Annotated in this window: 51 protein-coding genes (2 of these 51 cut by a window edge); 6 read left to right on the top strand and 45 right to left on the bottom strand. The window is 43.2% G+C overall.

Annotation, left to right across the window (positions count from 1 at the left end):
* The 14 genes from neuC to WC715_03985 form a co-directional block, all read right to left on the bottom strand.
* Positions 1 to 172, bottom strand: partial view of a UDP-N-acetylglucosamine 2-epimerase gene (neuC, locus tag WC715_04050; protein MFA6171592.1) — the 5' portion only. 986 nt of this gene lie to the left of the window's left edge; the window shows 172 of its 1,158 coding nt (coding positions 1–172); it begins with the start codon at positions 170 to 172; the stop codon falls past the left edge of the window.
* Positions 173 to 290: 118 nt separating this feature from the next.
* A complete protein-coding gene (locus WC715_04045; GenBank protein ID MFA6171591.1) occupies positions 291 to 1,331 on the bottom strand; it encodes an N-acetylneuraminate synthase family protein in 1,041 nt (346 codons plus the stop codon).
* A 9-nt stretch (positions 1,332 to 1,340) separates the two neighbouring features.
* The gene (locus WC715_04040; protein ID MFA6171590.1) at positions 1,341 to 2,360 is read right to left on the bottom strand and encodes a Gfo/Idh/MocA family oxidoreductase; all 1,020 of its coding nucleotides are present in this window, start codon (positions 2,358 to 2,360) and stop codon (positions 1,341 to 1,343) included.
* Positions 2,347 to 3,300 (bottom strand): Gfo/Idh/MocA family oxidoreductase, encoded by a 954-nt coding sequence (locus WC715_04035; protein MFA6171589.1) that lies wholly within the window; start codon positions 3,298 to 3,300, stop codon positions 2,347 to 2,349. The genes WC715_04040 and WC715_04035 overlap by 14 nt, the downstream gene beginning before the upstream one ends.
* A gap of 76 nt (positions 3,301 to 3,376) precedes the next feature.
* Positions 3,377 to 4,111 carry an acylneuraminate cytidylyltransferase family protein gene (locus WC715_04030; protein MFA6171588.1) on the bottom strand — a complete coding sequence of 245 codons (735 nt, stop codon included), beginning with the start codon at positions 4,109 to 4,111 and terminating at the stop codon, positions 3,377 to 3,379.
* Positions 4,112 to 4,161: 50 nt separating this feature from the next.
* Positions 4,162 to 5,112: a hypothetical protein gene (locus tag WC715_04025; protein MFA6171587.1), complete on the bottom strand. Its 951-nt coding sequence runs from the start codon at positions 5,110 to 5,112 to the stop codon at positions 4,162 to 4,164.
* Positions 5,113 to 5,151: 39 nt separating this feature from the next.
* Positions 5,152 to 6,135 (bottom strand): class I SAM-dependent methyltransferase, encoded by a 984-nt coding sequence (locus WC715_04020; protein MFA6171586.1) that lies wholly within the window; start codon positions 6,133 to 6,135, stop codon positions 5,152 to 5,154.
* 133 nt (positions 6,136 to 6,268) lie between these two features.
* Positions 6,269 to 7,525 carry an N-acetyl sugar amidotransferase gene (locus WC715_04015; GenBank protein MFA6171585.1) on the bottom strand — a complete coding sequence of 419 codons (1,257 nt, stop codon included), beginning with the start codon at positions 7,523 to 7,525 and terminating at the stop codon, positions 6,269 to 6,271.
* A 46-nt stretch (positions 7,526 to 7,571) separates the two neighbouring features.
* Positions 7,572 to 8,228 carry an imidazole glycerol phosphate synthase subunit HisH gene (gene hisH, locus WC715_04010; GenBank protein ID MFA6171584.1) on the bottom strand — a complete coding sequence of 219 codons (657 nt, stop codon included), beginning with the start codon at positions 8,226 to 8,228 and terminating at the stop codon, positions 7,572 to 7,574.
* Positions 8,225 to 8,986 (bottom strand): imidazole glycerol phosphate synthase subunit HisF, encoded by a 762-nt coding sequence (hisF, locus tag WC715_04005; protein ID MFA6171583.1) that lies wholly within the window; start codon positions 8,984 to 8,986, stop codon positions 8,225 to 8,227. Before hisF ends, hisH begins: the two co-directional genes overlap by 4 nt.
* A gap of 1 nt (position 8,987) precedes the next feature.
* Entirely contained in the window at positions 8,988 to 10,424 is a 1,437-nt protein-coding gene (locus WC715_04000; GenBank protein MFA6171582.1) for a radical SAM protein, read from the bottom strand.
* A gap of 97 nt (positions 10,425 to 10,521) precedes the next feature.
* Entirely contained in the window at positions 10,522 to 12,321 is a 1,800-nt protein-coding gene (locus tag WC715_03995; protein ID MFA6171581.1) for an ABC transporter ATP-binding protein, read from the bottom strand.
* A gap of 3 nt (positions 12,322 to 12,324) precedes the next feature.
* On the bottom strand, positions 12,325 to 13,329 hold the full coding sequence (locus WC715_03990; GenBank protein MFA6171580.1) for a DegT/DnrJ/EryC1/StrS family aminotransferase: 1,005 nt from the start codon (positions 13,327 to 13,329) through the stop codon (positions 12,325 to 12,327).
* Between the two features lies 1 nt (position 13,330).
* Positions 13,331 to 14,446 (bottom strand): GNAT family N-acetyltransferase, encoded by a 1,116-nt coding sequence (locus WC715_03985; protein MFA6171579.1) that lies wholly within the window; start codon positions 14,444 to 14,446, stop codon positions 13,331 to 13,333.
* A gap of 302 nt (positions 14,447 to 14,748) precedes the next feature.
* Here WC715_03985 and WC715_03980 point away from each other — a divergent pair, with 302 nt between their 5' ends.
* The 6 genes from WC715_03980 to wecB all read left to right on the top strand — a co-directional run bounded on the left by WC715_03980 (position 14,749) and on the right by wecB (position 23,139).
* Positions 14,749 to 16,263 (top strand): hypothetical protein, encoded by a 1,515-nt coding sequence (locus WC715_03980; GenBank protein MFA6171578.1) that lies wholly within the window; start codon positions 14,749 to 14,751, stop codon positions 16,261 to 16,263.
* 2 nt (positions 16,264 to 16,265) lie between these two features.
* Positions 16,266 to 17,408, top strand: a complete 1,143-nt coding sequence (locus WC715_03975; GenBank protein MFA6171577.1) for a polysaccharide pyruvyl transferase family protein — start codon at positions 16,266 to 16,268, stop codon at positions 17,406 to 17,408.
* A 4-nt stretch (positions 17,409 to 17,412) separates the two neighbouring features.
* Entirely contained in the window at positions 17,413 to 20,076 is a 2,664-nt protein-coding gene (locus WC715_03970) for a cobalamin-dependent protein (protein MFA6171576.1), read from the top strand.
* 9 nt (positions 20,077 to 20,085) lie between these two features.
* Complete coding sequence (locus WC715_03965) at positions 20,086 to 20,712, top strand: methyltransferase domain-containing protein (protein ID MFA6171575.1); 627 nt, start codon at positions 20,086 to 20,088, stop codon at positions 20,710 to 20,712.
* Positions 20,709 to 21,887 (top strand): glycosyltransferase, encoded by a 1,179-nt coding sequence (locus WC715_03960; GenBank protein MFA6171574.1) that lies wholly within the window; start codon positions 20,709 to 20,711, stop codon positions 21,885 to 21,887. The genes WC715_03965 and WC715_03960 overlap by 4 nt, the downstream gene beginning before the upstream one ends.
* 133 nt (positions 21,888 to 22,020) lie before the next feature.
* Positions 22,021 to 23,139 (top strand): UDP-N-acetylglucosamine 2-epimerase (non-hydrolyzing), encoded by a 1,119-nt coding sequence (gene wecB, locus WC715_03955; protein ID MFA6171573.1) that lies wholly within the window; start codon positions 22,021 to 22,023, stop codon positions 23,137 to 23,139.
* 24 nt (positions 23,140 to 23,163) lie between these two features.
* Here wecB and WC715_03950 read toward each other — a convergent pair whose 3' ends face one another.
* The 31 genes from WC715_03950 to WC715_03800 all read right to left on the bottom strand — a co-directional run.
* The gene (locus WC715_03950; protein ID MFA6171572.1) at positions 23,164 to 24,969 is read right to left on the bottom strand and encodes a hypothetical protein; all 1,806 of its coding nucleotides are present in this window, start codon (positions 24,967 to 24,969) and stop codon (positions 23,164 to 23,166) included.
* 14 nt (positions 24,970 to 24,983) lie between these two features.
* Complete coding sequence (locus WC715_03945; protein MFA6171571.1) at positions 24,984 to 26,399, bottom strand: radical SAM protein; 1,416 nt, start codon at positions 26,397 to 26,399, stop codon at positions 24,984 to 24,986.
* A gap of 91 nt (positions 26,400 to 26,490) precedes the next feature.
* Complete coding sequence (locus tag WC715_03940) at positions 26,491 to 27,342, bottom strand: methyltransferase domain-containing protein (protein MFA6171570.1); 852 nt, start codon at positions 27,340 to 27,342, stop codon at positions 26,491 to 26,493.
* 1 nt (position 27,343) lies between these two features.
* Positions 27,344 to 28,108, bottom strand: a complete 765-nt coding sequence (locus WC715_03935) for a class I SAM-dependent methyltransferase (protein ID MFA6171569.1) — start codon at positions 28,106 to 28,108, stop codon at positions 27,344 to 27,346.
* Between the two features lie 3 nt (positions 28,109 to 28,111).
* Positions 28,112 to 29,983 (bottom strand): asparagine synthase (glutamine-hydrolyzing), encoded by a 1,872-nt coding sequence (gene asnB, locus WC715_03930; GenBank protein MFA6171568.1) that lies wholly within the window; start codon positions 29,981 to 29,983, stop codon positions 28,112 to 28,114.
* Between the two features lie 6 nt (positions 29,984 to 29,989).
* Complete coding sequence (locus tag WC715_03925; protein MFA6171567.1) at positions 29,990 to 30,934, bottom strand: glycosyltransferase; 945 nt, start codon at positions 30,932 to 30,934, stop codon at positions 29,990 to 29,992.
* A complete protein-coding gene (locus WC715_03920) occupies positions 30,931 to 32,334 on the bottom strand; it encodes a phospholipid carrier-dependent glycosyltransferase (GenBank protein ID MFA6171566.1) in 1,404 nt (467 codons plus the stop codon). The genes WC715_03925 and WC715_03920 overlap by 4 nt, the downstream gene beginning before the upstream one ends.
* Before the next feature lie 40 nt (positions 32,335 to 32,374).
* Complete coding sequence (locus WC715_03915) at positions 32,375 to 33,502, bottom strand: glycosyltransferase family 4 protein (protein ID MFA6171565.1); 1,128 nt, start codon at positions 33,500 to 33,502, stop codon at positions 32,375 to 32,377.
* A gap of 4 nt (positions 33,503 to 33,506) precedes the next feature.
* Positions 33,507 to 34,805 (bottom strand): NAD(P)/FAD-dependent oxidoreductase, encoded by a 1,299-nt coding sequence (locus WC715_03910; GenBank protein ID MFA6171564.1) that lies wholly within the window; start codon positions 34,803 to 34,805, stop codon positions 33,507 to 33,509.
* A 14-nt stretch (positions 34,806 to 34,819) separates the two neighbouring features.
* The gene (locus WC715_03905) at positions 34,820 to 35,437 is read right to left on the bottom strand and encodes a methyltransferase domain-containing protein (GenBank protein MFA6171563.1); all 618 of its coding nucleotides are present in this window, start codon (positions 35,435 to 35,437) and stop codon (positions 34,820 to 34,822) included.
* Positions 35,438 to 35,513: 76 nt separating this feature from the next.
* Positions 35,514 to 37,721, bottom strand: a complete 2,208-nt coding sequence (locus WC715_03900) for a hypothetical protein (protein MFA6171562.1) — start codon at positions 37,719 to 37,721, stop codon at positions 35,514 to 35,516.
* 134 nt (positions 37,722 to 37,855) lie between these two features.
* Positions 37,856 to 38,923, bottom strand: coding sequence for a CDP-glucose 4,6-dehydratase (gene rfbG, locus WC715_03895; protein ID MFA6171561.1), 1,068 nt, complete (start codon positions 38,921 to 38,923; stop codon positions 37,856 to 37,858).
* The gene (locus WC715_03890) at positions 38,920 to 40,332 is read right to left on the bottom strand and encodes a radical SAM protein (protein MFA6171560.1); all 1,413 of its coding nucleotides are present in this window, start codon (positions 40,330 to 40,332) and stop codon (positions 38,920 to 38,922) included. The genes rfbG and WC715_03890 overlap by 4 nt, the downstream gene beginning before the upstream one ends.
* Positions 40,329 to 41,228, bottom strand: a complete 900-nt coding sequence (locus WC715_03885; protein MFA6171559.1) for an NAD(P)-dependent oxidoreductase — start codon at positions 41,226 to 41,228, stop codon at positions 40,329 to 40,331. Before WC715_03885 ends, WC715_03890 begins: the two co-directional genes overlap by 4 nt.
* Positions 41,229 to 41,305: 77 nt before the next feature.
* Complete coding sequence (gene rfbF, locus WC715_03880; GenBank protein ID MFA6171558.1) at positions 41,306 to 42,082, bottom strand: glucose-1-phosphate cytidylyltransferase; 777 nt, start codon at positions 42,080 to 42,082, stop codon at positions 41,306 to 41,308.
* A 40-nt stretch (positions 42,083 to 42,122) separates the two neighbouring features.
* Entirely contained in the window at positions 42,123 to 42,806 is a 684-nt protein-coding gene (locus WC715_03875) for a glycosyltransferase family 2 protein (GenBank protein MFA6171557.1), read from the bottom strand.
* 3 nt (positions 42,807 to 42,809) lie between these two features.
* Complete coding sequence (locus tag WC715_03870) at positions 42,810 to 43,466, bottom strand: class I SAM-dependent methyltransferase (GenBank protein MFA6171556.1); 657 nt, start codon at positions 43,464 to 43,466, stop codon at positions 42,810 to 42,812.
* A gap of 34 nt (positions 43,467 to 43,500) precedes the next feature.
* Entirely contained in the window at positions 43,501 to 44,085 is a 585-nt protein-coding gene (locus tag WC715_03865) for a class I SAM-dependent methyltransferase (GenBank protein ID MFA6171555.1), read from the bottom strand.
* On the bottom strand, positions 44,082 to 45,569 hold the full coding sequence (locus WC715_03860) for a radical SAM protein (GenBank protein ID MFA6171554.1): 1,488 nt from the start codon (positions 45,567 to 45,569) through the stop codon (positions 44,082 to 44,084). Before WC715_03860 ends, WC715_03865 begins: the two co-directional genes overlap by 4 nt.
* 7 nt (positions 45,570 to 45,576) lie before the next feature.
* The gene (locus WC715_03855; protein MFA6171553.1) at positions 45,577 to 46,656 is read right to left on the bottom strand and encodes a glycosyltransferase family 4 protein; all 1,080 of its coding nucleotides are present in this window, start codon (positions 46,654 to 46,656) and stop codon (positions 45,577 to 45,579) included.
* 3 nt (positions 46,657 to 46,659) lie between these two features.
* On the bottom strand, positions 46,660 to 47,358 hold the full coding sequence (locus WC715_03850) for a glycosyltransferase family 2 protein (GenBank protein MFA6171552.1): 699 nt from the start codon (positions 47,356 to 47,358) through the stop codon (positions 46,660 to 46,662).
* Positions 47,359 to 47,430: 72 nt separating this feature from the next.
* Positions 47,431 to 48,531, bottom strand: coding sequence for a glycosyltransferase family 4 protein (locus WC715_03845; protein ID MFA6171551.1), 1,101 nt, complete (start codon positions 48,529 to 48,531; stop codon positions 47,431 to 47,433).
* Positions 48,532 to 48,609: 78 nt separating this feature from the next.
* On the bottom strand, positions 48,610 to 50,079 hold the full coding sequence (locus WC715_03840) for a radical SAM protein (protein MFA6171550.1): 1,470 nt from the start codon (positions 50,077 to 50,079) through the stop codon (positions 48,610 to 48,612).
* Complete coding sequence (locus WC715_03835) at positions 50,055 to 51,656, bottom strand: glycosyltransferase (GenBank protein MFA6171549.1); 1,602 nt, start codon at positions 51,654 to 51,656, stop codon at positions 50,055 to 50,057. The genes WC715_03840 and WC715_03835 overlap by 25 nt, the downstream gene beginning before the upstream one ends.
* 7 nt (positions 51,657 to 51,663) lie before the next feature.
* Positions 51,664 to 52,200, bottom strand: coding sequence for a DUF6580 family putative transport protein (locus WC715_03830; protein MFA6171548.1), 537 nt, complete (start codon positions 52,198 to 52,200; stop codon positions 51,664 to 51,666).
* A gap of 13 nt (positions 52,201 to 52,213) precedes the next feature.
* Positions 52,214 to 53,338, bottom strand: coding sequence for an acetate kinase (locus WC715_03825; protein MFA6171547.1), 1,125 nt, complete (start codon positions 53,336 to 53,338; stop codon positions 52,214 to 52,216).
* Positions 53,339 to 53,390: 52 nt separating this feature from the next.
* Complete coding sequence (pduL, locus tag WC715_03820; GenBank protein MFA6171546.1) at positions 53,391 to 53,960, bottom strand: phosphate propanoyltransferase; 570 nt, start codon at positions 53,958 to 53,960, stop codon at positions 53,391 to 53,393.
* Positions 53,957 to 54,940, bottom strand: a complete 984-nt coding sequence (locus tag WC715_03815) for a carbohydrate kinase family protein (GenBank protein MFA6171545.1) — start codon at positions 54,938 to 54,940, stop codon at positions 53,957 to 53,959. Before WC715_03815 ends, pduL begins: the two co-directional genes overlap by 4 nt.
* Positions 54,941 to 55,086: 146 nt before the next feature.
* Positions 55,087 to 56,142, bottom strand: a complete 1,056-nt coding sequence (locus WC715_03810) for a hypothetical protein (protein MFA6171544.1) — start codon at positions 56,140 to 56,142, stop codon at positions 55,087 to 55,089.
* Between the two features lie 86 nt (positions 56,143 to 56,228).
* A complete protein-coding gene (locus tag WC715_03805) occupies positions 56,229 to 57,137 on the bottom strand; it encodes a DUF4340 domain-containing protein (GenBank protein MFA6171543.1) in 909 nt (302 codons plus the stop codon).
* Between the two features lie 10 nt (positions 57,138 to 57,147).
* On the bottom strand, positions 57,148 to 57,671 hold the final stretch of the coding sequence (locus WC715_03800) for a GldG family protein (GenBank protein MFA6171542.1). Its footprint extends 1,027 nt past the window's final position; 524 of the gene's 1,551 nt are visible here — the last part of the coding sequence; the start codon falls outside the window, past its right edge; it ends in the stop codon at positions 57,148 to 57,150.

The following is a 57,671-nucleotide window of genomic DNA, read 5'->3' as shown; positions in this document are numbered from 1 at the left end:
TCTCTATTATTTTTCTGGTTTCGCCGAAATCCTTTAATAAATGCGCGCCGGTAACTAAAAGCTTTAATTCCAGTTTCCGGCTTTTTCGCACCGCCTGCATGATCGGCTTTAGCCGGCTGTAATCCGCCCGGCGTTCGGTTATGAATAATATTTTTCTTTTTTCATTTTTCATATCGCTTTATTTTTGCCATGGTTGTCAAACGCCCATGCGCGCTCCCATACCGGGCATAAGGGGCTTGCCGCGAAGCGGTGTCAAACCGCTTAATCCGCTTCCTTAAACTGCATCTTTTTTAAACCACGTCGCTTCTCTTCACCTGAACATCGGCCGGCAAATCACGGGCAGCAGATCTGCCGAATAAACTTTCATAATCAACCGCTTTTATTTCCCCGGTGCCCGGCCGCTTGACCCAAATATTTTCCGGAGAAAATTTTTCTCCGGCTTTTATGTCCTTAATTGTCACCACGCAGGCGTAGGCAAAATCAATTATCCCCTGCTCTTCGGGTAAAATTCCTTTTTTGCCTCCCAGAGCCTCAAAAATAGCCCGCGCGCCGATAACCATTTCTTTTAATTCAGCCGGATCAATGGACAAAGCAATATCCGGACCGGGCCAAGTTTTATCCGAAGTAAAATGTTTTTCCAGGATTGCGGCCCCCAAGGAAACCGCGCCAAGGCAGGTATAAATTCCCAAGCTGTGATCTGACAAGCCGATAACCGCGTCCGGAAATTCCCGGCTCATCTCTTCCAAGGCGCCCAGGCGCACTTTGTTATAAGGCGCGGGATACATGGAAGTGCAGTGTAATAATGCATAAGGCAATTTAGCGTCGCGGAAAATTTCAGCGCTTTTTCTAATGGATTCAATATCATTCATCCCGGTCGATAAAATAATCGGTTTTCCAAAACCGGCAATATGCTTTAAAAGCGGATAATTATTACATTCCCCCGACCCGATTTTATAGGCTAAAACGTCCATCTTTTCCAATCGGTCAGCCGCGGCCCGGGAAAAAGGCGTGGACAGATAAATCATCCCGGCCTCTTCCACTAATTTTTTCAGCTCCCTCTCTTTTTCTTCTCGAAAAGCACAGCGCACCATTATATCCCAAATCGACTCTCCCGCATGGGCGGGAATTATTTTCTTCGCTTCCGGCGCCATCTCATCCTCGACTACGTGGCACTGGAATTTCACGCAGTCGGCCCCGGCCCCTTTAGCGTCATTAATCATCCGGACGGCCTTGTCAAAATCGCCTTCATGATTAATACCAATTTCAGCGATAACAAAAGGCGGATAATCTTTTCCGATTTTTCTATTGCCAATTTGGATAAAGTTGTTCATATACTAATCCTAATCCAGCTCTTTTAAATTATTACCCTTCTCTACCGCGCCGTAAACTTTTAAAATCCGATAATCCTCTTTATAGCTGTAAGGATATTTCTTTTTGCCGCAAACTGCATCTAAAAACTTTTTCATTTCTTCCCGATAAATGTCTTCGGTCGTATTATAGTGCTTGAATTTTTTTTCTTTTTTTACATTTATCAGCTTGGCCGTTTTAACTCCTGCCTGCTTAATCCTTATTGAATACCCGAGCCAATCCCAGTCCAGCGTTCCTTGAGTCCCGATAATCCTTAATGTCCGGCCGGCTTCCCGATTTAATAAATCAATCATCATGTTGCCCAAAACGCCGTTTTCAAATTGCACAATCACTGAATAAACATCATCCGCCGTCATTTCCAGGTCCGACACTTTACGGCACGCGCCGGTTGCTTTCTTCGGCTCGGATTTGAAAATATGGCTTAGCCAGACTAATTCATAAGGGAGCATTTCTTTAGCCCCGCCGGTTTCTTTTTTGGCAAAGTAGACTTTTCGGTAATCTTCATACGGATGCCAGTCAGGCAGGTATTGCCCAAGATAGTGATTAAATATCAAAGGCTTTCCAATTATTCCATTGCCCAAAAGCTCTTTTATTTTTTTTATGGCCGGAACGTAACGGAAAGTGCAGGACGGGGCGGCGACGAATTTATTAGACAGCTTGGGCATCAATTCTTTATAGCCCTTATCATTAGTTGGCACTTCGCAAAAAAAATTGATTTTATTTTTGGCGGCAAAGAGAAAATAGTCGTGGTGCAGATTTGGCGGAGTGGAAATTATAAAAACGTTCGGCGATTCATTTTTCATGGCTAAATTAAAATCGCCATAAGTCTTTATCTCCGGGAATAATTTTTCCATTTCCTTTCGTCTCGGCGCCGCAAGATCAAAACCGATGATTTGGCTTTCTTTTATTTCGTGAAAAAGCAGGTTGCGGATCCGCCTCTTTCCCATCGATCCCAGGCCGATTTGTAAAATTTTTAGTTTATTTTTTCGCATGCTTTTTCAAATAGACAATATTTTTAACATCCCGAATCGCTTCCTCAATATTGGTAAAAAATTTATTCTTTTTTAACTGGTTAAGGAAAAACTCCAATTCATCCTTAAACATTCCGTTTCTTTCCTGATTAATATTAATACGCTTAACTCCCTTCCTTCCATAAACGCAAATTTGATTAGCTTGTGAATCCCAAGCGAGAGTACCTTTTTCTCCCACTAATTCTAATCCGCGCTTTCCGGGGATGCGCAAATAATCCTGGTGCACGCTAACCACGGTTCCGTCTTTAGTCGAAAATATGCTTTCTGCGCAGTCTTCTGTGTCAATTTCTAAGTTCGACACTTTACTGACAAGCGCGGTCTTGGGAATTAGTTTTTCACCTAAAATCCAGCCGGCGTAGTTTATCTCATGGACCAAATCAAGCATCACGCCTCCGCCTTGGAATTTTTTTGCTCCATAGTTTAACCTATAATCCCTTTTGCGCCATTCGCGCAGATCCTGCCCGGCTGAAACCCGGGCGTAATAAATTTTTCCAATCGCGCGCGATTTCAGTATTTCTTTTATCTTCAAAAATGGCTTATAAAACTGAAAATTGTAGCCGACCCAAAGGCTAATCTTTTTCTTCTTTGCTTCCTCCATTACTTTAGCCAAACCGTCCAAACTATGGGAAATCGGCTTTTCGACAAAAATTGCCCGGGGTTTTAATTCCAGGCACTTAAAAATCGTCGGCACATGCTTATGGGTTTCATTGGTAACAAAAATCGCGTCAAAAGGCCCGAATTTTTTAAAATCTCCCCAGTTATTAACCGCCTGGCCCAGAACATCTTTGTGCTTTGAAAAAACCGTTATTTCAGGCTTATACTGGGCTAAATTATTAAAATGCCTTTGGCCGATTGAGCCAAAACCGATGATGCCGATTTTCAGTTTTTTTACTTTTGACATAAATCCAGTTTAGCACTAATATATGCATCTTTCAATGGATTTCCCGGTGTTCGCCCCCTAAAGAAAAACCCGGTCTTTATGGCCGGGGCGCTTTTTTTTCCAAGGATTTTATCCGCTTCTCGATCGCCTTTTTGTTCTTATACAAAAATTCGCCCATCACCCAATCCTCGGGCGTATCGATATCGACCGAGCGCCAGCGGGGGCAAACAACGGCCTTGGTTTTTTTGGTGATAATCCTTTTTTCTTTTAGAAGCGCGCTCGTTTTTATTATATAAACAAAACAGCCGTTTAAGAGATAGGCCGGCGGCCAAGTTTGGGTATTATTTGATTTGCCTTCAGAGCCATTAACCAAAATTGTTTCGTTATTTTTTCCCAAATAATAGAGCTTAGGATGGGTTGGGCACACAGTAAGCACGGTTGTGGCATCGGTTGACTTAATCATTTTCCAGGCGTCCATGATGTCCTTCATCTCCCGGAGCGGCGAGGTGGTTTGCAGTAATAATACATAATCAGGAACATAACCCTCATCATCTTTCAGCCGATTCAACACGTTTAGCAAGCTGAAAACTACTTGGGATTTATCAGTGGCCAAGTGAGCGGGCCGCAAAAAAGGAACCTCGGCCCCGTATTTTTTTGCTATCTGCGCGATCTTTGGCGAGTCAGTATCCACGACAACCCGGTCTACTATGGAACAGGCTTTAGCTTGTAAAACCGTATAGGCGATCAAAGGCTTGCCCAAAAAATTCTTTATATTTTTATTCGGCACCCGCTTTGATCCGGCCCGGGCCGGGATATAGGCTAAAATTTTCATAATTTTAAATTATTTTTAGAAAATAACCGCTATCTCCTAATAGCGGCGTTTTAAATCTTAACTTTATTGGCAAGAAACTGCCAAGCCTCTTCTTTAATAAGAGCGAAAGAAACGAGAAAAAGGACGATGCCGACAATTTGGGGAATGGAAAAGGCCTCGCTAAAAAATAGCGCTCCCAACCCGGCCGAAAGTAAAAGAAAGCCGCTCCTTACCACCAACTTTTTTAAAGTGATGGTTATCTCCTGTCCGTACCGGTAAGTCGAGAGATTGCATGTCCACTGGCCGACGACCAAAAGGCCGAGGACAAACGATAATTGCCATAAGAGCGGGAAAGGCTGTTCGCTTTTATAGATAAGGTCCAAGTTGCCGCGAATCATCAAAGCGGCCATAGCCAGGATTACCATAGCCGCGCCACCGACCATATTCATAACCAGAGGATTGGAGTTCCTGACTTTAACGCTTATCCCCTGGTTAAGGGCGGCGGCAATGGAAACCAGGACCGAAAGCCAAACCCAGACAGGAATTTGGCCGGAAAAATTCCCGCCAAAGGACGGCCAGCCGAACATCGAATAAATCGCTAAGGCGCCAACCATAATTCCTATTATTTGTCGCCAGCTGAAACGGATGCCGAACCAAACTCTGTCAATAACCGCTCCTGGTATGATTGACAGGCTGAAAATCAAGGAAAAAATGATTATACTGCCGCCAAGCTGAAAGACTGTTAAGGCCATCACATCCATAAAAAATCCAATAAACCCGAAAGCGACCATCCACCCGATTTCCCTGCTTTTGACTTGGTACTTCCGGCCGAAAAATACCGTAAAGGCGCTAAAAATTACCTGGAACAGGCTTAAGGCCAAGGTCATGACTATTGCTTGGTCAATCACTCCGATTTCCAGTCCGGCCAGTTTCAGGATAAATACCGAGACGGCGCTGATGGACGCTTCACCTAAAGCCCAGAATACCCAAATATTTCTTTTAGCCTTATTTGTTGTTTTCATTTCCTCTCCTCTAAGTAAAATGCTTATTTAAAAGACCAATTAAATCTTCTTAAAAATAATCCTTTGATGATTGCTTATTTTTCCCTTATCAATAACCGCCTGCATGACAGGGATAAATTCCTTTAATTTTCCTAAATAGTCATAATCGTCTTCGTAGTTTTTATAACTTAAATAGTCCATAACATCCAAGCCGTAATAATCGATGGATTGAACCTCAAAGCCGGTTTTTTTTGCCAGGTAATCTAGCGACCGGGGATCAAAAAAACACAAATGTATATAGGGATAAACATTGTTTTGCAGACCGCCCATTAGATGGAAAGCGATAGAGTGGATGTTGGGAGTATAAGCCAGGACATAGCCGCCGGCCTCCAGCTTTTTATTCAACGTTTTAAACATCTCAATCGGTACCCTTAGGTGTTCCAAAACATCAAACAAGGTAATGATATTATAGGCGCCGTCCGGCTCATTGGCCAAGTCGCTTTTTTCAACGTTCAATCCTCTTCCCTTGCAGATTTCCACTAAAAAATCGGCCAATTCCAAGCCCTTGTAGTTAACCCCGCTTTCTTTTAAGTGCTCAAGGAGATATCCGGGGCCGCAGCCGACATCCAAAAGCCTCACCTCTTCTTTTTTTAAACCGGTTTTTTCCAGGATATAATTTAGCCGTTCAGGCGCGTAAGTTTTTTTCCGGTAATCATAATTATTGATCACATCATTTTTTACATCCTGCAAAGCGGTTTCCGAATCATAAACCAGTTTTTCATCCACCTTGCTTAAATCCACATTAGGAGAAACCATACCGCAATCCAGGCACTCAAATAAAGGATAATTTTTATATTTTAAAAACTCTTTCCCATTAGAACTTCCGCATAAAAGGCACTTAAATTCTTCCGTTTTTCTTACCGCGTCCGGGAATTTATCCATAACAAACTTCCGGTATTCCAAAACATTGCGAAAAAAATCCTTATTTCTCAATTGCTTAGGGTCAATGTTAAAAATTTTATATCCTTCTAAAATGTTTCTCATATTTTATCAGCTTAGCGGAAATATTTTATTTTTGAAACGAGGACTATTTGAGTCCCGCCTGAAGGCGGGGCGAGTTCCCTGCCTTGCCGGCAGGCAGGCGCAGCGAAAAAAGAACAATACCGGCAACTCTTTGCTAATTTACCTGGTAGCGCAGTTTCCATTCGCCATTCTCTTTTTTCCATAAATGGGGCGAGCGGAATTGATCGGCCAATTGCATAAAATGTTCCCGCGTCATAACCGGATTTTTAAACATCTTATAGGCCGCCGGAAACTCTTTTTCGGAAACGCTCAAATACTTAAAAATCTCTTCGCTAAACCTTTCCGGAAACTCGCCGTCATAGCGTTTTACCAAAGCCACTCCCTCTTCCCGGGTGATATCGCCGGAGCGGATTTCCTGGGAAGCGTCGTAAGTCGCCCGGCCGATGCCGAACTTAATGAAAGTCGTCAAATAATGAAAATCGTCGATTCTATCGTCAATGCTATTGTATTTCGAGTAAGTGCCGGGCGTCCGTTCGGGCGAAGCCTGGAAATTGCCGTGCTCGGCCGCGTAATAATAGCAGGCTTGGGGATGCCATTTTAAATAATATCCAAGATAATGCACTTCAACTTTGTTTTTTGTAAGTTCCTCCGGATCGGCCGGCATATAAGGCGCTAAATCATTTTCTTCAATTCCATACCTGGTTTTTAATTCTTCAACGGAAACTCCGCCAAAAAATATCTTCGACTTGTCCTTAGCGGTAAAGTACGACCAGTCGCGGCGGGCGTTTTCCATGTCCGCGATCGGATTGCCGTACTCGGCTTCGTGTTCGCCGTAAATTACCAAGGGGATATTATAAGTTAAGGCCATTTTCGGGGCTAAAGATTTTTGTCCAAAAATAAACGGCTGGAAAGGATGAAAGATATTTTCTACGGCCAGACGGGTTAAAAGGCGATGGACCCGGGTATTAGGGGTAAAAAGATAATTATCAAAGCCGGATCCAATCCAGTTTTGAAAATTATTCCAGCCCCAGGGCGTATAAATATGCGGCGCCCAAGTGCAGGTCAAAGGATGCATGCCGTACTTATATTTTAGGATGTGCGAGGTATAGAAGCTGTCTTTCCCGCCCGAGCCCGGAACCAGGCAGTCGTAAGAGCCGTCCTTTTTCCGATACCGGTCGCAAAGCGCCTTTAATTCTGCTTCGCGCTCGTCCCAGTTAATTTCATTTTTTTTCTTTTCCGCCACCCGGCAAGCGTCGCAAACCCCTTCCGCGTCAAAATGGATGGTTTTTTTCTTTGAATCGGCCGTATGCTGGTATTCAACCGTGGCGTTCGGACGCTGATTGGAAATCACGCATCTTTTGCAGAATTTAACTTCCGCCGGCAGACCGTATTTAGCTTCTAATTGTTCCATATATTTTATTCTCTTTATAACCAGACTGCCTTACATTGCCCTCCAGCTAAACAGAAAGCTGTCCGCCGCAAATTTTTAAAAAATTGTCGATTATTTTTAATCCAACTTTTCCGCTTTTTTCCGGATGGAATTGGCAGCCATAAACATTGCCTTTTTTAACCGCGCTGCAAAAGGCAAAGCCCCCGTAATCAGTCAGTGCGAGCACATCGCCGGTCGACTCCGGATCCAGATAATATGAATGGACAAAATAGACGTCGCTTTCTTCTTTTATCCCATCCAGCACAGTTTTGCCCCAGCTTCCGCCTTTAGGAAGAGATAGCTTATTCCAGCCGATATGAGGAATTTTTTCCTTATTTTCCAGCGGAGGGAATTTAATCACTTTTCCTTTAATAATATCTAATCCGTTAAAAGTACCAAACTCATGCCCTTCGGTCAATAATAGCTGGGCGCCCAGGCATATGCCCAGTATCGGTTTTCCTTCGCCAGCCAGCTTCTTTATTTTTTCGGCAAGCCCCCTGATTTTTAATCCCCGCATGCCGGCCGCAAAAGATCCGACGCCCGGCAGAATTATGCCGTCAAAGCCGTCAAGCGAATCGGCGTCCTCGGTAATCTCCGCGCTGGCATTAAAAAATTTCAGCGCCCGAACCAGGCTGTAAAGATTACCCACTCCGTAATCGGTTATGGCTATTTTTACCGGCTTCATATTTTTCGAACATTAATTCCTTCCGCGGCTAAATTTTCTTTTACGGCATTTATTGAACATTCTTGATAATGAAAAATTGAAGATACTGCTAAGGCGTCGACTCTGGCGTCCCGCACCGCCCGGATTAATGATTCGGGGCTTCCCGCCCCGCCATGGGCGATTACGGGTATTGGCGCAATTTCCGAAACCTTTTTTAGTAATTCAAGATCATACCCTCGCCGGGTTCCGTCCCGATCGATGGAAGAAATTAAAATTTCCCCGGCGCCTAATTCAATTCCCCGGCGGATCCATTCAATTGCTTCTAACCCGGTATGCTCCCGCCCGCCGTCGGTATAGACCTCGTAAATTCCGGTCGGCTGTTTTTTGGCTTCGACGAACAATACAATACACTGCGAACCGAACTCGCGAACTGCTTCAGAAATAAAAGCCGGATTTTTAACCAGATAAGTATTGATCGCCACTTTGTCGGCGCCGGCTCTCAAGGCGTAATTTATGTCGTTCAGGCTCCTTATCCCGCCGCCGACCGTTACGGGAATAAAAATATCCTCGGTAACGGATTTTAATAAATCAAAGTCAATATTTCTTTGGTAAAGGCTCGCTACGATATCCAGGTAGAGTATTTCATCAGCCCCTTCCTCGTAATAGCGCCGGGCCATTTCTTTGGGGTTGCCAACAACGCGCAAAGCCTCGGTCTGAATCGGCTTAACGACATTCGGCCCCTTGATGTCCAGCCTGGGTATGATGCGAATATTTTTCATACTATTTTTCCTCCCGATTGTAATGTCTCGTTCCCCTGAAGGTAGTAATTTTTCCGGAATAAAGGCCGTCTAGCTGGCGGATTAGCGCTTCGCCTTCCTCTACGTTTTCCCCTTTATGGCTGTAATGGTCGCGGATTAGCTCGGTATTGGCGGCCAAAAGGCAATCATAGGCTTTCTCCAGAGGAATATCCATGACATTTTCAAAAATCAAATCCGAATTTTTAAACTTCAAAAAGAAATCTTTGGGCCCCTCGATCCTTCCCATTTCAATCAGGGTATAATAAAGGTCAGCGCCGGGATAAGGCGTAACCGGGCGGATGGTCCGGCACTGGTAATAAGTATTATATTTTTTTATCAAACGCACGTTTTCTTTTAAAGATTCTTCCGTATCGCCTAAATTGTTCCAGATAAAATTAAGCCCCATGCCGATTCCGCCGGCTTTATTGATTATTTCCATAGCCCGGATGTTTTGGTCGCTGGTGGCGTTTTTTTTCATCAGTTCCAGTACCCGGTCGCTAGAAGATTCAAAGCCGATATTTACGAACTGGCAGCCGGTTTCTTTCAATAGTTCAACCAACTCTTCGTCAATTATGTCCACCCGGGCGTTAGCTAAATATTTAATTTTCAAACCCGCTTCTTTTAACGCCTCATTAAATTCTTTTAGCCGGGCCTTTGAAAAAACAAATAGCTCGTCTTCGAAGAAAAAACAATTGACGCCGTATTGGCTATAAAGAAGCTTCAATTCTTCCATGATGTTCGCAACAGACCGCAGCCTTATCCCCTTTTCCATGCGATAACAGAAATTACAGCGGTTAATGCAGCCCCGGCCGGCGATTATTGAAAAGCTTTTTTCCTCCGGCCCCTGGTTATACATTTGGGAGCAGGCCGTATATTTTTCCATGGGAAATATTTCCCACAAAGGAAATGGTACATCATCTAGCTGTTTAACAATTTTGGCCGGACCGGTATAGCGGTACTCCCCTTTATCCAGATAGGCTATGCCAGGCACATCGGCCAGGCTGCCATTATTTAGCTTGCAGGACAGCAGGTCAATAATGGTATTTTCTGCCTCTCCTATCGCTATCATATCGGCTCCGGTTTCCCGAAGAATATATTCCGGGATGGGCGAAGGGCCATGCCCGCCGAGTATTAACCAGGCGTTTTTTTTATGGGCGTTTATCACCCGGCAGAGTTCGCGGACGGTTTCTTCAAAGCGGGCGGCTAAAAATCCAACGCCGATTAAATCATATTCGTTTTTATCCAAGTGCCGCGCCAGGTCATCGTTGGAAAAATGAAAAACATCCATGCAGTAAGCTTCCGCGGTCGCGCCGTTTTTATTTAAAACCGCCGCTAAATAGGCCGGGCCTAACGGAAACCGGTTGTCATCCTGGTATAAATCGTGGATTATAAATAAGACTTTATTGTTTTTATTAAACATAAAAAATTTCCGGCGAAAAAGCCGCCTTCAATTAATCGCCAGACTTGCCTTCACACCATTTCTTTAAACATCAGCCTGGGCAATTTCCGCATCATTTCTAGGCCAGCTCCCGAATGTTATAAACTTTGTAAAAATAGCTCTTGCAATCTTTTAGAAGATCGTCCGGCTTCCCTTCCTCAATAATTTTCCCGTTCTCTAAAACAATAATCTTGTCTGTCGCCATAACCGTTGAAAGCCGATGGGCGATGACTAAAATTGTAATTTTTCCTTTTAATCTTTCTATGGCTTCCTGGATAAGCATTTCCGATTCATTATCCAGGGCGCTTGTTGCTTCGTCAAGGATTAACAAATTTTGCCTTCGAGCCAGAACCCGGGCCAAGGCGATTCTTTGCCTTTGTCCGTTGGAAAGTAAAATTCCCCTTTCTCCCACAATCGTATCGTATTTATCGGGCAAACCTTCAATAAAATCATGGATGTTCGCCGTTTTAGCCCCTTCAATAATATCATTTTCTGCCAAACTATCTTCATAAAAACGGATATTGTTGGCAATCGTATCATTCATTAAAAAAATATCCTGCGAAACATATCCCACGTTAGATCTCCATTCATTTATAGATATTTTCTCAATATCTATTCCATCAACCGTTATTTTCCCTTTTTCAGCTCTTAGAAGTCTTAGTAAAAGATCAACAATGGTGGTTTTTCCCGCCCCTGATGCGCCTATAAGGCCAATCATTTTTCCTTTATTGATTGAAAAATCGACCCCGTCCAAAACTTTTTTGTCTTTGTTATAGCTAAATCCGACGTTGTTAAATCTGAAAGATTTATCAAATCTGAATCTCTCTTGGCCGGCATCCGCCTCTTTGCTATTTTTAGTCATGTCCTGATAGTCTAGAATGCTTTTTAGATAAGGCGCGGCAGAAACCATTCCGTGCAATTGCGCCTGGAACATCTGGATTAGGGTAAATATTTGGTTAATGGCGTAGACTATAACGGCAAAAGTTCCAAAATCAAAAAGCTGGGTTTTATAAGAAAAGGCAAAAAGCGACATAATAAAAACCAGTCCAATCGGCTGCATCAAGGCGTTGGTAATATTTTTTGCCACCGCCGCTTTGATATTCAGCCGCTTTACCTCATCAAAATATTTCGTCCCTTTTTCGACTACTTTTTTCTCGGCCAATAAAGATTTTACCGTCTTCATCCCAAGAATATTTTCGTTAATGAAGTGGGCCATTTTCTTATAAGTCATGGCGGTCAATTCGGACATTTGCTTGCTTTTAAAAAACAGAGGCTTAAAAACAAACATAACTAGTACTCCAAGAAGCAAGGCCATGAGAGTAATGGGAATAGAAAGATTTATGGCGATAGTTATATAAACCAATAGCTTGGTGACGATGATGATAAAGCTAGTTAGATTGAAAAAAAGCCCCGAACTGGTATTAACGTCGGTCGTTATTACTTGATCCAAATAGCCCAGTCTTTGGGTTGAAAGATATGGCCAATCGGATTCCAGCGTTATTTTAAAAAGATGGGCCCGGGTTACTCTTTCGTATTTGGCGGTTATTAAAGAAGAAATATAGCTGGCGAAAAAAAGTACGGCTGACTTGGCAATGAATAGAATGATCAGCAAAATCAGTAAATATTTTAAAGTAAAAGGTACGCCTGAAAAAAGAAAGACCTTTTCGATCGTTTTGGTAACTATATCGAGGCTGTCCACCCGGCCTTTGCTGACAAAGGAAAAAATCGGGATGATCGTCGTTATGCCAATGCCTTCAAAAATCCCGTTAAAAAAACTCAATATTACCAAACTTGAGATGGCCATTTTATATTGGCCGAAAGCGCGCCTAAAAAGCCGAAGAAGGCTCGCGATTTTTTTGAAAATTTCTATGACTGGCATAAATTAAATATTAGCTTTAACCGCCTTGATTATATCCTCAAGCTCCCTTTCTCCGAGTCCCTGGTGGCACGGCAACCCGACACATCTCTCAAATTTAGGCTTAAGCATATTTTTATTGACGTCAAAGTGGTAAACGCCGGAAATAATATTTATTTTTTTTAGGGAATGGACGACTTTTTCTTCCGCGCCCTTGCGGGTAAACAAAGGAAGCGCCCAAGGAAGAATATCATCCGCAGAAAAAAGTTCCGCGCGGCGGCAATTTTTAAAAGCTTCTCGGAGGAGAAAAAAATTCTTCTTCCTCCTGGCCAATGCATTATTTTCTCCCGCCAGTTCGCTTTTTACCTTGTTTAGCGAATAGGCCGGGCATCTCCCCAGCCGGTCATACACGGCGTAATACCTTTCAAGCTCAATCAAATTATTCTTATCCGGTTTTCGGCCGACCTTAAAATTATGGTAAAAAGCTTTTCGGGAAAGTTTATCTTCGCCTTGGGAAAGCTCCCTTTCTGCAAATTTTTTTAATTTTTTATCTTCAGAATAAATTGCGCCGCCAGCTATGGAGGAAAAAAATTTGGCAAAGCTAAAGATGGCCGCCTGGCCAAAAGTTCCGAGCCTTTTTCCTTTATAATAGCTTCGGAAAGCGTGGGCGCAGTCTTCAATCATAACGAGCTTTTTATCTTCGCAAAAATCCTTAAGATAATCAATATCTTGAGGAAATCCCCATTGATGGTAGGCCATAAGGACTTTTACCTTTTTATTGTAAAAAACTGTGGGAAAGCAAAACTTATGCATTATCATATAAACCGGCCCCCCAAGCCAAGACGGAACCATTACCTCGCCGGTTTTATCGCTAAGCGTTCCATTCTGCCGGAAATATTTTAATACTAAAGAAAGCGCGGTTTTTCCGGAAAAAGTACAAACGATATCCTTTTCCAGCCGCCCGAAAACAGACAGCCGGCAACTTTTCAGCTTCTCAATTTTTTCGGCCTGGATATTAAAACTGGTTAGCATATTAAGATTGAGGTATTTTAATAATATTGTCTTCTTTTAAATATCTGCCGATTAACGCTTCAACCTCATATTTTTGAAGTTTGGGATTCTTATAACCAGTCCAGGTTATCTTCGGCAGAAGCACTCCGCCGTAGCGCTCTTTAAAAACGCTGATGCTTTTTTCCTTGGGGCTGGAGACGTAAAAAGGCTGGGCGCCATAATGCATCCGTCCCAATTCATAAAATTCAAACCCTTGCTTTTTGTAATAAAGCATTGCTTCCCATTCAAGCATATGGCGAGGTGAAAATTCTTTTTCACGCTCAAGCAGATTGGCCTGGGACCAGCCAAAAGCCATCTTATTCCATTCCCCGGCAAATAAAAAACTTATCGGCTCATTATCATAAAAAGCGGCGAATAGGCTGGCTTTTTTTTCTCTTAGGCATTGATGCATTATGTCCCAAGTTTCATCCGGACGGGTTTTTTTGCCTGAAGCAGCGAAGTGAGCTTGCCGAAATTCGGAAAATCTCTTGTCTAGCTCTTTCGAATTTTCTGAAGAATTAAAAACCTTGGCTGCGACGCCCTTTTTCCGGGTTCTTTTTATATGCCGGTAATGGTATTTCCCCACCTCTTTTACGAGATCCTCTTCTTCGCGGGTTAAATCTATGGCTAAAATATTTTCAACAAGATAAAAAAATTGGTAGCGCAGTAATTCAAAACAGTATTTAAAATCCAGCCGGCCGCAATCCAGCATATCTTGGTTTAATGGATGGCGGGCAAAAATTATTTTTTCCGCCTTATTTTTTTCCAAAGCCTCCAAATAAATCTGGATAATAAAATCGAGCGTCTTTCTCCGCTCGCTTCTGTGCGAGCTAGTTAGGGCTGGAGCGCCCAAAGGTCCGAACCCGAAAGAAAGCGCCCGTACACCCGATCCGTTATCAGTTGCTGCGAGCGGGCAGATGGCCAAAAGTTCGCCCTCATCGTATAGGGCGAATGAATTGTGGCTTATTACCCCCGACATCCGGCTTGCATAGCAAAGCCAGTGCCAAGAATGGTAATAGCTTGCCTCTTTTAGTCTTTGAACTTCCTTGTCCCACCCTTTTTGGCTAAAGTCAGCAAAATATTTTATATTATACGCCATAATTCAGAAGAAAATAGCTTTGTAAAAACAGCCCAACTAGAGCTAAAACTACTATATTATTATAGTCAATGAGCCTATCATTGTCAAAGAAAAAAGCTGTGCGAGAAGGATAAATTTCATCTTAGCTTAGCTAAAAACATCATCTTTAAGCTTCATAGAAAGATGGAAGATGCTAAACCGAAATTAAGCTTATTTTAAATAAAAATCGCCCTGTAAAAGAGTGCGATTTTAATTGACAGTCAAAAATCTATACTGTTATAATCTTACTATCGGCTTTTGTTTAAAGGCTAAAAAATTTCTTTATGAATAAGCTTGAAGGAAAAAGGATATTAATGGTTCAACAGCGCCATTGGGGAGTTTATATTGGACACGAAATCGCTAAAAAACTTCATCACGAAGGGTGTTTTCTGGCGGCATTGACTTTAAAACGGACAACTACCGAATTTACAAGAAGCCAAAAAGAAGTTCCCTATCAATTGATAATCGACAATGACAATGTAATGAGCCGTCCAGCCGATTACCTTTCCGGCGAAACTTATTCAATAAGCGAAATTTGCTCCGAGCTCGGGGTTAATTCTATTTGGCCAATCGTTCTTTCTTTAAGAAACCACGTCCGCTCTTATAAAGAAAAATATTATTACGGCTTTTCCCCCAATTTGCCCGAAGAAGAAATCCTTTTATACGTCCAAGCCGTTTATAAATATTTAAAAATTATTTTCACTCAATTCAAGCCCGAACTGATTATCGCTCCAAACTTCGTCGCCCTTCCGCATATCATGCTAAATTTGTACGCCAAAAAACGCGGCGTGGAGATGATTGCCTTATACGACAGCAAAGTGAGCGGAGTAAGAATTTTTGCCAACAATTACAATGTCGGCGGCGGCTATTTTCACGAATTAGTTAATCTTTTAAATGAGAAAAAAACAGAAAGCCCCAGCCGGGAAAAAGCCAGAAAATATATAAGTGAATTCCGCGCCAATTTCAAGCCGCCCGAGTATCTTATCAATAAGCCCCGCATCGGCTTATACAAAAAAACCCGGCAATTTCTTTCTCCCTTCAGGCAGATTTTTTACTGGTACTATAAACGCCCAATCAATGTATTGGAAAGCACCGGCATAACTCCCGACTTCCGCCCGCCAAAAATTATCTTACGGGATTTTTTCAGCCACCTGCGCAACAAACGCTTTCTTGACCGTTTCCCTTTCTGTCCTTTAGAAAAACTTGGGCGATTTGTCTATTTCCCCTTGCAGGTCCAGCCCGAGGCGACCATTGATGTTATCGCTCCTTATTTCGGCAATCAAATAGAGACCGCCCGGCTGGCGGCAATGTCTTTGCCGGCGGACTACGCTTTAGTGGTCCGAGAGCATCCGGGAATGGCCGGCCGGCGCTCTCCTTCTTATATAAAAAAAATTGCCCGGTTAATTAACGTTAAATTTGTCGACTACCGCATACCCAATGAAATTTTCTTGAAAAAGGCCAGCTTAATTATCAGCCCGAGCGGGACTTCGATTGCTGAAGCGGCATTTCTAAATAAGCCGGTTATCCAATTAGGGAACTTGGAAACCACCCTAATGCTTCCCAACGTCCGAAAGCATACTGATTTTACTACTCTTTCCGCGAAAATCAAGGAAATACTTGGCATGGATTTTGACGCCGAATATGAAAGGCGGCTGGAAAATTACGTGGCCGCCGCCTTTGACTCCGGAGTGAGTTTAAACTATAACACTATCTGGAAATACGGATCTAAAGAAATTGAAGAAATCGAAGCTCTTTGGGAATGTTTTAAAAAAGAGGCTGAAAGAATCTTATTAAAATAAGCATGTATAATAAACCAAACATTCTAAATATCGGCTGGGTGGGACAAGGCGACTTTGGCGATGAAGCGATGGCCTTTGCCCTGCGCTCTTTCCTTAAAAAAAACGGCATAGACGCGATCACCTATTATCAGCACGGACGCCGGCCGGCTTACCGGGGGCAAGAAGAAATAGAAATCAAAAGCTTATATAACTTCAAAGCCAGCCAAAAAATTAGACGGCTGCTTGATAATATCCGCCTAAGAAAATTCGATGCCCTAGTAATCGGCGGCGGTTCGGTGCTCCATTCCTTAAACAGCATCCAGTGGAAATATGAAGTAATAAAAAAAATTAAAAAATTCAATAAAAAAAGCCTGGTGGCCGGCTTGGGAATTTCAGTCGGACCCATAACGACCGCTGACGAAAAAAAAGCGTGCGCCCGGCTCCTTGACAGCCTGGATATCGCGGTTCTTAGGGACGCACATTCTGCCGAACTGGCAAAAAAAATTAGCGCTAATCCCGAAATACACTCTTCTCTAGACACTTCCCTGCTCCTTTTTGAACTTTTTACCGATTACTTCAGCCGGCCGAAGAAAAATGATGAAGACCTGATCGGCCTCATGCTTATAAAAAATAAGGCGCGGGAAAAAGAATTTTTTGATCATTCTCATTTTGATAAATATATTTATTTGATAAACCGATTAATAAAGGAAGGTTTCCGCGTCAGACTCTTTAATCTATATATTGGAAGCGAATACCCGGATGTTGAACTGAATCTTCGCCTAAAGAACTCCTGCGAGGCTCCCGATCGCGTGAGTATTTATAGCTTTAATGGCGATATCTTTAAAACTATGGATGAAATGTCCCGTTGCCGATATGTCATTTCCATGAGGCTTCATGGGATTATTTTTTCCTACCTCCTGGGATTGCCTTTTTTATCTTTAGGCTATAATCCGAAAAATCAATATTTTTGCGACTCAATCGGCTACCCCAAGGACCTTTCTTATGATTTTAATTCGATCAAAGACGCGGCCGAATTAAACCCGGCAATTGAAAATTTATTGCAACGAAAGGAAAAAGCATATGACGGCGCACTTGCGCTTCCAGCTGCCGCCCGGCTGGTAAAAGATAATCTGGATAAATTTTTGGCTAAGTTAAAATCAATTTAATCTTGTGATTGACGAAGTACTGCTCATAAGGCCTTATGCCTGCGAAAAAAAAGAATTCCCCTTGGGACTTCTTTATTTAGGAACGGCCTTAAAAAATAAAGGTTATAAAGTTAAGATTGTGGATTTGCACGATCGTCCGGAATTGGAAGGACAAGTTTTAGATGACCTTAGAAACTCGCCCTCCACTCTTTTGGGAATTAGCGCTCTAGCCCCGCATTACCGCTGGGTAAAAAAATTCTCTTTAGAAGTAAAAAAAATATCCCCGGGGACAAAAATAATTATCGGCGGGCACATTGCCGTATCCTGCGAACTCCTATTAAAAAACTGCGAGGCGGATTTTGTCTGTTTGGGAGAAGGCGAAACCGCGCTTCCGGCCTTGATAGAAAACTTAAATAATTCAAACCAACCGGAGACGCCCGGCATTGCCTACCTTGATCCCGAAGGTAAAGTAATAAAAAACCGGGCGTGCGCCCAGGCGAAAGACTTTCTAATCCCTGATTATGATTTAATCGATATCAACCGCTACCTTATTCATCCGAATCAGGACGCTTTTTTCCGCCGCTCAAAAGAATACCAGGCCGTAAGCCGTCCGGACGACAAACTGGGAGTAATTATGTTTTCGCGCGGATGCGTAGGCTTCTGCGGCTTTTGCTATCGCCATCTGCCGGGCTTTAGGCAGGGTTCGCTAAATTGGGCCTGGGAACACTTAATGCTTCTATATAATAAGTACGGCATCCATTATTTCAGAATTGATGATGAGCTTTTCACTTCTGATCCTGAATGGTTTGGAGCTTTGCGTGAAAAAATCAAAGAAAGCGGGCTGGGTATTATGTTTCGGATTACCGGCTTGAGAACTGACCTGGTGAACGATAACCTCTTGCACAGCCTAAAGGATATGGGTTGTATTGCTGTTAATTATGGCATCGAATCTTTTTCCCAAAAAATTCTCGACCGGATGCTAAAAGGCGTAACCGTAAAAGACAATTTTCGAGCGGTTGAGCTCACCAAAAATAACCATTTGGATTTAATGATCTACCTTATCTGGGGCTACGCTGGAGAGAATAAAGATACTATCAAGGAAACCATTAACAACCTTCTATCGCTTAGACTCCCTCCAGAGTCCATTTCACTTTTTTACTTAGTCGCTCTGCCAGGAACAAAAATTTATTACGACGCGCTTCGTTCGGGAAAAATTAGGGATGAAGAAAAATACCTGGAGTCGCTCTACGTAATAATGGAAAAGCGCGAAGGCATCCACAAATATTATATGCTCAATTTCTCCGAGCTTTCAGAGTTGGATTTAATCCGCTATGAAAAAGAGCTTTTCTTTTTTTTAAAGCTGCAAAAAATATTAGGGCGTAATTTTATATTTGATACAATAAAATTTTTCACCGGCCTTCTTTCATCAAAACTTTTTCTTTTTTTACTAAATGGCTTAAGCACAGTAAAAAATTCGGTAATAAGATTTAAAAAACGATATAAACTTTATCTTCCTCTTTTAAGAGAATTTTCTGCTAAAATTAGAATTCAGCCGAATATTAAAAAGCTGGAACGGATAAAAAGCCTGCCGGCCGCAGGTGACCGGTACCATATTGTCCAAACCATAAACTGGCTGAAGAAAGCCCATGACGCCGCCTGGCCGGGAGTTAGCCGGGGCTTTAGCCTAACTTGGAACCGAAAATTTAAAAAGGCGGGCTGGCAGCCTCCCTATCCGGAGACTACCGGCTATATCATCCCCACATTCATTAATGCGGCGAAAACTTTAAATGACCAAACCTTAATTGATAGGGCGCGCGTTATGGCCGATTGGGAATTAAAAATTATGCTTCCTTCCGGCGCCGTCCGGGGCGGCCACTTAAGTCCGAAAAACATCCAGCCGGCAGTTTTTGATACCGGCCAGGTAATCCGCGGCCTTTTGGCAATTTACGAAGAAAGCGGCGAAGAAAAATACTTATCGGCCGCGAAAAAATCCGCTGATTGGCTATTGGCGGGAGAGGATAATAAAACCGGCCGCTGGGTAGAAAATAACGCGGCTTGCGTCAATAAAAAAACCACCACTTATAATATTTATGCGCTTGCGCCAATTGCCCGGCTGGGCAAAGCGGTTGGCCGCAAAGAATATATTTCATGCGCAAAAAGATCGGCCGAATATGCCATTTCGATGCAAAACGAAAAAGGCTGGTTTATGGGAGCTGATTTTGAAGACCGGCCGGATTTATTATTACATACTTTAGCCTATACTATCGACGGCCTATGGGACGCAGGAATTTCATGCCATAACGAACGCTTTCTTCTTTCGGCGAAAAAAGGCTTGGACGGAATTCTGTCGGCCATGCGAGACGACGGATTTATCCCCGGCCGCCTAAAAGCCGATTGGAGCTCGGATGTGAGCTGGGCTTGTTTAACCGGTATCGCCCAAGCTGGAATTACTGCTTTAAAAATATATGACCAGGCGGGTGAAGAAAAATACTTAACTTTCGCCATGAAGGCTAAAGATTATTTAAAAAAACGCCAAAACGTAAGTTTTGAAAATCTGGGCGGGGGCTTGGGAGCAATCTTTGGGAGCTGGCCCATAGCCGGCGCCTATCAACCTTACCAGGCTCTAAACTGGGCGGCAAAATATTTTGCCGACCTCTTACTATTTACATTGCCAAAAAAAGGCATCTAAAATAATATTATGACCAATTTAAAAGGATTGGCACCAAAATTCGGGCTTGATTGCACGCCCGAATACGTTGCCGGCTATAAGGACACGCATTTAAAACCAATCAATTTCGATTATAAGCTGGGCTATCTTTTTTTTCTGATCACTGATACCCTGCTTGATAATTATCGGCTCCTGGATATTGGGTGCGGAACGGCCGGCTACTATCGGCTGGCAAAAAATTTAAAAGAATTAGTTGGTTTGGATTATTCAAAAAGGATGATCGCAACGGCCAACGAATTAAATGCCTTAAATAAGCCCTATAAGTCAGAATTTATAAATTCTACCTTTGATCAGTATAACGCCGTAAAAAAATTCGACGCCATTTTAGATAATGTCAGCGGCAATTACTTGCCGCACAGCGTTGTCCGCTTGAAAAAAATTGCCGAGGCGCTGAATAATAACGGCCTCTGTGTTTTTCATATTCAACCACCGGCCGGGTTAAAGGAGCGTTTGGGAATTTTAATTAAAAACCGGGCTAGCTATAAAATTACCGAAAAAAAATTCCTTTCCATGGTCAAAGAAAACGGGTGTTTGACAACGATTTTCAGCTATAAAAAAAGGGATCGTATTACCTTTTTTCTAAAAAAATCCGTATGAAAATATTGTGTCTTAGCTTCCGCACTCCGCCCCAAATCCGCCCGCAGGCTATTTTAATTGGAAAAATGATTCCTGAATGGATCCGCCAGGGAGCCGAGCCGATAATTATTACTTACGACGGCGGGGAATGGCGCCCGGGCGCTTTAGTATATAAAATACCAACGCCAAAAATCAGCCCCCGTTTTTACCAGCTGCCTATTATTGGAAGCTTGCTTGAAAACTTGTATTATAGAAAACTTTTCCGACTGATTTTAGGTATTATTAAAAAACATTCACCGAGTCTAATTTTCTCTTTTTCCAATCCCCAGGCGAGCAACCTTCTTGGCGCGAGGCTTAAGAAAAAAACTGGCCTGCCTTTCGTTTCCCATTTTAGCGACCCATGGTATCTTCATCCTTTTTTAAATTTCTCCCCGAAGAAAAACCGGAAAATCTATAGCCAGGAAAAATTCGTAATCGAAAACAGCGACCGGGTGGTTTTTGTAAATGACGTATTAGAAGAATATACAATGAAAAACCACCCATCTTCCTGGCGGGAAAAATGCCGGATAGTGCCCCATTGCTTTGACAAAAAAGATTACCCCGTAAAACCAGAGGTGAAAAATAAAAAATTTACTTTTAGCCATATTGGCGCTTTTTATCCCCAAAGGAATCCGGAAATATTCTTAAAAGCCTTTTCAAAAATTTTCGCCCGCCGGCCGGAGTTGAAGCAAAAAATTAAAATTGAACTGGTTGGCGCGACCAATGCCTACGCTGGCTACGACAGTAAAAAACTTAACGGATTACTGGATGGTTATAACTTAAATTCGGTCGCGGAAATTATTCCCCAAGTTAGCTATTTAGAAAGCTTAGGGCGGATGACGGCTTCCAATTGCCTTTTTGTAATTGACGCCGACATTCCCGGAAGCATGTTCCTTCCCTCAAAAGCTATTGATTATGCCGGGAGCGGGACGCCGATTATCGGTTTAACCCCAAAAGATAGTCCGACGGAGAAATTTTTAGCCGGACTCGGCTGTCCGAGCTTTCACTATGATCAGATTGAAGCACTGGAAAAAACCTTGGAAAAAATTATCTCCGGCGAGATGATTATCCGGATAAATAAAGATTTTATATCTCAATTCCAAGTCGAGTCTACGACTGAAAAACTTCTGTACGTATTCAAAGAGGTCCTGGCTTAACTGGAAAAATTATAATTGCGTTCCATAACTATTTGACCATCTTACTCATTGGTTGTAAATATTGACGATTCAGTGTAAAAAAAGTATAGTTTTTACACCAAAAACTCTAATCTTTAATAAAAAGCAATCTTTTGTGAAAATAGGCATAATTTTAGGCACCCGGCCGGAAATCATTAAAATGTCCCCAATTATTAAGGAACTTTCGATCCGAAGGGAAGATTTTTTTATTTTACATACCGGCCAGCACTATAGCTACGAGATGGATGCTAAAATTTTCGATGATTTAGATTTACCGATGCCAAGATATAATCTTAACGTCGGGGGGCAGGAATACCGAAAGCAAGTAGGCATGATGATCAGGGAAATATCCGAGATTTTAAAAAAAGAAAAGCCGACAGTCGTAATTGTCCAGGGGGACACTAACAGCGTTTTGGCCGGTGCCCAGGCCGCCAATAAATTAGGCATTAAAATCGCTCATCACGAAGCCGGCTTAAGAAGCCATAACTTGAAAATGCTTGAAGAAAATAACCGGATAATAACCGATCATATTTCCGATTATCTCTTTGCCCCGACCGAAGATGCGCTAAAAAATCTACTGGAAGAAGGAATAGAAAAAAGTAAAATCTTTTATTCAGGGAATACCATCGTAGACGCCGTTTTTGAAAACTTAGAAATCAGCCGGAAAAAAACAAATATCCTGGAAAAACTCGGGCTCCAAAAAGGAAATTATGTCTTAGTTACCGCCCATCGGGCGGAGAACGTAGATATTGAAAGCCGCTTAAGGGGAATTCTTGAGGGCTTGGCTAAAGTTGCCATGCAAATAGATATTCCGGTCATCTTCCCTATCCACCCCCGAACATTAAATAACCTAAAAGCGTTTCAGCTTCCGATTCCAGAAAAAGTAAGATTTATTGAACCGGTCGGTTTTTTAGAATTTTTACAGCTGGAAGCCAATGCTAAACTAGCCATAACTGATTCCGGCGGAGTTCAGGAAGAAGCCTGCATCTTAAAAATACCTTGCGTCACCGTTCGGGATGAAACCGAAAGGCCGGAAACAATAACATGCGGAGCCAACCAGCTGGCTGGTGTTTTACCGGAAAAAATACTTAGCTGTGTTCTGGAAATGCTTAAATGCGAAAAAACTTGGCCGAATGTTTTTGGAGACGGAAAAGCGGCTAAAAGAATCGTCGATTTTTTAATTTCTGAACAAAAAAAGTCCTCCATTTTAAAATCTCTGGAGAAGAAAGCTTAAACTAAACCATGCTAGAGTACACCCTCAATTTCCCGTATTAACGGGTTTTTTATTATCTTTGAATGAATAGACGAAATAATCTTCTCTTTTTTCAAGAAGCCTTGCCTCTGGTAATTCTTTTTTTAACCATTCGTTAAGCTCTCCGTTGGACACAACGTAGTCCAGGCGGTATTTTTTCAGCCGCTGGCCCAAGGGAGCTTTCCTGAATTCTTTATAATCGGCAGAAATTTTTTCTATGCGCGTATATTTTTCTTTCCAGCTCGGGTGGTCGGGACCGTCGTTTAAAAGCTGATTTAAATCGGTAAAATAATAGCTTCTAAATTCTTCCGGCATGGATTTAAGGTAATCCTCCACACTGGCAGGATTAATGCCCTCTAAAGTTAGCAAAACCAAAAAATTAAAATTGCGGCGCTCATCCGGCGTACCGTAAAAGGCCCAGGGTATTTCATATACGTTCATCTTGGTAAACGCCGGAATTAAGTATTTCAGCTGCGCATCATTTGCTGACAAGATCACATCGTCTTTGTTGAATTTTTGTTTTACCCAGCTTAAAACATCTGAATATTTTTGATCGGCATAAATATAAGGCATTAAATTTTTCGTTATTTTGTACTCATTAAAGATGCCGTAGCCTAAGCAAAAGATGATTATAAATGCGCAAAAATTTATCCACAATCTTGGATAACGCCGGTTAAAAGCGTAATAAACAATTAAAATCAGAGCGGCATAGCTTAGAGAAATAGTATACTGAACAAAATGATGAGGCCAAATCGTCCGTCCGGTGATTATCTGTTGATTAAAAGCCCCAAGGCCCCCGAGGACTAAAGCGAGGCCAAAAAGCCACCAATAATCTTTTTTCCAATTGAGCTCTTTTTTTATAAAAAGAAAAGCGGACAATATTAAATAAACCAGCAAAGACGCCAGTAAAACCTTGTTGAATATCGGCACATGGGTTAAAATCAGGCCATTCCTCCTGGTTGCCTCGAGATTGGAAGTCAGGTTAAAATCTTTTTGGAGTCCAAGCCAATAAGGAACTGTAATAAGAATTCCGGTAATAACTGATAAGGCAATCCATTTAACCGCCTGGAAATCCTTAATTAGAACAAGGAAAAGGGCTAGGGTGCCGCTAATAGCCAATGCCAGCCCCCAGCTAAAAAAATAGCTCAAGACCATCAAACTGAACATTCCCGCGGCAAAAAAAGCATATCTTTTTTCTCTTTCCTTATTGATAATTTTCCAAATTAAGATTAAGAAGGAAAAAATAAACAGGGCGCCGGTGATGGGATTAACCGGCCGGGTCCAGATATTAAATCTGGCTACATCGCTTGAAAAAAAAGTATCCCGCACGGCGGTGAAATCAACAAAAGGGTAGCCGAAGACTACTAATAGCGCGCCGGCGATAGAAGTTAACTTGGCCTTAAAATCATTCTCCTTAAGAATGCTTTTAAAAAGACAATGGGCAAGGAGAAAAAGTAAGGCGGGAAATAAAAACTTGCCAATAATCAACGCCCATGGGGCGCTAAGGCCGAATAGATAAGCTAGTCCGGCATAAAGATATTGCCCGGACGGCGGAATCAACGGCTTAATATTTTTATGTTCGTAATAATATGGCGAGCCTGCCCAGCCGTGGCCGTCAAGCACTTCTTCGGTCATTGCCAAATAGACCAAATCATCTCCGCTAACATAGAAAAGGGGCATCGATAGGCCGTACCCGTTTTTCTCCAGATTATAAATTCCCGCCCATTGTGAAAAACTGGCGATTAATCCGATAAAAATGGCCAAAATAATGATAGCCGCGCGCCTTTTTATAAAGATGGCTAGCTTATTCATGATACTTTATTTAATTATTCGCTCATGCCGATAATCAGTTTAAGCCCGTAATAATACTGCTTAATAATATCCCAGCTTTTAATCCGTTTCAGGTGCTTCCAAAAAAAAGCCGGGCGAAAATAATAAGCCCGAAAAGCCTTTTTCTGCATCTCTCTAACCTCTTCAGCGTTTTTATAGCCGTTTGGAATATAGGTCGGCGTCGTCCGCCCTTTATAAAGAGGGACGATATAACCGCTTTTCATGGCGTCATCATATAGCTCGGTTCCCCATTCCGGGTAAGTAATTAAAAACATAGCGAAGCTCGTATTTAATTCCTTAGCAAAGTTAATGGTATTCCGGGCTTTTTCTGGTGTTTCTCCGGGAAGCCCCAGCATAAAAGAAGCGCGGATGTCTAACCCAAGCTCATCACACCATTTTACCGCACGCCGGGCCTGTTCTAGCGTGGCGCCTTTCTTTATCCGGTCCAAAAGATCCTGATTGCCGGTTTCAAAACCGAAAAAAATACACCAGAGCCCTGATTGCTTGGCCCGCTTAAGCATATTTTCAGTTACGGAATTAACCCGCCCGCAAGCTGACCAGGGAATTTTAATCCCGCTTTTATCAAGCAAATCACAAAACTCTATAATCCATCTCTCATTAATCAAAAAGTTGTCGTCCCAGAAAGTAATCTCCCTCACTCCCTGGTTCTCGTAAAGGGATTTTATTTCCGCTACTACCCGGGCGGGGCTGTGGCGGCGGTAAATTTGTTTGGCCCGTCCTGAATTAAAACAAAAAGTGCATTTTCCCCAGGGGCATCCGCGCGAAGTAACCAAATTGGCGTTGGGCATCTTTTTATATTGGAGCGGTAAAGGCTGATAGATTTTATAATCATAAAGCTCATAAGCCGGGGGCAGTAATTCGTCCATCTTAATTATCGGCTCGGTCGGAGGATTCTTTATAAATCGGCCATCAGCGGTTTTGCCCCAGGTGCCGGGAAGGTCAGCGGCAATTTTTCCCGTCTTTTCAAACGAATCAACAATAGGCAGGATGGTTCTTTCCCCTTCTCCGTATGATAAGCAGTCAATCATCGGTATATTTTCAATAATATGGTCAGGGAAAGAATTTGCGTGCGACCCGCCGTATAAAATCGGAATGGCCGGGAATTCTTTTTTTAGTTCCCGGACTAACGAATACGATTCTTCAGCCGAAGCGGTTAAGGAAGAAATTCCGATTATGCCGGGCCGATAATCTTTTACGCTATTAATCACTTCTTCATTGCCATAATTTAACGGCGGACAATCAATAATTTTAACATTGTGGCCGTTTTTTATTAATATCGCGGCCAGATAGCCAACCCCCAGCGGCGGAAAAAAACCGGCCCGAATCGAGCGCTTGGTTCCGTAGCCTTTTTTCATAAGATCATAAGGCGGGGTAATAAAAAGAATTTTCATAATTGAAATGAGTGAGGAAATGGAAAATATTAATTTGCCATTTCCGAGTGAATGAAATTATATCATCAGATATAGCTATTTTTTGGTGAAATTATCTTTTTCTAGCCACCAAATAAATCATCGCCGAAAGATGGATGGCTTGAGGCAGCCGACTGTAGATAATATCGAAGATTTTCAGGGGAAAAAACAAAAACATAAATAAATTAACCATTAACCAATAGGCTTTTTTACTCCCTAGCGAGAAAGTGAGTGCCATAAAATAGCAAAGATAAGCGGTTAAGGCTGAAAATGGCCCGGAGCGGACTCCGGCTTCCACGATTTCGAAATCAGCAAAAAGCCTAATTAATCCTTCTTTGGTCCAGCGGTGAAAGTCTCTCGGGGAGGAATGAAAAGGATATAAGAAAGGAGCGCAAACATATACCATACCTCCCTTTTCCAGCACTCGCCGCGCTTCTCCTGCCGCCGCTTCGGGATTTAAAAGATGCTCAATAACATTATCCAGGATAATACTGGAAACCGAATTATCACATAAGGGCAGCTTAGATATATCAGCTAGCACTTTAACTCCGGAAAAAGGAAAAACATCTACATTTATTACTGCTGGCGAAAAAACTTTCGGGCCAGAGCCCAGGTTTAAACTAAGGCCTTCGGTTTTATATTCTTTCAAAAAAGCTTCGGCGCTTAGCCCGCTAAACCAGAGGGGACCAAAAAAATTGGCGATAAAATAATAAAAACCCGGCCAGCGTTTGAAAAAATTCCTGATTGAAGCGCCCTCTTCCATAACCTTGCCGCGAATATCTTCTTTAGCTTGAGAATCTAAAAAATCCAGGAATTCTCCCGAAACTGGAAAGCTTTTTCTGCAAACCGGACAGAAAAAGCCGTCCTTATCTTTTTGCAAACCCGAGCGGCATGAGGGGCAATTTAACTTATCTTCAAAATTCATATTATTTTATTCCGATTACCGTCCAGCCGCAGTTATTAGGCGGACGAAAAATTCTAATGTCCTTCAAACCAGCGTTTGCCAAAAGACTTTCAGCCTCATATTTAGTCCAGTAATTGGCCACTTCGGGGATTAACTGGTCGAAAACAATGCTGTGGACATGAAAAAATTTAAAACCGGCCAGCTGTTTTAAATATTGATTGCCGCCCCGGTAGGCCTTTAGAAAAAGCCAAAGCGGAACAGAACAAAAATAACTTAAAAAGTGGACTAAGGAGACCGGGAGTTTTGAGGTAATGTTTTTCCTGACCGGGTCAACCAGCCGGGTAATCCATTCATTGCCTTCGTAGCTATACACCCAGATTAATAGCGTTCCACCAGGTTTTATTGCTTCGTACATCTTTTTTAAAGCCAGCCCAGGATCCTTTAGATGATGGATCACGCCGATTGAGATAGCAATATCAAATTCATTTTTCCAATCTATTTCATAAATGCTTTTCTTAAATACTTTCGCCTGTGAAAAAGATTTAATATTCTCTTTGGCCGACTCAACCGATCTTTCGTCTAAGTCAAAGGCGGAAAGCCCGCCCGCTCCCCATTTTAAGGCGAAATAACTGTTTCTTCCCATACCGCAACCGGCGTCTAAAACTTTTTTACCTGAAAAATCCGCCGGGCCGAGAGGTGAAACCCAATTTTTAAATTGAAGCTCGTACTGGGCTTCAATATTTTTATATTTTTTCCATTCGTAGCCGAAGCGCTCTTCTGAAGCCATAGTTTATTCCAAATAATTTTTTGACCACATCTGAAAAATAAGAAGGGTCCAAATTTGTTTGCGATTATCTTTTTTTCCCGAGAAATGTTCGTTTAGTAATCTTTCCACCTGCCGCGGATTAAAGATTCCTTGTTTTCTTAAAGCTTCCGCGCTCAAATAGTCCAAAACTAATTCCTTTAACGGTCCGGCAAGCCAGCGGGCGAGCGGAATGCCAAAGCCTTTTTTCTTGCGCCAAATAATTTCTTCGGGCAGCCGGCCTTGCATTAATTTTTTTAAAATGTATTTCGTCTTAAAGCCTTTTAATTTCCATCCAATCGGAAAACTATTGGCCAAATCAACTACGCTGGCGTCTAAGAAAGGCGACCGCACCTCGAGCGAATTATACATACCGGCCCGGTCGACCTTAGTTAGAATATCATCCATCAAATAGGTGCGCAAGTAAAGGTTAGTTAGCTGGTTAAAGTAGTTTTCTCTCTCAACGTTTTTTTGCCAAACATCAATCTCTTCAAATTCATTTTGGCCGGACAGCTGATTAAAAACCTCCGGAGTAAACAACTCTGATTTATCCTTGGGAAGGAACGCCGCTAGCCATCTTTGGTATCGGTACTTTTTTTCGCCGTCAAAACCCCGGACAAAGCTTTTCACCGCGAAATCCCAGCTGATATTATTTAAAGAGGTTGGGAGAAGCCCCGCTCCCCTCTCTATTATACCTTTTCTGAAAAAACCGGGAAGCCTTTCGTACCAATATTCAGCCTGGTGGGCTAAAAAAGTATCATAGCCTAAAAAAAGCTCATCTCCGCCGTCTCCACCTAAAGCTACCGAGGCTCTCTCCCGGGTAAAGCCGGAAAGAATAAAGGTGGGCAGTATGGACGGGTCGGCCAACGGCTCGTCTAATAAGCGGGCTATTCGGGGCAAAAGCTCCAAGCAGTCATTATGGGAAAATTCTTTTTCGTGGTGGTCGGTTCCCAGATGCCTGGCTACCTGGCGGGCGAATCGGGCCTCGCCAAAGCTCTCTTCTTTGAAGCTAATGGTAAAAGTTTTTATCTTGCTTGAACTGTTTTTTTGAGCGTAATAAGCGATAGCGCTTGAATCAATTCCTCCGGACAAAAATACTCCCAAAGGGACATCGCTAATCATTCGAGCCGAAACCGCCTGGTTAAGAGCTTGATCCAGCTTAATGAGGCCGTCTTTAAAATCTTTAACCGGCGCGCGCCCAAATTCAACTTCCCAAAACTTTTCCGTCTTAAGCTCTTTCCCGTTCCAGCTTAAAAAATGGCCGGGTTTTAATTTCTGGGTGTTTGAAAAAATGGTTTTCGGTGTTGGTACATATTCATAAGTCAGGTATTTGCTTAAAGACGCTAAATCCAATTCCTTTTTAAAAAGCGGGTGTTTCATCAAAGCTTTTATCTCTGAACCGAAAATTAAAGATCGTCCGGCTATAAACCAGTAAAGCGGCTTTTTTCCCATCCGGTCCCGAGCCAGTATAATTTTTCCTTTCCGCCGGTCATAAATCGCCAAAGCGAACATGCCCTGGATTTCAGTAAAGACTTTCTCTCCGATTTCTTCATAAAGATGGAGTATTACTTCGGTGTCGGTTTGGCTTTTGAAATCGTGCCGGACTTTAATTTTTTCTCCCAGTTCCCGAAAATTATAAATTTCTCCGTTAAAAACGATAATCACATCCCCGGCCTCGCTGGCCATCGGCTGATGCCCGGCCGGACTTAAATCGAGGATAGAAAGGCGCCGATGGCCAAGTCCAACATTATTATCCGTAAAAAAACCTTCATCATCCGGACCGCGATAGCTAATGGACCGGGTCATGTCTTCCAGTATTTTTCGATTCCCTTCACCCCAATATCCGGCGATTCCGCACATAAGCGCTTAGTTAAAATTAATTTTCTCTTTTATCTGGTAGACGGTCTTTTTCTGACCCTCAAAACTGTTCCGCATTATCATTTCGGCAATCAGTCCCATTAAAACAAACTGCAGGCTGGCCATGGAAAAGAAAGCGCCCATTAACGGCAAGGGGGTTTGGATTAAAGTGGCGATGCCGGCCAGCCGAAGATAAATGGCCAGGACAAAAGAGGCCAGCGCGAAGCTCATAAGTACAAAGCTGACCCAGCCGAAAAAATGCATCGGACGGGTAGTGTACCGAGTAAGAAATTTAACGGTTAGAAGATCTAAAACAACGCGCAGAGTCCTGCCGATTCCGTATTTGGTTTTCCCGAATTTTCTTGGCCGGTGATTTACTATGATTTCCGCCACCCTAGCCCCGTCCCAATATGCGTAAGCCGGGATAAAGCGATGCATTTCTCCGTATAAATGCAATTCTTTTACTACCTCTTTTTTATAGGCTTTTAGAGTACAGCCATAATCATGGAGATAAACCTCGGTTATCAAAGAGATTAGATAGTTTGCTATCCAGGAAGGAATTTTTCTTAAAATCAGCGCGTCTTTTCTGTCTTTTCTCCATCCGGAAACTACATCATAGCCTTCTTCCATCTTCTCAATCAGCCGGGGAATGTCGGCCGGATCGTTTTGGCCGTCGCCGTCTAAAGCAATAATTATTCCGCCCTGGGCCGCGTCAAAACCGGCGCTTAAAGCGGCGGTTTGGCCGTAGTTTTTTTTGAAATCAATAATCTTAAAATTATTTTCACCCCGGGACGCGTTCCGAGCAACTTCCAGACTTTTATCGCTTGACCCATCGTTAATGGCCAGCACTTCGAAAGCCAACCCAAGCGGGGCTACGGCATTTCTTATTTCCCGAAAAAGCTCATTAATATTTTCCTCCTCGTTATAAATCGGAATAATGATAGAAAGTTTCATATTTTTTCTTTTATGATCTTTCGCCCTCTTTCTCTGTTCCAGCTACTGACTCCCTTAAGAGCGATAATTAATATTAAGCTGTTAATCGGAAACCGAAAGCGGCTGTTTACGGCCAGGCCGTTTGAGATGGTTGTCAGGGAAAAATAAATGCATATAAAAAGGAATAGCCCCAATTCCGGATTAAGCCGCTTTTTTTTGATTAAATATATTGAACTAAAAACCAGGCTTAAAAAAATAACCGACCAGACTGCGCGCATAAATACAATGGCCAAGGCCGGTGATTTAAGAATACCGATCATCAGATTAATTTTTTGGCTCCAGGGAGAAAATAATAAATCTAGAAAGTGCGGCATGCCTCGCAAAGAAGAAGCCCAGCCCATATTGCCTTGAAATTCCAAAACCCCGTCATGAGTGAAAAATGTTATTACGCTGATTACCGACATTTTTACGAGCTCTTTCGGATGACCTAAGATAAAAGGAACCGAACGTTCGCGGAACCAGCCTGCAGTATCAAGATAAACTTCGGGGAAATAGTCAAAGCCATTTTGAAGAAAGAACCTTCTTTGTCCTTCCGGGTAGCCGACGTTATCTCGCAAGGAAACTAACGAGGGCGACAAGGCGGTGAATAGAACCTGATCCTGGACCGAAGTGAAAGAAAAATTGCCAAATACCCGGTAATTTCTAACATACCATGGCAGGACAATAATATAAAAAAAGAAAAAAAACAGCAAGGCCGGTTTAAGGTAAAGCTTTTTTTTCAACGCCCCGGCGCCTAGCCAAGCGGCTATGAGAAAAACTGGCAGTAAGTAGATAGAGGGGCGGATTAAGGCGGCTACACCGGCTGAAACCGCTGAAGCGGCCAAAAACCAGTACTCCCGGCCTTTTTCATTGGTTCCAGAGAAGAAAATTTGTAAAAAATTCAGGAGCCATAAAAGGGATAAGAGGAAAAAGAAGGTAAAAAATATTTCCGAAAGCATTTTTGCGGTTAGGCTTAATCCCAGCGGTTCAAAAATTAAAAAAGAGGCGATGAGGGACGCAAGCGCCGGCCGCAGTTTTGACTTTAGGGCCAGTCTCCTCGCTAAAACCGGAATTAGGCCGGAGGCGATAATCTGCAAAAAGAAAAAAGGCAGGGCTGTGTTGAATAAACGATAGGAAGAGTAAATCAAGGCCGGCAGTCCGGGCGTACGGATTGAGTCAGGCAGCAGTTGCCCGCTTACATCCCGGGAAAAAACACCGAATTTTAAAAGGTTGTCGGCGATTTCGTAATAGCCGTCGGCGCGTAAATCAGCCGGCTGAAAATTAACCTCTTTTAAGGCAATATAAAAAAATATAACCCGCACTATTACGGCTATAAAAAAAATTATTAGTTCCGGCTTATATTTCGCCAAAAAATCTTTCATAAAAATATTATAAATTTTGGAAATTACCGGCCGAGCCTGCTTATAAGAGCGGCTCTAAGATTTTCTCCGCCCGTTTTTTCCAAGTATACCCCTTAACCCTGTCATAGGCCTGGCTGGATTTTTTTTCACCAAAATTTTGATCTCCGACAACTTCTTTTATCCCTTCGGCCAAACTTTTTGGATCACCCGCCTCGACTAAAAAGCTATTTTTTTCGTCCAGCACTTCCCTTATCGACGGCAAGTCCGAAGCGACAATTGGCCTTTTCGCGGCCATATATTCAAAAAGTTTTAAGGGCGAAGTATATTTTTCCGATATTGGGTCGCCTTTTTTGTTCGGCAGGATTAAAACATCGGCCGCCTTTAAGAAGTATGGAATTTGGCCGTGAGGCTGGTGTTCGAAAAGGATTAAATTCTCTTGAGGATAGTTTTTCTTGATTTCCTCTATGTCTTCTTTCCGCCCGCCGATCAGCACTGCCGTAATATCGGGGGAAAAATATTTAATGGCTGACAATAAGACATCCACTCCCTTCCAGCCGTATAAATAAAAACTTCCGCAATAAAGGGCAAGTTTCTTATCAATCGGGAGGCCGATTTTCTCCCGGGCATCTTTCTTGGAAATTTCGATGCCAAAAATATCCAAATCAACCCCGTCAGGCGCCACTAAAATTTTTCCTTCAGGAATCCCGATTTTAACCAGCTCTTCCTTTAGCATTTTGGTAAGGACTATAAGCTTTTTCGCCCGGCGCCAGCTTAGCTTATGGATAAAGCCCGCCCTGGCCGGAAGCGTGTGGATTTCCAAAAAGTAATTTTTAAAAAAAAGGCCGATCAGCTCTTCCCGGGAGTAAAGGATTTCCGGTTTTCCGTTTTTTAATTGATAGAGCCACAAATAGATTCTTGCGGAAATAAGAAAGGTAAGAGTTTCAACAAGGTATCCGAATCGCCCGTTAATAAATACTAAAATATCCAGACAGGCCAGCCGGACTATGGAGAAAGTTTTCTTTACGGAATAAAAATCAAAAGGGCTGCCGCTAATTTTATTAAACCGGGCCGGGATGATGAGTTTTACCTTCGCGCCATTTAAGGAAAAGGCCTCGCACATTTTCATTACCTGGATGCCATGGGCTTTTTCGGTTGGCAGGCGGACGTTAAATATATAGGCAAGCTTCATGATATTAAGGTTTATCGAATTTCTCGGCTATTTCCAGGACTATTTTTTTTGCCTCCCGGACGGCTATATTCAAGCCCCGGTCTTCGGGAAAAATTTGCGCCATACTGAACTGATATAAATTAGTAATCGGCGTCTTGAAATCTATTATTGCTTGAGGATAGTCAACGGATATTATCGGCTGGCAAAAGCAATCCCGGTAAATCCTGTATTCCAGCAGATTTTCCTCTGCGCGGCCGTTTATTTTTTTCAAATGCGGCATATACATTTTAATCAGTTGCGCATTATCTGCTTTAAAATATTCCGAGTCAACCGGAGTATAATGCGAAGTGTAGGCCAGATGCTTTGCCCCATAACGGGCGCTCCCGTCTAAATTAGTCTGTTCAATAACAGCTTTAAAAGGGATCTCGACGTCTAAAATATTATTCCAGTAAGCGGGGGCGAGCTTTTCTTTTAAAACTAAAATCGCGGTGATGGCGCCCAGATATCTGATTTTCTTCAATTCGTCTTTAAAAGCATCTGGGGCGCCGGGTATAAGCTTTAGAAAAAGGGGCGGAGCGACAGTACTGATAATTAAGTCAAAATCAATATTTCCTTCCTTGGTTTTTATTCCCGCGGCGCGGCCGCCATCAATTACAATTTCTACTGTCTCCTTACCGGAGAAAATTTTTCCATTCTTTTTAACAATCGATCCAATCAGCTTGTCGATAATAATTTGAAAACTTTCCTTGGGGTAGCCCAGCACCTCGTCCTTTCCGGTTTTAGATCCTCTTTTATAGGAGATCCTTGACCAAAACCAGCTTAAAGAAATTTCCTCTGAATAGCGGCTGAATTTCCCTTCGAAAAGCGGCCGCCACAAGACCTCCCAAGCTTCGCTTCCCATAACTTTTTTTATCCAGGCCTTGGCATTAAGATGGTTTAATTTTTCCCCTTTTTTCAAATTCTGCAAAAATAGCGTCGCGAGCCCCAGCCTTAGCTTTGAAAAAATCCCCAAGTGAGGAAATCTTAAAAGCTCCATGGGCTTGAAGAAGGGGAAAAATTTTCCTTTGGCAAAAACCGAAGTAGTAGACTGGTGCCAGCCAAGTTCGTTTTCAATTCCCAATTCGCGGAATAATTCTACAATATGGCTGTCCCTCAAAAAAATGTGGTGGTAATATTTTTCCAGCCTAAAGTCTTTAAAATCGGCGGTTTGAAGAAGTCCGCCGAGAGTCACGTCTTTTTCAAAAATGGAAACTTCGTGCTCTTTAGAAAGAAGGTGGCCGAGCACTAATCCATGAAACCCTCCTCCGACAATACCGATTTTCATATACGTAATTTCTCTTATTTTACTAAAAAAATATAATGGCCGCTAACCTGGCGACTCTTCGACTTTCCGCTAATCTTGTCCAGTAGATTAGCCAAGCCCGCAATTAACGGCACCCGCCCCAAAGGCGAAAGGTGCATCCAGGTCGATATTGCCCCGCGGACCGGGCACATTTCCCGGCTGGAAAAATCTTTAAATAAAAAATTAAGGGCATCTTCGGAAAACCGCCAATAGTCCTTATAATATCCGGGCTCGGCATGGTAATAATATAAAAAAGGCGTGTAAACCAGCGCGTAACCGCCTTTTTTTAGCGACCGCCAAATTTCCCGGCAGGCTTTTTTCGGATCTTCAACATGTTCCAAAACGGCAAGGCATAAAATCGCTTCCTGGCTTTCGTCTAAAAAAGGCAGGCGATGGATATCGCCGATAATATCCGGATTATAGTCCGGCACCGGATCAAGGATTTGATACCGGACCTTTTCCATCCGGGGCAGAATCCAGGCGTTCTTCGGGTCATACCGGTTACCGCTCCCCTTTTTTACTCTCAATCCTCCGCCAATATCGATAATGTTCGATTTTTCATCAAAAATTTTCTTTAACTTCTCCTCAAAAAATTGGTTCCAGGTATTTTTCATAATTAACGCGAGCGGGTCCCCGCCCCGCGTTTTGCGAGGCGGGACAAGGGAGTTAGATTATAATATTAGGCGTATTTTACTTGGTTTCAATATTATCTACTTTTAACCCTGGGCCAGCCTGGCGGATTACAATAATTCTCTTAAAACCTCTCTTTATTCCGAGCGCCTTAATCTCTTCAGCAGTCAAATCCCGGTCAAACACCGCCTCTTTTTGGTTATACAGGCCATAGCCGTACCAGCGCACCGATACATCGGGATCTAATCCTTTGGGCAGGCCGTTAATCATCGCCAGCCCGCTTACCGACGGAACAATAAGCGGAATCTTTAAATACATTTTGCCTTCATTTTTTGTGCTATAATCCGTTTCCCAGCTTTTCCAAAATATCATATTACTGCGGGGAATGTAAATGCAGGTTTCCTTTTTCCCGCTAATCGGCATTCTGTCAATTTCTTCTAAAATTTTTAAAAACTGATACCGGGGGTTCTTATTCAGCATTCCCCCGTAAGGCTCCATGGCGAGCGACCAAACGGCCTTAATTCCGCTTATCCCCAGCCAGGGGCTGGTTAAGGACTCGCTTATCAAATTAAAATTTTCTTTTGAGTTCAAAACAGCGCTGCGAGTCGTAATATTTCTTCCAAAAAAAAGCTTGGCTTGCTTGAAATAGTTATGAAAATAATTATAGGAAAAAAAGGCTAAGAAAAAAAAGCCGGCAGTAATAATCCCCAGATTCATCCGCCGAAGGGAAACCGGCCCCGCTTCTCTTGCCTTCCCGTAAACCGCCGGCCAGTAAATTAGGGCTAAAACCAGACACATCCATCTTTGAAAATCAAAAAAATAAATTGCATTGCCGTGCGGAATAAAAAAAATCGTTCCGGGAAGCACGGCCAAAATTACGATAAAAATAATCAGCTCAATCTCAAGATGCTTTTTTTCTTTAATGAAATTTCTTAAATCACCTGCCTTGACTTTGTGGCGGAGAAAAAATAAAAAAATGAATAAAACCAGCCAAATAAAATAATATAGGAAAAATATGGCGTACATTTCATGGCTGACGCTATCTCTAATATAGGAAAGAAATCTCGGGGCCATCCCTTCATTTTTCAATACCAGCCCGGCCGCTCCGGCGGAAAAAAGCGCCAAGAGCCCCCCGTTGATCCAGAAAACCATTCTTTTCCACCAGCCCAGACGGAAAAATAGATAGCCGTAAACGGCGGCCAAAAAAGGAAGCCAAAAAATTTTGATTATGCCAAGCAAGCCGAAAAGAGCCGGTAAAAATAAAAAGAGAAAAAAATAGTCGCTTAAATGAAAATTCGCGCTCTCGGCTTTTCTCCTTTTTTCAAAGTATGCCAATACGGAGCCTAAAATCAAAAACAGAAAGCTCATCCCCATAAGATGGGTTTCGCTTGAAAAGGGCGGCAGTAAGCCGACGCTCCCCTCCCTCCACGCCGAAGGAAGAATTTCAATATAGATGATAGACAATAGCACGTAGAGGGACAAGCCAAAACGGAGGCCGAAATTTTTATACCTTCTTCCGGCCGACACCAAAGATAAAAGATTAATAAAATAAAAAGGAATGAAGATTACCGGGAAGCCCAAGTTATAAAAAGTTAAAGCGCTTACTCCGGAAAGCGAGGAAAAAAAAGCGAAAATTGCGTTACTTCCCCAATGATACGGCAAATAAGGCAAGCCATCGACGCCGGTTGAGGGCATATCGTACGTTTTTATCAGGTTAGCGGTGGCGGAAAAAGATAGCGTATCGGCATTAGCGCTTCCTAAAACAATTTTTTCCGTAAAAAGAGGGCTGTGGAGCTTGGTGCCCCATACGGCGAAAGCGACGAATGAAGAAAAAAATAAAAAAAACATGGCGTAAAGAACATCGCTTTTTTTGAAAAAATTGAAAAAATAGTCATAAAGAAAAATAAAGAGGAGAAAAAATCCGAAGTAAAATAGGGCTTTAAGAAGCAAGCTTATGCCAATAAAGGATGAAATATACCCCAAAAAAGTTAAAAAAAGCAAAGTATAAATCGAAAGAAAGAAGTAATTCAGCCATAAATTTTCTGTCTTTAAAAATCTTCTTAACAGGTGGGGAAAAATAAGCAAAATGTAGCCAATCGAAAGCACGTTTAAAACCGCCAGACCCGGATTATCCAGGCCATAACGGGAAAGCCAGTATAAAAAGGCCAGGACAGAGGACATGATTATTCCAAAAAATACCGACCGAACCTCGGTCCGGCGGCCCTCGTTTGAAGATAGGCTGGCAGGAGTCATTTCAGTCTGATTCATAAACCGTTTTTAACTTCCATAATAATATTCTTTCATCCATAAATATATCTTATTTTACAGTAAAAAGCAAAAAATCAGCCCCAAAAAAGGCCAATCAGGCAATCATTAATATTGATAGACATTTGCGGGGAAAGCTAATTAAAAAACCTCTTAATTTGATTATCGGTCAATTTTAAGATGTGGCCGGGATCAGAATAATAGCCTTTGTACCATTCCATCGCGCACTCAAGGCTTTGATCCAGATTATATTTCGGCGTCCAGCCCAATAGTTTTTCGGCTTTACTAGCATCAAGCTTTAATACATCGGCTTCGGGCTTATCGTTTTGTGGTCTTATCTTATAATCCGCCTCGCCTAGCATAATTGAGAGCTTCTTCATAATTTCCTCTACCGAAACAAAACTTCTTTTTGGGGGGCCGAAATTCCAGGCTGAACTCAATTTCTTTTCCCCGGCATGAAGCCTTTTGGCAAGAATTAAATACCCGGAAAGCGGATCCAGAACATACTGCCAGGGCCGGATGGCTTTGGGCTTTCTGATTGTTAATTTATTTTTCTTTTCGCAGGCCGATCTTATAAAATCCGGGATAAGCCGGTCCCGGGCCCAATCGCCTCCCCCGATTACATTTCCGGCGCGGGCGCTGGCGATTAAAGTGTTGTGATTTTTTCTAAAGTCCGCCGGATTAAAAAAAGACTTGGCATAAGATTCAATCACCATCTCCGCGGCGGCCTTGCTCGCGCTATAAGGATCATGCCCGCCCAGGGGATCCGCCTCTTTTTGGGGACGGTTTTGGCCGGCATTTTTATAAACTTTGTCAGTTGTAATAATTACCGCTGATTTTACGCATCCTGCTTCGCGGATAGCGTGAAGAATATGGACGGTGCCCATAGTGTTGGTGGCAAAAGTTTTTATCGGATCGTCATAACTTTCCCTTACCAGCGCTTGGGCGGCCAAATGGAAAACAATCTCCGGCCTTTCTTTTAAAACAACCTTTCTAACCAGCGAGTAATCTCTTATATCATAAAAATAATTAGTAATTTTTTTTTGCAGTCCCAAAACCTCAAAAAGACTGGGTTCGGTCTCCGGCAGAAGAGAAAGGCCGGCGATATCTGCGCCCCAGTTTAACAAAATTTGAGTAAGCCAGGCTCCCTTGAATCCGGTATGGCCGGTAATAAGTATCTTTTTATCCCGATAAAAATTTTTCATATCAAGTTTTTGATAAAATCAGCTAAAGCGCCAGAATAATATTTCAATTCCCGAATATTTGTCCTTTTGATCCGCTTTAAAACGTAACCCGGACGCAGAAAAAATTCCCGATAGACTCGCTTTTGGATTTTTAAAAGCTCGCTAGCGGAAAAATTTTCAATCCGCCAGGGAGGCTCACCGGCAAAAACAAACTTGTCCCAGGAAACTTTGGGGGAAAGGAGGCCTTTTAGAAGCATAATTTCATAAACCTCGGTTCCCGGAAAAGGAACAATAATGCCGTAAGAAATAAAATCTAAATCAAGTTCTTTCATTAATTTAAGCGTTTCTTCAATATCGCTTCGGGTCTCTGCCGGGTGCGAACCCAGGATAAAAGTCCCCTCAACAATATGGATTCCGGCTTCGCGGGCCCAACCCACCGCTCTTTTTATCTCTTCTACCGTAGTCCCTTTTTTTATCAGTTTTAACATCCTCTGGCTCCCGGATTCGATTCCGAAAGAAATTTTTTTGCAGCCGGTTTCCGCCATTTTAACTATCAACTCCCGGCTTACCGCGTTCACCCGGGTATTGCAGTCAAAGGTAGCCCCCATTTTTTTCAAGCCTTCGCAAATAGCGGCAGTCCTTTCCGGCTTCAGGGTAAAAGTGTCGTCTAGTATGGTGAAGTGCTGGATGCCGTATTTCCTAACGCACTCCTCGGCTTCGGCTAAAACATTTTCGGCGCTCCTAAACCTTACCCGGTAGCCATAACTGATGTGTCCCGCGCAGAAAATACACTGGCTAGGGCAGCCTCGGGAAGTCATCAGTTCGGCGATTTTTAAAAACTTCCTGGAAATCCCCCGGGAAGTATGCGAGCGGCAATATAGTTCGGGGCGCGATAAATCGCGGCTGGGAAAAGGCAGGACGTCCAAATCCTCTATTAGCGGACGGCGGGGATTCTTTACGATTGTTCCGTCTTCTTCCCGGAAGGCCAACCCTTGAATATTTCCCGTACTGCCGGAATTTTCCAGAGTTTTGCAAAGCTCCAGGAGCGTAAGTTCTCCTTCCCCCATTATAATATAGTCCAGCTCGGGAATTTCTTCGAAAGTTCTTTCAGGCAATGCGGTCGGATGAGTTCCTCCTAAAACCGTTGTTACTTCCGGAAAATTTTTCTTCAAAATTCGAATCAGCCGTCCGGCGGATATGATAGTGTTGGTCATAGCCGTCACGCCGGCCAATCGGACACCATCATCTTTTATCCGCCGCAGGAATTCTTCCTCGTTAAAATTTTCGACCGCGTAATCGTAGAGCTTGACTGAAAAACCATTCTTTTCCAGAACCGCTCCCAGATAGCCTAAATTCAGAGGATATTGGGTGGAAAAAATATTTTGGCGCAAATCCAGATTGAGCGGAGGATTAATGAGAACTGTATTCATTTATTTGATAAATAATACTCAAGCGTTTTTTTAAGGCCATTTTTTAAATCGTACTCTGCCCGCCACTTTAATTTCTTGTTGCGGGAAACCCGCGCCCTGGAATCCATCGCTTCCCCTTCTTTGTAAGGCAGAGCCCCCCAATTAAGCCGGGAAGTATTATTGCCCGTCATTTTTTTTATCATTAAAACCAATTTTCGAATCGAGCGGCTTTGGCCGGTTCCGATTTCAAATTCCTGAAAATTAGCTAATGCGCTAAAATTTTCTATGGCTTTGAAAAATGCCCTTGATGCATCTTCCACGCAGACTAAGTCTCTTTTTTGCCGGCCTTTAGTAAAAGAAATTGCCGGGGCGTTTCTTTTTAGCTCGCCGATTACCCAAGGGATAAATTTATGGGCGCTGTCGCCCGGCCCGTACATATGTTCAATCTTTAAATTGATGAACTTTATTTTTTTCCCTTTAACCATTTTTTTTGCCCGGCTAACCAGCTCCTCCTTGGTTCGGGCATAAATCCATTTTTTGTCTCTGGTAAAGGTATCGGCGTTAATAAAACCCTTTACGCCGCTCGTTATCCCCGTTCCCAACAAGAGAAGAGGCAGGGTTAAGTTTGCTTCTATTACCTTTGATTCCGGTTCCCCCTTCCGGCCATAGCAGGTCGCCGCATGAATTACATAATCAATTTTATATTTCCTAAAAATTGCGCCGGCATTAGAAAAGCCGGGTTTTAAATCGACATAGATTATCCTATTTTTCTTTACCACACCCCTGACACGGGATAGGTCTGAATTTTTCCTTTTTAAAACAATCACCCTTTGCCCCTTTTTAGCCAGCAATTTTAATATTTGGCTTCCTAAAAATCCAGTCCCGCCGGTTAAAAGAATTGTATCTGTTTTTTTCATAGCCAATTTGCTTGACAGGCGGCCCTATGAACAAAAATAAAACATAAAGCCATATAAAAAGCGGGGCAAGAAATTATCTACCAAACCTTCCAGGGAGCCGCTCCGCTTTGCCATACCTCATTTAACAGCTCCATGTCCCTGACCGTATCCATGCACTGCCAATAGCCGTTGTGCGGGCAGGCAGCCATATTTCCTTCTTTGGCCAGCCGGGACAAAACGTCTTTTTCAAAGTTCAATGAATCGTCGCCAGCCAGGTGATCAAAAATCTCCGGGTTAACGGCAAAGAATCCGCCGTTAATATACCCGCTTTGCACCTGCGGCTTCTCCCAAAACCCAACCACCGAATTGCCTTCCATAATTATTTCTCCGAAACGGCTGGGCGGAAAAACTCCGGTGATAGTAATCATTTTCTTTTCCTGGTTATGGACTTTCAAAAGCCGGGAAAGATCAACGTCCGCCACCCCGTCGCCGTAAGTAAGCATAAAAAGCCGGCCTTTCAAAAGCTTTTCCGCGCCTTTTAGCCTGGCACCGGTCTGGGTGTCGGCTCCAGTATCTATGAAGCTAATTTCCCAGTCTTCAGCCGGAAGGCTGTGGTAAATAATTTCACGCCGCTTGTCCTTAGGGCGGATGGTAAAATCGCATTGATGCAGATGATAGCGGCAAAAGTATTCTTTAATCAGCTCTCCTTTATAGCCAATTAAGAGGACGAACTTACGGAAACCCTGGGCATAGTAGATTTTCATTATATGCCACAAAATCGGCTTGCCGCCGACTCGAACCAGCGGTTTGGGAATTATTTCCGTTTCTTCTTTTAGCCTGGTGCCCCGCCCTCCGCAGAAAATTACCACCGGGATTTGCGAGACATCAAGCGATTTTTCTGTTTCCATATTTTTTCTAATCAAAGTTGAGCCTGTACTTTATCATGTTGAATAAAAAATCCAAAGAGGCGGTCAAAGATACCTTCGACCGGCTTCCTTCTCGGGGTTTCCAGGAAATTTCAACTTCTCCGATTTTCGCCCCTTCGCGAAGGGCTTTGATTACCAATTCCGGATCAATAAACCAGCCTAAAGAGCATAAATTTATTTTTTCATAAAGCGAACGCGAAAAAATCTTTGGGGGCGAATTAATATCGCGAAGGCCGGATTTAAAAAGCCGGTGAAAGATAAAATTATAGGCCCGGCTTTGTGTCCGGCGCCAGCCGGATTCTCTTTCTTTTCGAACTGCTTTGCATAATTGGAGATTTTCATTAAGCATTTTTTGGTAAGCGCGGACGATATCAGCCGGGGCTATCTGATTATCGGCGTGAGTCCAGCCGATAATCTCGCCCCGGGCCGACTTCAGGCCGGCCAGGATTCCGTTTCCATATCCCTGATTCGGAAAAACCCTTACAGTTTTTAGCCGGGGGAAAATTTTCTCTAATCCGGCCAGCCGTTCCCGGGTATCATCGGTCGAACCGTTGTCCACTAAAATTATTTCAAAATCAGTCTCAACTTTCTCGATTTCATCCATAAGCGGACTAATCGCCGAATTCAGGCTGGATGATTCGTTATAGGCGGGTATTACTAAAGAAAATCTCATAAATTATTTTTTCAAAATAAAAAAGTGGTGATAGGGCGACTCAAAGGCAATATAATCTTTTTCAATTTTAAAACCGGCCTTTACTAGCTCACTTTTTACCCTCTTCAGGCTATAGCCCCTCTTCCCCAGCTCCCAAAAATGATGGCCGTCGAATTTATGCTTTTTTCCGAATATTTGGAGCTTTATCTGCCATCTTATCCTTTTTATAAAAGGCAGGCGGAAATCAAAAGAAAAATGCCGGCCCCAGTGAGGAAGGCTTAAAATGACATGCCGGCTGGACACCCGGTAAAGTTCGCCCAGCGCTTTATTAAATTTCTCATAAGGCAGGTGTTCCAATACTTCAAAAGCGCAAACCACATCAAAAAAATTATCCTCTATATCCTTAAGGTCGTCAATACTGTTAACGATATCCGGACACAAATCCGGTGAAACGTCAACCGAATGATAATCAATGCTAGTATTACTTTTTAAGTAGTTGGCCAGCACCCGGTCGCCGATCCCGATTTCCAGTACTTTTTCCGCCCTACAACCTAAAACGCTGTTTATTTGGTGCCAGTAGCTGGCCCAGCGATTAGGGTCGCAATACTTATTAAAGTTGTTGGCGTATGATGTTTTTTTGCCGGCATCACGCACGCAATGATCATTATTTTGGCTTTCCATATTACTACTATATTTATTGTGCCGACTCTTAAAATTATTTCTTTCGGCAGGCGCAAAGAAGGTGCTCGCCCATATAGTTAAACGGCCCAATTCCAGGCAATCGAAAATTCCGGCATTTAATTGTGCAGAGTCCATCACTCAAAAGATCTAAGACATCAAATCCGGATTTATCGAGAAGATTTGAAAGCATAGCTCGGGAAAAAAATATTTTGTGGTCCGGATCCCCAAGGATTATGTCCCGGCCGGTGAAAAAATAACGGAGCATCCGGGAAAGAGCATAAATATTAGGGGTATCAAGAACCAATACTCCCCCAAACTTTAAAGCCCGAAAGCACTCGTCGGTAATTTTCTTCGGCTCCCAGCTATGCTCCAAAACTTCACCTAAATATATAAAATCAAAGTGGTTATCCGGATAAGGAAGGTCTTCCGCCCGCCCGGCCGCTTGATTGGGAAAACTAAAACCGAGCCCGCCGGCGCTTTGCGAATCAAGGCCATAAACCTCCGCTCCGGGAAAACGGCTGATAATCTCCTTATGGATTCTGGCTCCTCCGCCTAAATTGCCGATATCAAGAATTTTTCCCGCGCCTAAATGCTTAAATAAAAATTTTTCCCGGGTCATATTTTTTTCGCCGCGCGGGCGGATTTAATAATGAAATTGAGAATTTTTTTGATAATCCGGTTATGGGCTTTTTCACCGCTTTCAAAAAGGTAAATTTGCCTCAAGCGGGAAAATATATATATATCCAGCGGAAAACTGAAATTAGCGCGGCCAGCCCTCCATTTTAACAGCGATTTTAAAATCGGGATGTTCCTTTTATAAGCCAGGGCCAGAAGATGAACAAACCGCCTTGAGTATTTTACCGCTCTTTTAGCGTCCCAGCCAACCCACTCCATCTCGTAATCATCCCTCCAGCGGTCAAACTTATCCCACTCCTCAATGCTCTGGGGCGGCCGGAACCCGAGTTCCTTGGATTTTTCGTAAAGTCCGGTTCCGGGATAAGGCAGAAACCATCCGCAGGTAAAAGCCAGATTAGGATTGATTTTCAGAAGCCGGATGATAAAATTCAAAGTTTCCAGATATTCGCTTTTAGTCTCGGTCGGCGCTCCGAAAATTATTCCAGCCGAGGCAATTATCCCCGAGCCGGACAAAAGCGTTACCGCCCGGATAATTTCCGCCGTGCCAGTTCCCTTTTTTATTACTTCCTTTAAAATTCTGTCTGACCCGGATTCAAAACCGAAAGTAAGCTCAAGGCATTTGGCCGATTTCAGCCGGCTGACAAAATCTTCAGTTATGTATTCCACCCGGCAGTCGGCGGAAAATGGAAGACCGAGCGCCTCTACGATCTTAAAAGCCCTTTCTTTGTCAACAAAAAAATTATCATCAAGAAACCGGATAGCTTCAATCCCGTACTTCTTTATTATCGGCTCCAGGTTAGCGGCAATTTTTTCCGGAGAATGGGCCCGCCACCGCCGGTTATTAAAAACCAGGTTGTAGCAGAACTGGCAATTATACGGACAGCCCCGGGAACTTACAACCGCCAAAGTCCTTTGGAAGCGGCCGGAAAAATACGGAATTATGTACTCTTCCAGATTTATTAGGGACCAATCAATTAAATATTCATCAATATCGGAAAATTCCCGCCGGGGATTGATATGGATTCCGCCTGAATCATCTTTGTAGCCAAGATTTTTTATCCGGGCGAATTGGTCCCTGGCGTCAAGGCTTTCCGCCAGCTCGGCCAAGGCTTCTTCCCCTTCTCCGATTATAATAAAATCGACGTAGTTTTCTTTTAACACTTCATTCGGCAAGAGCGAAGGGTGGGCGTTTCCCCAAACGGTTTGGTATCCTTCCTTTTTTAGTTCTTTCGACAATTGGACATACTTTTTATTTAAATGGCCGGTAAAAACCGACATACCAGCCAAATCCGGACAATAGCTCCTGATTTTTGAAATTAGTTCTTCGAGCTGTCCGGCGTCAGCATGGAAAATTTTTGCGCCTATTCCCTTTTTTTTTAAAGCTGTCGCCAAATACAAAGACCCCAGGGGCGGTATGCCCCGGGCGCTCCCGGCGTACAAAGAGATTAACGCAACTTTTTTTGCCATACAATCATTATTCGCGGCTTTGGAATTTTTTGGTTATCTTTTCAATCAAATTTCCCAAACTGTATCTCTCCTTTACTATAGATATTAAGCGCTCCGACAAAACTATCTTCTCGCCTAAAGGCAGAATTTTCAGGGCCGTTATTTTTTTTGCCAGCTCTATCTTGTCGTCATTTTCCAATACCATTAGACCGGCATATTGTCCAAACAAAGAAACAAAAGCTTTATTATAGGCAATGACCGGCAGCCCGGCGGCCATAGCTTCCAAAACCGCCTTGTCCATCCCGCCGGTTGGGCATAAATTTACGGCCAAATCGGCCTCGGCATAATATTTAGAGATTTCCCGGTATGGGACGCTGCCGATGAAGTCCACGCACCCTTCCAGCTTATCCCTCCTAACCGCTTCTTTCAATTGTCCTAAGTAAGCTTCATCTTCAGGATAAACCGGCGCGCCGATAAATTTAATCCGCGAATCAGTGATGCCTTTTTTATTCACCAATATATCCAAAGCCTCGACCAATAACTTTTGATTTTTTATCGGGCTGATGCGTCCGACGTAAATTATTTTAAAGGCGCCCTCTGGTTTTCTTTCCGCTTTTGCCGGACTAAACTGTTCCGTATTAATACCATGGCCAGTGATCAAAACTTTTTTTGACCCCAGCCTAAAGCCTTCTTCGGAAGCGGTAAAAATATAATCCGCCAGCTTTTCGGCCAGCCGCAGTTTAAAGCTCACTTTTTTATGGACGTACCAAAAGCCGATTTTTTTATTCCACAATTTCCAAAGAAGGCCGCCGAGGATTACGTATTCCTGGTTCATGTGGACAAAAACCGCGTCATAATTTTTCCGTTCCCTTATAATCAGCTTAAAAAAATTCCATGTGTAAATGGATTTTCTAAACATTCTGGGCGCCCCTTTTTCCTTTCCCAGGCTTAAGACCCGGACATTAGCCGGCAGTTTCGTCTCTCCCTGGCCAAGGGTGATTACGGTTAGCTTCTCCCAGCGCGCCGCCAGCTCTTCCAGCCACTTATGAAAGAAGCCTAAAAGATCGTCATTAATATCCACCTTTTGGGTTATTACTAAAAGCTTCATATATTAAGAAATGATCCCGTATTTGATTATATGCCAGACGGCGGCAAAGCCGTCTTTCCAATTTATTTTTTTTCCTTCGGCATAAGTCCGGCCGGAGTAAGAAATTCCCACTTCATAAACCCGAAGCTTTAACCGGGCGATTTTGATGGTCATTTCCGGTTCAATGCCGAAACGATTGGCGGTAAGCCTGGGCGCTAACTTTCCTAGCGCCTCCCGGGTAAAAACTTTATAGCCGGTTTCCATGTCAGTTAAATTCAAGCCGCTGAAGATGTTGCATAAAAGAGTAAGCAGTTTATTGGCGGCCGAATGCCAAAAATAAAGCACCCGGTGCGGCTCGCCTCCCATAAACCTCGAACCGTACACTACGTCGGCTTTACCGTCTAAAATAGGAGAAATCAGCTTCGGATATTCTTCCGGATCATATTCCAGGTCAGCATCCTGGACTAGAACTATGTCGCCTTGGGCTTCCCTAAAACCCGTCCGGATGGCGCTTCCCTTTCCGCCATTCTCTTCCTTAAAAATTACCTTGTATTTTCCTTTTATTCCTTCCAGAATTTTCCTGGTGCCGTCAATTGATTTGTCATCAACGATAATTAATTGCTTGTTAATCTCCCGCAGGTCCACTGACTCAATAGCTCCGATAATTTTTAAAATCGTATTTTCTTCATTATAAACTGGAATGACTATTGATAAAGTTTTCATAATTGATATAAGCGAGCCCCGCGGGATGCGGGACGAGCGAATGAAAGTTATATCGTAAGATATAAATGCTTTTTATTTTATTATTGCCCGCTCCCAGCTCTTTTTGTAGAGCTTCAAAGTTTCTTCCTTGGTTTTTAATTTTTTTAAAGCCGCTTTTGCCCCTTGGCCGAGTTTTTTCCTTAGCTCCGGATCACTAATCAGCAATTCCATGCTTCTAATTAATTCACGCGTATTTCCGGCCGGTACTACTATTCCGCTTTCTCCATTAATTATTATTTCTCCGGCGCAGCCGGCGTCGGTCATGATTATCGGCAGTCCGTAAGCCGCCGCCTCAATTACCGACATTCCCCAGCCTTCCGAATCCGAAGTAAGGAGGTAGGCGCCGGCCCGGGAATAAAATTCATCCGGATTCTCCTGCCAGCCGAAGAATTGGACGTAGTTTTCAAGCTGTGTTTTCCGGGCCAGTTCTTTAAGCCTTTTCTCCTCCGGACCTGAACCGGCAATCCATAACCTGGCTTGGGGAAATTTTTTTACAATTTGCGCCAGTGCCATAACCTGCGAATCAATCCTTTTAACTGCCGCCAGCCTGGCAACAGTTAAAAATACAAAAATTTCTTTTTCGCCATCCGGCTGGCCGGACGCGGAATGCCTGAATTCGGGAACGGCCGGCCTTTTTACGTCATAATAAACCGGAACAGCCGTTACTGCCTTTTCCTTGATATTAAAATTATTGATTAGAAAATTTTTCATCCTTTGGCTTACAGTTCTAATTGAATCGGCTTTAGGAAGAACGAACTTAGCAATAATTTTTCTTAGTCCAAAAAATTTTTCAAACCCGTGGATTTGCAATTCCAGGCCCAGATCAAATCTTTTAGCAATAACCCAGCCGAGCATGGCTAGAAAATATGCGTCTTGCACGGTTATTACATCGAATTTATTTTCCTTAATGACCCGGCTGGCAATATGGTAAATCCGCGCGAGCCTTACTGGCTTCGTATGCCCGCCCGAAAAAATTACCTTAACTTTTTCACCTAGCTCCAGGTTGGCGCCCCTTTCTCCCGGGGCAATAACCCAGTAAAGATCCGCCAGCGCCCCGTATTCTTTGGTCCGCAAAGAAACCGGCGAATCAGGTTTGGCATAATTACTGTCCAGGCTTAATGATAATATCTTCATAAGGTTAATAAAGATTACTCTATAACAGGCTAAGGCTCCTTAATTGAGATTGCATTACTGTCCAGTCTAAGGCTCAAATTATTTTCCAACAACAAAATATTTAGCCAGCTTGAATTCAACGGGAAAATAAAAAAATTTCAGCTTCCAGCGCAGTTTGCATAATAAAACGAATCCGAGCTTTAGCCATTTACCCGCCTTAACCGAAGAACCAAGGGAGCTTTTTAAGCTATGAGCGCCGAAACGAACATAAGCTTCCATTGATTCGACATAGCTTTTGTCCTTTACCCAGGGAAAGTTTTTAACGGCCAGGTAGCTTAATTCATTTCGCGCGAGTTCGGCCCACTCTTCCAGACTGCCAGGCGAACGCCAGCCGGACTTAACGCATTCGGAATAAAGTTCAGACCCGGGATATGGCCGGAAAGCCTGGGGTCCGAGAATTTGCACTTTATCGCTCAAAGATAACAGTTCGTCTATCAGCCGAAGAGTCATCTTCATGTCTTTCTTAGTTTCTCCGGGAAGTCCGATCATAAACGAATACTGGGGAATAATATCATGCCTTAAGCACATCTTGGCCGAATTAATAATTTCTTCCGGCGTAATTCCTTTCTTTATTTTTTTTAAAATTGCCGGGCTCCCCGACTCGGCGCCAAAAGACAAAAGATAACAGCCGGATTTCTTTATGCGGGCCATAAATTCGCCGTCAATCATTCCGGCGCGAAGATAGTTAGCCCGGACCGTCGTTTCCCAGGGTATAATAAGCCTCCGGGAAATCATCCCGTCCACGATCGATTTGGCCCGATTTATATCCACGAAAAAATTCTCGTCCCAAAACCTTATTTTCTTATTTTTAAAATAGCTCTTCGCCTGGATAATTTCTAAGTCGCGGATTACTTGTTCTGAAGACCGGGGCCTAAAGCGATTTTTTAAAATCGCGTTTATGCAAAACGTGCATTGGTGCGGACAGCCCCTTGAAGTTAAGGATGGAATGAGATACAAATTTTCGAGCACTTCGCCGGCAACTAAATCCCAGTTAAATAAAGGCATTTCGCGAGGATCGGTTAATTCTCGCGCCGTATTTACGGTTATTGCGCCGTTTTCCTTAAAAGCCAATCCGCTAATTTCTTTTAATACCCGGCCAGAGAGCACTTCTTCGACTGTTTTTTCCCCTTCACCAAAAACCGCCAAGTCAACCAAAGGATGGCTTGCCGTCTCTTTCGTAAAAAAAGTCGGGTGGGCTCCGCCCCAGATGATTTTAGCTTTGGGATTTAATTCTTTTATCCTTTGGGAAATCTTCAAAGCTTCCGGAATCTGCATGGTCATAACCGATAATCCGAAATATTCGCAGTCCGGCGCTAATTTTTCGATTTCGGCAAAATAATTTTTCTGCCTTACTCCGTCAATTATTTTAACGCCATACTCCCGGCTATCAAGGTACGTGGCGATGGATAAAAGCCCGACCGAAACCGAGCTGTCATAATTGTCTTTAGCGATATTAAAGGGCGGATTGATCAAAATTATTTTATTCATAAGGCCTCCTTGAATGCGCATATAGTATCGCCTACTACCCTTTCCCATTGATACTCCGCGGATTTATTTTTGGCATTCAGGGCTAAAAGGCCCGCTTTTTCCTTATTACCAAGAATTTCGCATAAGGCTCTGAAAATTTCTTCTTCATTATTGTAATTTACTAAGAGTCCCTCTTTTTCCCCGCCTATTAGTTCAGGATTGCCGCCTGACCGGGAAGCGATTATCGGCGATCCGGCGTGCATGGCCTCAAGGATTAAATGCGAACAGCCTTCGTAATTGGAATTTAGGATAAATAAATCACCGGCTTTAAGATAATTAATAATGTCCGAATGCGCGATCTTTCCCAAGAAAAAAACATTTTTCGAAACGCCTTTTTCTTTGGCGAGCTCATTTAATTTCTCCTTTTCCGGCCCTTCACCCAGGATCAAAAGCTTAGCGTCCGGCCCGAACCTTTCCAAGACCCGGGGCATCACCCTAATTATGCCGTCAAACCCTTTCCACGGATTTAGCTGGCCGATGGCGATAATTAACCGGGAATTTGAACCGAATTGTTTTTTGATTTCCTCTATCCTTGCCTGGCTTTCCTTAAATTTATCGGTGTTTAAAGAATTGTAAATCACTTTAATCTGATCGGCGCCGACTCCGATAATTTTTGCGATATCGGCCATAAACCGGCAGTCAACGATAATTTTCGCGGCGCCAAGCATTATTTTCTTTCTCCTTTCCTTTAATTTTTCGGTTCGGCTCCCGTATTTTTTAGTTTGAAAATCACTGATATAATCCTGGGTTTCGCCTTTTAACAAAGCGGTTTCCCAGGCGCTGTCGCCGGTAAAGCGGATAAGATACTTTTTCCTCTGGATATGGCAGACAAAATTAACCAGATAGCCAACGCCGTAAACATCGGTCGCGTAGACCAAATCAGCCCAGTCGGACAACCGCCATAATTTAATCAAATACGCGGCCCTCCTAAAAAACCCGTTTCGATTCCGGTTAATCCGGTAAACTAATCCGGCTTCCCCCTCAACCTCCTTCGCGTCAGAATAGGTAAGCACTTTCACCTCGTATCCCTTGCCGCGCAAGGCTTCGGGCAAAGACTCCAGTAGCGTCGCCGGTCCGCGGAAGTCCGGCGGATAAAGCCCGGTGGCAATTAATATCCGCTGTCCTTTTTTTTCTTCCGCGGATGATTCGCCTTCTTTTCGAAAAATAAAATGCTTATAGATTAAAAAGCTTTCTATGGCGACAAAAGCGCTAACTATCACCTGGGCAAATAGATAAAAGACGCGGAAAATATCCACGGTCAAATACATGCCTATCGTATTGATGCCCAGATTGAAGACGCCAACAATAAAATATTTAGTCATCTGGCGGTACATTTTCTTTTTGTCGCCATCCCGGAAGGTCCAAAATTTCTGCAGAAAAAAACTTACAAAAAAAGCCACGACAAAAGCTATCATGGCCGATATAAGGTACCAGATTCCGAATACGCTCGTTAAAGCATATAAGAGCGCCAAGTCAGTAAAGGCCGCTGTCCCGCCGGAAAAAATAAACTTGACTATGGTCTTCCTCTTATAAACTTCCCTTAAAATGCGAAGTCCCATAGGTAATTTAAGAATTCTCCGCCAATTGCGCTTTCTTATTGACTCTGGCCGCCCAAAGCACCGCTTCAAACGCCCCGAAGAATATTAGAGTATAAGTTAAATCTCCCGCCAGGCTGTTTCTGAAAAAAGGCAAGGCCAGGGTAAAGCAGTTCAAGAGCCCGGTTAAGGTGTGGGGGTACCAGTTAAAAAAAGCCCAGACTGAAAAATTGGTCAAAAGAAAAAATAATACCGAGGAAAAAACGCTGGCTCCCAATACTCCCGGCCATTTTTTATTTCTGGCCAATTGCCAGCCGATATAATACGATAGGGCGACGCCGAGATAAACCGAAATCATAACCGGCCAGTGGTAAAATCCGATAATGTAGTCGCTTAATACCATGGCGAGCAGGGGCAAAAGCACGCCCCAGCGCTTATGAAAATAACAGCCGGCAAAAATGCTCATCGCGGCAATCGGCGTAAAGTTAAACGGGTGGTCTATGAGCCTTGAACCGGCGGCTAGCGCAATTACCAGAATGGCTAATAAAATTTTCGTTTTTGAACTCATAAGCTTATGTGATTTAAATTTTTAATAATTCGCGGACTTTATCGGCAATAAGCTTTTCTTCATTCGGCTCTATCGGTATGCCCGGGCATTTTAGGAATTTTAGCTTGCGCATAACCGAGTTTCTTGTCATAGGGTTGCCGGCGCCGATCCGGCCGGTAAATATTATCCCATCCAAATTGCCTTCTAGGATGGCGTAATAAGAGCCAATGTATTTTACCAGACGGCGAATCGCCATGTCAAAGGCTGTTTTTGCCGATTCTTTTCCAAGGGAGACTGCTTTTAGAAGTTCTTTATAGTCGGAAATCCCTTCAGTGAGGCCCTTAATCCCCGACTCTTGGTTTAAAATATTTTCTACCCGGCGGGCCATTAAATCCTCTTCATGCACGTTAACGGCGTTTTCTTGGGAATGGGAAAAATCCATAATAATTCTTCCCTTATCGTCGGTTTCATCCAAAAGCTCGCGATGCTTCATCAATAGAAAAATAATTCCCGGATCAATATCGCCCGAACGGGTCATCATCATAAGCCCTTCCATTGGCGTAAAGCCCATGGAAGTATCAACGGCTTTGCCGTTTTTAATCGCCGTTACCGACCAGCCGCCGCCCAAATGGCAGGTTATAAGATTGGCTTTTTTAAAATCCAAACCCAGCTTTTTCGCGCCTTCCATTCCGGCCAGCTCATGGGATATGCCATGAAAACCATAGCGCCTGATTTTATAGCGCAGCGACAGCTGTTTAGGCAGGGCGTAAAAACTTGCCGTTTCCGGCAAATCGCGGTAAAAACCGGTATCAAAAACCGCCGCCTCGGGAATATCCGGTAAAAAATTAATAGCCGCCTTTACCCCGGCCAGGTTATAAGGATTATGAAGCGGGGCCAGCTCGCTAATTTTCTCCAATTCAGATATAACCTTATCATTAATCACCGTTGGCTCGAAAAATTTCTCCCCTCCGTGAACTACCCGGTGGCCGATGCCGGCGATATCCCGAAAGTCGCCGATCTGCCTTAAAATATTTTTTATCGCCTTATCGTAATCGGTAACATTATCGATGCTCCCTTCTTTAAAGCTTTCTCCCTTATCGCCAAAGACCTTGAACTTTATTGAAGTCGAGCCGGAGTTGATGACTAGAATATTCGGCATAAAAATTGTTAACTCATCGTAAATCTAAATAAAACGCCATCTTTTTATTTCATCAGCTCCGCAGCCATCTTCCGTAATTTTTTTTCTTCCAAAGACCGGCGGCGTTAGCCTCGTCGGTATCAATATGCAAAGAGAGCTTAAAATTTTTGCCGACCCTGACGACCACTTTATCAAAAATCACCTCCCGCTCGCCTTCGGTCTTAACTTTTATTACATGCCGGTGGCCGAGCCTCAATTTCTTGGCGTCAGCCGGGTTTAAATGGAGGTGTCTTTTGGCGATAATCATGCCTCTATTAACTTCTGCTTTGCCTTTAGGGCCGATAAGTTCAAAGCCCGGGGTGTTTTCTATATCGCCGGACAGCCTAACCGCCGGATAGATTCCCAGCCGGTGGGCGTCGGAAGCGGAAATTTCCAATTGCGTCTTGCTTCTCGCCGGGCCGACGATTCTTACTCCCAAATTAGTTTTTTTTCCGGCTATCTTTACCTCTTCCCTGGCCGCGAATTCGCCCTTTTGGGACAAGGCATGCAATTTCTTTAACTTGTAGCCTCGGCCAAAAAGTTTTTCCAGGTCCTTGGGCGATAAGTGCAGGTGTCTGGCAGATACTTCTATTGGAATTCTCATATAATTTCTTTTCTAGTTAATAATCCGGTTTGGGCGCCGTAATGAGCGACCACCGAAGCCGTATTCTTTACGCCTAAAAGCATTGCCTTTTTTATATTTCCTTTATAGATTTGCAATCCGGCGATAAAAGACGACCCAAAAGCGTCCCCCACTCCGGTAGTATTCAGCCTGATTGCCTCTTTAAAAATTTTTTGAAAATATGATTTTTTTTCGTCCTGGGCATAAGCCCCATGCCGGCCGTTCGTTATTACGACTATCTTCGGCCCCAGTGAAATCATAACTTTCAAGAGGTTCCTGATATCGTTTAAAAACTCATTATCTTTTTTGGCATAACCTTTATTCGATTTAACCAGTTCAATAGCCTCGTCTTTGTTTAAAATCAAAACTTCAACTTTTTTCAAATATTCCGCTATTGCCGCGCAACCCTCTAAAAGCTGCCGGTGGCCGGGATTCCAGGCGATCTTCGGCCGGCCGGCCATAAATACGCTATCCAGTACCGGCTTCCACTCCCCGGACAGCGAGGTAATATAAATCCACTTAGCTTCTTCCAGCGCGGTTAGATGGTCTTTATTAATCGAAAGCTCGTCGTTTGAGGCCCGATTGGAAAAAACCACGTGCTCGTTTCCCGGCCCGGTTAAGAGAAAGGAAAAGCCGGTTTCCTTTTTTTCGGTTGTTTCCATTAGGCTGGTATCCACGTTTTGGCCGGCCAAATTCTTTTTTATCTCTTCTCCCCGGCTGTCATTGCCAACGCAAGCGATAAGAGCCGTCTTTAGCCCCAGCCTAGCGCCGGCCACCGCGACGTTAGCCGCCCCGCCGCCAAAGGTCGTATGCGAGCGATCCACCTTAATTTTAGCTCCGTATTCAAAGCAGATTAGCTTCTGCCTTAAGACATCCTTTTTATTGTCCATTAACACGCCTTCGGAGGTGTAAAAAGTTATGTCCTCGGTAGCCCCTCCAATTGATATTAAATCGTAAGCCATATTGCTTTGAAGATAATGATAAATCAAGGCCGATTAAGCCTTTTTTCTCCCCTAATTGTATCATATTTCCACCCAAATAAAAACTCCGCCAAAAGGCGGCATTTTTTTGCCCGCAATAAAAATTTTTAGCCCAATATCTCTCTTATCTACCTGAATCCTAGGGCTTGTTTTCCTTTGGCGGCCGGCGACTTCATTATCTTTTCAATGGTTCGGCCGATAAACCGATATTTCTCTTTTTGGCTTTTGTAAAAATCCATCATCAAAGCAAAATACTTTACCGTCTCATCATCATAAGGATTAATAACATTGGTTTCGGCCAAAGCCTCCCGGATATTTCTAATCCTTTCTTCGTAATTTAGCACCTTGTAGGCGTATTTTTTTGATTCTTCCGGCCAGGCATCCTCGTCCAAGCCTTTTAGCGACGGGCCGCCGTTATAAGCGGCCAAAATCCTTTTCCTTTTTTCCGTTGCCCGATCTTCTTCGCTCTGCCGGCCTTCTGCCTTGCCCGCCGCATAGCCGTATTTTTCGTCACCGAGCGCCGCCATGAATATTTTTCCGAAAGCGCGGCTGTATTTTTCTTCGCCGTGAATTATCTCCATCGCTTTTTCCAGGACTTCGCCGTCTAAATCTTCCAATCCTTCAAATTTTAATTTGGTATTCCTCTGGAGCTTTCCCAAATATCTTAAAACATCTTTAACTGATATGCCCATATTCTGCATTACCCCGACGGCGCCTTTGGGGCTTTTTAAGAAACGTCCGAATTTCGATTCTTGCATTTCCTGGGCTAAAAATAAATCCGGAGTGAATAAATTTTTCGGCCAAACCGGGGAATTCTCAATCTGCCGAAGCCATAGTTCGGCGTTTTTGCATACTCGCAAGGCCGGGTCTTTTTCTTTGGCGGGCGGCCTGTCAATCTCTGCGGCAGGAGTTTTTTTAGCGGGCGGTTTTGGCGTTTCTCTTTTAACGGGCGCAGAGTAGTCTTTATCCAAATCCAGGTGCGTTTCTTTTGTTTCTCCGGCCTTATACAAATCACGCACCCTTTTTCCCGCCCAGAGCCCGGAAAATAATGCCGCCGCCGCCAGCGTTATTAATTTTTCCCTTCTGTCGGGATTTTCCGGACTATTCGAACGTTCAGGCTTTTCCAGTCCGGAAAGGCCGGGGTTGGTCTTTTTTTCACTTTTAAAAAAATTAGATATCCCCATAAATTTAACTTTCTTTTACTATTGTATCACAAGTAACCGGCAACAAAAAACCGGCTTCTTGGCCGGCCTTTATTGTCTTCCGTTTACTATTTAAAATCCCCGATCTTTTTATCAAACAAATCCCGGTTGGCTTTGCCGATTAAATAGACATTCTCCGAATCTCCGCGCTTAGCGTAATATTGGCCGCGGCCGTTGTCCTTCCCGATCATTAAAGTAAAATTTCCTTCGGATCCTTGGGCTTCGACAATAATTAAGTGCTTTTCCAAATCAGTGCCGGAAAAACTTTGGGCCGGGATAGCTTCAGCATTAAGGCCGGCAAGAGCGGCCAATGCCTCGTCGACGGCTGTATCTTCGGCTTTAAATTTTTCCGGCGAAACCACCTGCCACCCGCCGTCTTTTTTTTCGAATTTTAACTCCCGATCCGGATATTGGAATCTTAATTTTTCAATTTTCTCTTTGGAAATTTTAAAAATGGACAAATCGCGCCACTCATAAGGAGAGAATGCGCTGGCTAGCGCGACTGGGAGCATGTACGAATCGGCGCTATCCGGCTGGCTGATATATGAGCCCATGTAATCGCTTGTAAGCTTGCCGATCAAAAAATCGCCAATCGCCTTGCCCCCCGAAGACATTCTAACTTCAGTCCCGAATTCTTTAGTTAAATCAAAATCGCCTTTTTTTTCTTTGTTGGCGCTCGCGATTTCAAACCGGGACGACTGGGCTTTCTGAAAGCTTTCCTTTAAGGCGCTAACCGCTTCACTAGAAGCGTAGAATTTTCCATCATCCAATTTCCAGCGTTCGCCGTCTTTATTTAAAACCTCGGTCTTTTCGGTTCTAATTATTTCTATTTTATCCGCTGACTCAAAATTAATGGTATTCAAAAAATTCTTCGGCGCCTTCCGCGATTCATTCCATTTTTGAAAAGGCCCCTCGTATAAATAGGCGCCTCCGGCTAAAATTATCAATAATATCAACAGGTATAAATTTTTTTTCATGAATAAAAAATTAGAAACTATCAAAATCCTTATTTACCTGCCTTTTTCTCCTTCTTGTTATATACCTTAGCGCCCCCAGCCCGACGATGATTATTGTCATGCCAAACACGTTTGCGTACCTAATCCCCGCCTTCCCCGCTTCGCTCAACTCCTTGACCGGCCGGCTGGTTACTCCTTTGGACCGGATATTTATTAAAGCCTCATCCAGGCTTAAAATATCGGTTAGGTTCTGGAATAGGGCCAAATTGTCGGGCGCGTTGCCGGCAAAATTTTCGCGGATAAAATCACTGTCTCCAACCACCGCAATCTTTGAATTGAAGGTTTTTTTTGCGTCATAAGCCGAAGTAAAACTTCCGGAAGCTAAAACCGCCAAGCTGTAAGAGCCTGCGCCTTCTTTAGGCATAGTTATTCCCTGCGGACTGATGTTATAGTCGCCGGCAACCCGCCAAGATTTTTCCGAGCTCATAATTAAATTAGAAACTCTGTTGTCTTTATTCATCTTATCGGGAATTACATCGATACTCGAAACCCAGG

It is taken from the genome of Patescibacteria group bacterium (genome assembly GCA_041661505.1).
Classification (GTDB): domain Bacteria; phylum Patescibacteriota; class Patescibacteriia; order Patescibacteriales; family JBAZCA01; genus JBAZCA01.
Note: the sequence above shows the minus strand (reverse complement) of the source record. Positions and strands in the feature narration are given on the sequence as shown.

Bases quoted from the DNA above. Each gene is read 5' to 3' on its own strand.
- WC715_03990 (MFA6171580.1), bottom strand. From the start codon at position 13,329: ATGCTAACCAGTTTTAATATCCAGGCCGAAAAAATTGAGAAGCTGAAA.
- WC715_04035 (MFA6171589.1), bottom strand. From the start codon at position 3,300: ATGTCAAAAGTAAAAAAACTGAAAATCGGCATCATCGGTTTTGGCTCA.
- WC715_03860 (MFA6171554.1), bottom strand. From the start codon at position 45,569: ATGGCAAAAAAAGTTGCGTTAATCTCTTTGTACGCCGGGAGCGCCCGG.
- WC715_03865 (MFA6171555.1), bottom strand. From the start codon at position 44,085: ATGACCCGGGAAAAATTTTTATTTAAGCATTTAGGCGCGGGAAAAATT.
- WC715_03950 (MFA6171572.1), bottom strand. From the start codon at position 24,969: ATGAATAAGCTAGCCATCTTTATAAAAAGGCGCGCGGCTATCATTATT.
- WC715_03805 (MFA6171543.1), bottom strand. From the start codon at position 57,137: ATGAAAAAAAATTTATACCTGTTGATATTATTGATAATTTTAGCCGGA.
- WC715_03905 (MFA6171563.1), bottom strand. From the start codon at position 35,437: ATGAAAAATACCTGGAACCAATTTTTTGAGGAGAAGTTAAAGAAAATT.
- WC715_03920 (MFA6171566.1), bottom strand. From the start codon at position 32,334: ATGAAAGATTTTTTGGCGAAATATAAGCCGGAACTAATAATTTTTTTT.
- WC715_03810 (MFA6171544.1), bottom strand. From the start codon at position 56,142: ATGGGGATATCTAATTTTTTTAAAAGTGAAAAAAAGACCAACCCCGGC.
- WC715_03910 (MFA6171564.1), bottom strand. From the start codon at position 34,805: ATGAAAATCGGTATTGTCGGAGGAGGGTTTCATGGATTAGTGCTCGGC.
- WC715_03980 (MFA6171578.1), top strand. From the start codon at position 14,749: ATGAATAAGCTTGAAGGAAAAAGGATATTAATGGTTCAACAGCGCCAT.
- WC715_03940 (MFA6171570.1), bottom strand. From the start codon at position 27,342: ATGAATTTTGAAGATAAGTTAAATTGCCCCTCATGCCGCTCGGGTTTG.
- hisH (MFA6171584.1), bottom strand. From the start codon at position 8,228: ATGAAGCCGGTAAAAATAGCCATAACCGATTACGGAGTGGGTAATCTT.
- WC715_03900 (MFA6171562.1), bottom strand. From the start codon at position 37,721: ATGAATCAGACTGAAATGACTCCTGCCAGCCTATCTTCAAACGAGGGC.
- hisF (MFA6171583.1), bottom strand. From the start codon at position 8,986: ATGAAAAATATTCGCATCATACCCAGGCTGGACATCAAGGGGCCGAAT.
- WC715_03960 (MFA6171574.1), top strand. From the start codon at position 20,709: ATGAAAATATTGTGTCTTAGCTTCCGCACTCCGCCCCAAATCCGCCCG.
- WC715_03985 (MFA6171579.1), bottom strand. From the start codon at position 14,446: ATGGCGTATAATATAAAATATTTTGCTGACTTTAGCCAAAAAGGGTGG.
- rfbG (MFA6171561.1), bottom strand. From the start codon at position 38,923: ATGAAAAATTTTTATCGGGATAAAAAGATACTTATTACCGGCCATACC.
- WC715_04025 (MFA6171587.1), bottom strand. From the start codon at position 5,112: ATGAAAACAACAAATAAGGCTAAAAGAAATATTTGGGTATTCTGGGCT.
- WC715_03890 (MFA6171560.1), bottom strand. From the start codon at position 40,332: ATGAATACAGTTCTCATTAATCCTCCGCTCAATCTGGATTTGCGCCAA.
- WC715_03915 (MFA6171565.1), bottom strand. From the start codon at position 33,502: ATGAAGCTTGCCTATATATTTAACGTCCGCCTGCCAACCGAAAAAGCC.
- WC715_04040 (MFA6171590.1), bottom strand. From the start codon at position 2,360: ATGCGAAAAAATAAACTAAAAATTTTACAAATCGGCCTGGGATCGATG.
- WC715_03885 (MFA6171559.1), bottom strand. From the start codon at position 41,228: ATGAAAAAAACAGATACAATTCTTTTAACCGGCGGGACTGGATTTTTA.
- WC715_03965 (MFA6171575.1), top strand. From the start codon at position 20,086: ATGACCAATTTAAAAGGATTGGCACCAAAATTCGGGCTTGATTGCACG.
- WC715_04030 (MFA6171588.1), bottom strand. From the start codon at position 4,111: ATGAAAATTTTAGCCTATATCCCGGCCCGGGCCGGATCAAAGCGGGTG.
- WC715_03935 (MFA6171569.1), bottom strand. From the start codon at position 28,108: ATGGCTTCAGAAGAGCGCTTCGGCTACGAATGGAAAAAATATAAAAAT.
- WC715_03840 (MFA6171550.1), bottom strand. From the start codon at position 50,079: ATGCGCATTCAAGGAGGCCTTATGAATAAAATAATTTTGATCAATCCG.
- WC715_04015 (MFA6171585.1), bottom strand. From the start codon at position 7,525: ATGGAACAATTAGAAGCTAAATACGGTCTGCCGGCGGAAGTTAAATTC.
- WC715_04020 (MFA6171586.1), bottom strand. From the start codon at position 6,135: ATGAGAAACATTTTAGAAGGATATAAAATTTTTAACATTGACCCTAAG.
- WC715_03815 (MFA6171545.1), bottom strand. From the start codon at position 54,940: ATGGCTTACGATTTAATATCAATTGGAGGGGCTACCGAGGACATAACT.
- WC715_03850 (MFA6171552.1), bottom strand. From the start codon at position 47,358: ATGAAAACTTTATCAATAGTCATTCCAGTTTATAATGAAGAAAATACG.
- WC715_04045 (MFA6171591.1), bottom strand. From the start codon at position 1,331: ATGAACAACTTTATCCAAATTGGCAATAGAAAAATCGGAAAAGATTAT.
- WC715_03830 (MFA6171548.1), bottom strand. From the start codon at position 52,200: ATGAGTTCAAAAACGAAAATTTTATTAGCCATTCTGGTAATTGCGCTA.
- WC715_03870 (MFA6171556.1), bottom strand. From the start codon at position 43,466: ATGGAAAGCCAAAATAATGATCATTGCGTGCGTGATGCCGGCAAAAAA.
- WC715_03975 (MFA6171577.1), top strand. From the start codon at position 16,266: ATGTATAATAAACCAAACATTCTAAATATCGGCTGGGTGGGACAAGGC.
- WC715_03925 (MFA6171567.1), bottom strand. From the start codon at position 30,934: ATGAAACTTTCTATCATTATTCCGATTTATAACGAGGAGGAAAATATT.
- WC715_03875 (MFA6171557.1), bottom strand. From the start codon at position 42,806: ATGAGATTTTCTTTAGTAATACCCGCCTATAACGAATCATCCAGCCTG.
- WC715_03835 (MFA6171549.1), bottom strand. From the start codon at position 51,656: ATGGGACTTCGCATTTTAAGGGAAGTTTATAAGAGGAAGACCATAGTC.
- WC715_03825 (MFA6171547.1), bottom strand. From the start codon at position 53,338: ATGCCGAATATTCTAGTCATCAACTCCGGCTCGACTTCAATAAAGTTC.
- WC715_03995 (MFA6171581.1), bottom strand. From the start codon at position 12,321: ATGCCAGTCATAGAAATTTTCAAAAAAATCGCGAGCCTTCTTCGGCTT.
- asnB (MFA6171568.1), bottom strand. From the start codon at position 29,983: ATGTGCGGAATCGCCGGATATTGGGGTGAAGGGAATCGAAAAATACTG.
- WC715_03855 (MFA6171553.1), bottom strand. From the start codon at position 46,656: ATGAAGCTTTTAGTAATAACCCAAAAGGTGGATATTAATGACGATCTT.
- WC715_03845 (MFA6171551.1), bottom strand. From the start codon at position 48,531: ATGAAGATATTATCATTAAGCCTGGACAGTAATTATGCCAAACCTGAT.
- WC715_04000 (MFA6171582.1), bottom strand. From the start codon at position 10,424: ATGTTTAATAAAAACAATAAAGTCTTATTTATAATCCACGATTTATAC.
- pduL (MFA6171546.1), bottom strand. From the start codon at position 53,960: ATGAGAATTCCAATAGAAGTATCTGCCAGACACCTGCACTTATCGCCC.
- WC715_03945 (MFA6171571.1), bottom strand. From the start codon at position 26,399: ATGAAAATTCTTTTTATTACCCCGCCTTATGATCTTATGAAAAAAGGC.